We start from the raw sequence: 57671 nt of genomic DNA, 5'->3' as shown, positions 1-57671 counted from the left end.
CTTCTATGAATGAGTACGTCCTAGTCTTCAAGAGGGACCGTGTCAGCTTACCTTGCACGGGCCAGTTCTTCACAGACACAGGAATTCTTGACGAGATCTTGAATTCGGTAGAGTTCGCAAGGCGGGGGGAAGTCGAAGAACAGCCGTCCATGCTCCAGATCATTCCATACTCCTTGTTGAGGTATGAAGAAAGAGTACTCACCTACAGAAGAACCGGTGCCGGTGACGAGGATCGTCTTCACAATCGCCAATCGCTTGGTGTTGGTGGACACGTAAACCGCAGCGATTTCAAGTCAGAAGATTGCCTAGTGATGGCGGCAATTGAGACCGCACGCGACCGTGAGATTCGGGAAGAGTTTCAGGTAGACCTCAGCTCTGCACGTCCATTTGTTGGAATGATCTACGATGATGGCAGCGCCGTGGGGAGGGTGCACTTCGGTTTGGTTTTCGAATGCTGGCTCAAGACGCCTGAGGTGAGCGTAAGGGAGTCTGTATTGCACAGAGAGCCGACCCTAATGACAGTGCCGGAGATTCTGAATCTTATAGGGGAGTACGAGAGCTGGTCCAGGATTATTATCGACAATTACTTGACTTAGGTGCTTCGCTAACTCGGTCCTTCTTGGCTACCAGAACTTGCCCTCCGCGCCACCTCAGCTAGCTTGTCGCTGAACTCGTCGATTTCTCTCTTTCCCAGACCAAGTTCCAGTAGCTCCTCATCGTCGGGGCGGGGCTGCTTGAGCATTTGTGCCAATGCTCTCTGTTCAGGCACAGAGAAAGTGATGGCATGCTTGCGGTAGTCCTCAAAGGCTCTATAAGCTAGGGGACAGACTGTCTTCACTATGGATGCCATAACTTCAGCGTATTTGCGGATCTCACTCTGTGCTAATGGACTCGTACGCAAATCCAAGAAGTGTAGAAGATTGTGCAGATCCATCTTCCAGTACCACTCGGTATAGACAGACAATGGTAAGTCGATGCGGCACAGCTCCCTTGCCAGTCCGGTCTCAACAAAGGAAGTGTAACGTTCGTAGGCGTCCGCTTGCGTCCCTTTGAGCGATGCAAGGAACTTCTCAGCGGTATCAGAGTCTACTGGTTTCTCGTCGCGGCCCTGTCGATTTGCCTTCGACTGCATCCTCAGATCGCTGACTTCCGGTACGAAGAACTCCTCCCGCATGACAGAGTATCTTCCCGAATATTCGTTCACGCTGGCCGTCCTATGCCTGATCCATTGTCGCGCCACGAAAATCGGCAGTTTAACATGGAATTTGAACTCAACCATCTCGAATGGCGTCGTGTGGCGGTGACGGTACAAATATCTTATCAGCGCCTCATCCTCGGAAATTGCTTTGGTGCCTTTGCCGTAGCTAACTCTGGCCGCCTGAACAATCGACGCATCTGAACCCATGAAATCCACTAGTCTTACAAAACCTTTGTCCAAGACACGGAATTCCTTATTTATCAGTGCCTGCGCCTCCGCCTTGATTTCTGGCGATACCATGTCGCTCCTTTCCGCCGGTTCACGCGTTCTATGAGAAGTCGCGTCGAGGTTTACAATCGACTGACCGGCCAGTTCGCAAATCTTGATTTGCGGGCTCGAGTACGAAATACAATATGGCCGCTTGACACTCAGTAGTAAATGGTTTTCTTTAATTAATTTGGAAACAATGTCACGATTTGGGTTGTAACGGCGAAGGGCTTGTGTGTGAAGTAGGTCACAACTCAAGAATGGAGGACACAATCCTCCTCCGAGGGCTTATCCCCGCATTAGTGAAGGTGGAAGCAAATGAATGACCACATCTTAGAAGCTTTGATGAGCCGGTATGACATCACGAGCAGGCCACAGGCCGTCAGCTTTCGAGACTTAGTTTCGGGAGTGAACGGCTGCGACCGCGCAACGCACCTGATCCACACCTACCCCGCTAAGTTATTGGCCCACATTCCCAAGTTCTTCCTCCAGAATGATGTCCTATCTAGTCCAGGTGACACAGTTCTGGACCCCTTTTGTGGCTCCGGTACTGTGCTGTTGGAGTCTTTGCTAGCTGGACGCAGTGCAATCGGCGTCGATGTGAATCCGTTAGCCTGTCTTATCTCCAAGGTCAAGACGACCCCCATTGATCCTGCACGTCTTAGACGGGCTCTCGCAGCCGTAATCCAACGGACCGAAACTGGGGGCAGTTCGGATGACCCAGATGTCATCAATATGGACTACTGGTTCACTGCGAGGGTGAAACGCCAGCTGAAGAAGTTGAAAGTCGCGATCAATGCGAGCCGCAATCAGGATTTGAGAGATTTCTTCTTGGTCTGTTTGTCGCAGTGTATTAGAAAGGTGTGTCTAGCGGATCCTAGGTTTTCTGTTCCGGTGCGCCTGAGGCACAACAAGTATCCAGAAGGGCATACCCTTAGGGAACGATATAATAGACACCTTGATAATCTTGAGCGAATCAAGGTCAACGCTGTGTTCGAGGCGATTGCGGAAGCGAACATTGAACGGATGCGGCAGTTTGTTGTCGATGCAGATCTGTCAAACTACTCTAGGGCTATTCTCGGCGACATACGGCACTTGTGCAATGGATCTTTGAATGCGGAGGACCAAAGGCAACATCACATCGAGAGGAGCAGCGTCGATCTCGTAATCACTTCTCCACCGTATCCTGGAGCACAGAAGTACATTCGGGCCTCCAGCCTCAGTCTGGGCTGGCTGGAGTTGTGCGATTCAGCGACGATGCCAGTGTTGAAAGATCGAGTGATTGGCCGTGAAGAGACTAGAGCGAATGGAACAAAAAGACTCTCTAAAACGGGCATCGCGGTGGCGGATCGGTTCGTTTCGTATGTTTGGAATCGCAATCGGACCAGAGCACAAATTGCAGCTACATATGTGGAGGAAATGAAGTCTGCAATGAGTGTAGTAGCCCACGCTTTGAAGAGGGGTGGCAGTTTGGTTATCATCGTCGGTGACGGTCACTTTGTAGGGAGGAGATTTCCAAACCACGAGATCACTCAAGCCATTTGCGAAGACGCAGGTCTTAGGACTAGGCTGGTCCTAACAGACAAGATCAGATCAAGAGCACTGCAAACCAAGCGTCACTGTACTTCGAGAGTGATGCAGAAGGAGTGGGTGATGTTGTTCACCAAGTAGGGGGATTCATGGCACTTCGCGCACCAGAACTCATCGATAACATACAGGAGTTGAACGAGCTAATATGGGAACGACAAGTTACGGAGCCGATGATAGAGGATTGGGTCTCAAACTTTAAATCAGAACGTGCAAGATTCCCAGACTACGAGGTTAACGCGCTGTACTTATTGTCGAATTTCCTGTACTTTGGGAGCAAGGAAATCAGGTCACTACTAAAGTCGATGTATAGAGACAAAGTCAAGTATCGTATCGTCGCGAATATTCGTAGAAGTCTTAATCATACTCTCGATGCAAACACAATACACGAGCACTACGAGCGGGAGTTAAGAAGGTCCCGTTTCATCCCTGTGGGAAACCCCTCCGAAAGCGGATCCCATCTGCTCTATTTCTTCCGACAAGAGAACCAGCTGGGCAAGGACCTGTTCGTGAATGCCCATCAAATCTTCGAAGGAAATCACTTAAGAATGGACTTCAGAGGAGGGCGGTTCTTGCGATCGTTGTTTAGAGCGCTATTCGGTACCAGACTGAGACTTCGTTACCCTTTGGTCAAGCGTTACATTTTCATCGACGACTTCTGCGGGTTCGGATCACAAGGCCTTGAATACTCTCGCAGTATTGTAGAGAGAATCAAGGGCTTCGATGAAGATGTGGAGACCTCGTACCTTGTGTTAGTCGCGACTTCAGACGGTATTGACACGATAGTAAGAAACACACTCTTTGACCATGTAGATGCTGTGTTTGAACTTGATAGAACGTTTAAGTGTTTCGGGGCAAACTCGCGCTATTTTTCTGAGGATATGGCCGATATGAAGAAAGCTACGAGAGACATGTGTAGGCTATTCGGCGAGAGGTTGGTACAACCTGCTCATGCACTCGGATTTGATGACTGCCAGTTGCTTCTGGGATTCCATCACAACGTGCCGGACAATACACTTCCTGTGATTTGGTTTGACGAACCAACGGAGCCTCCTTGGATTCCTATCTGCAAACGATACCCGAAACTGTACGGCGGGGTATGAGATGGTGCATGTTAAAACAAACCCTTTCAATATTACACAGGCAAAGGACTTCAGCGACGAAGAAATCCTGCAGTTCTGGGTGGATCTGACAGGACCGAACGGGGATGGCGGATTCGACACCATTTTGAAACCTAGATCACCTGTACCGATGCTCCTTTTGGGTAGCAAAGGCAGCGGCAAGACTCATTTACTGCGGTACTACTCTTTTCGAAGCCAATCAATCAGAAATTCAAGTGATATCCTAAAGGGTCTCACAGAAGACGGCTACATCGGAATATACGTTCGGATGGGTGGGCTGAACGCTCAGCGGTTCAGTGGTAAGGGAATGGCAGATGACTACTGGGCAAGAGTGTTCCAGTACTATCTCGACCTATGGCTTGCACAAGTGCTGCTGAACTGCGTTACGGAAGTGTACGAGTCGCAACCGATGCCGGAGGAGACTGAATCTTCTTTATGTAAAGATGTCTGGGAGCTTTTCACTCACACTCACGGTGAGGTACCGAATACATTGCGAGAGCTATGCATATACATGAGTGGATTGCAGAAGCAGCTGGATAGGGCGGTCAATGACATTTCCTCAACGAGTAAGATCGAGGTTGACGTGACTGCCAATCCGGGTTATCTGATATTCGGCATCCCGAAGGTACTGGCGGAACACCTCAGTAATCTAAAAGACTGCGTGTTCGTGTATCTCATCGATGAGCTGGAAAACATCACAGAGGAACAGCAGAAGTATGTGAACACTTTAATCAAGGAAAAGGAGAACCCTTCTACTTTCAAGGTCGGCGCCAGATTGTACGGGCATCGCACCTATTATACTCTCAGTGCCAATGAGATGCTTGTTGAAGGCTCAGAGTTCGAGGAGGTCAGGCTGGACGACCTGCTCCGCAATAACGAACACTACGAGCACTTTGCTATGCGGCTCATAGCCCGACGCTTAATAGAGCATTCGTACTTTCGTCCCGAGTTTGAGCAAGCGCCTGAGCTAAGCGATAGGCTTTTGAGATCTTTCGAAGGCTCGGACACAGAGGATCTCGAAGATACTGAGCGCGAGCGAATAATGTCCAAATACGTCGCACGGGACCGACCGTACTTCGCTCGATTGCGATCCCAACTAAGCGTCGCGCTCAGTGCGCGTATTGCGCCGGGTTTGCAGGAACCAGGGCATATCGAAGAGGTCATATCGCAACTAGCGCATAGTGAAGAACCGCTGCTGGAGAAGTTGAATATATTCCTCTTCTATCGCGCTTGGAAAGATGGAGAAGATTTGCTTTCCGCTGCAACTTGCATTCAAGCGAAATGCTCTGCATTTGTCGAGCCTGGTGAGAGAGCGGCTGATTATGACGGCGTTCTGAGTCACTTCAAGTCTGACCTTCTTGCGCAGCTCCGCAAGGATTGCGGTCTCAAACAACGGTACAGGGGGCTCAAGATGATGATCTCAATGTCTTGGGGCGTACCCAGAAGTCTTCTCGTGCTACTGAAGAGGACTTTTGATCGCGCTTTGTTCCGCGACGAGGATCCGTTCAAGTTTACACAGATCAGTATCGCGAGCCAAGAGGACGGTGTCAGACGTGCTACTGATTGGTTCTACGCCGATGCGAAGATTAGAGGGCGAGATGGCTCACTTGCTAGAGATAGTATTGGTCGCCTTGCCACTCTTTTTAGGAGCGTACGTTTTAGCGACAAGCCGTCTGAGTGCTCGCTTGTTGCATTCAGCACGGATCTGTCAGGGGTTACGGAAGAGGCTCAGCGAATTATCAAGCTGTGCTGCGATCACTCGCTGCTCGTTGTAGTGAGTGAGAGGCAGGACAGGAATTCGGAAAGGATTGACAAAATATACCAGCTAAATCGAATGCTGGCGCCACGTTGGGACTTGCCGATCTTCAAGCGCGGCGACCTAGCTTTAGACGGGTTGGCAGTATCAGTAATCTTCGATCATCAGACGATGGTTGTTAACGGTGGATTCGATAGGTTCTTTGATAAAAGGCTAGCCGCTATGATGGCACCTCACTTTGGAAGTCGGCGCCCCGACCTTGGCCAACCTGATATGTTCGAAGGAGGGGGGAGAGATGATTGATTATGGCATATTCTACAAGGACAAGTTCTCTTATGAGTCAGACTGGAATGAGGCCCGTACATATGACTTATTTATATCGGCATACTCCGATGCGGAGCGTGTGCGAAAAGTATACGACAAGATCCAAGCGGCAAGAAAACTATGGCTCCTAATGCCTGAGTTCAAGTACGACAGGGCCGAATTCCCTCCCGGTCAATGTTACGCGAACGGTCACTCTTCAGAGGCGGAGTTCATTCAAGGAATGTGGACAAAGCTCGACCTGCGACGGATTCCAGACAGGATAGCGGTCGATATTACAGGCTTTATTCGTCCTTATTTGATGTACCTAGTACTGTGGCTCAGGCTTCGTGGTGTTCGGAAATTCGACGCCCTCTACTCTGAGCCAGTGGTGTACAGCGAGCGAGGCAAGACGAAGTTCTCCGACGAGTTGGTCGAAGAGGTGCGCCAAGTCCCCGGATTTGAAGGAGAACATAATGTTGATACATCAAAGGATTTCTTAATTGTAGGATCCGGTTACGACCATCATTTCATAGCTCACGTTGCCGACTACAAGAGAAGCTCAAGGAAGATTCAATTGTTTGGTTTGCCATCGCTGAAAGCGGACATGTATATGGAGAATAGGCTTCGGGCAAACGCGGCCGCAGAAGATATTGGGGATGGCACGAGTGATCACACCGAGCATCTCTTCGCTCCGGCCAACGACCCGTTCACGGTAGCGAGTGTATTGCAGACCACGGTCAAGCGGCTCAAGTGTAGGTATGGACTAACTAACCTATATCTTAGCCCACTTGCAACTAAGCCACAGGCTCTTGGCTTTGCCATTTACTATATATATGAATGCCTCAGAACTCCTACGAGCATCATCTTCCCGTATTGCGCATCCTATCCTCGGCGAACAGCGAAAGGCATAACCAATATTTGGCGATATGTAGTCGAGTTCTCTTAATGGGGCCACATGAAATCACCGCAATTGCCTTGAAGGGCAATTGACGATACTGGGCATCCTCCTACACTGAACTGGCGGCACCACACCCGCCGCTCATCCATCAACCAATCCCAATCGAGTAGGAGGATCAAATGCCACAGAATCTGTATGATGCACACCGTCAGTGGGCCATCCGCCCGCCTGATGAACGATTTCCAAGCCTCGGAGCTGTGTACGGCTTCCTGAATAGCCGTAGGAGGGCCTCGGAGGAGGAAAGGCGACCCTTGAGTCGGATCGAGGTAAAACACGACGCACAGGGCAATCTGACGCTGAATGGGACTACCCGGCTGACCCGCCCCCAGTTATTGTACCACTTTTTAGGTTAGTCCTGTTGACCTCTGACCTCACCCCGTTAACTGCACCACTTCTTGGTTAAGGATTTCGACTTTCTGCGGTCGGTTTGAAATCCATTGATCCGCGAACTCCGAGGGAGGAATGTCGCCCAGGGAGGTGTGCGGACGTACCTTGTTGTAGTCTTGTTTCCACTCAGCCAATTTGCACCTGGCATCGTCCAATGTCAAGAACAGCTCGGCATTGAGGCATTCGTCTCTGAGCCGGCCGTTGAAGCTTTCGATGTAGGCGTTCTCAACCGGCTTGCCGGGTCGGATGAAATCGAGCTGTACGCCGTTGCGGTAGGCCCAAGAGTCCATCTCCTTGGAGAAGAACTCCGAACCGTTGTCGACCGTGATAATCCTGGCCAGTCCCCGGGTGGCCGCCAAACGGTTGAGAACCGCCGTAACCCGGCGGGCAGGCAGCGAGAAGTCAGCCTCGATTGCGAGGCACTCCCGAGTGAACACATCTACGATCGTTAACGCCCGAAAACGCCGCCCGTTGTCGAGGGTATCCGCGATGAAATCCATACTCCAACGCTGGTTGGGTGCTGAGGGAGGTGCTGGCGCCACCCGGCAGTGGCTGGCCCGCTTGCGACGCTTCTTGGTTCTTACACTCAAACCTTCCTCCCCGTAGAGCCGATACACCCGCTTGTGGTTGATTCGCCAACCCTCCCTTCGCAACAGCAGATACAGTCGACGGTAACCGAACCGTGGCCTGGCTGCGGCCAGCTCTCGTAATCGCATACGTATTGCCCGATCGTCCTTGCGCTGAGATACGTAGTAAAACGTCGATCGGCCAAGCTCTAAGAGCCCACACGCCCGACGATGACTTGCTTCATACCCTTCGGTCAAACATGTCACCGCCTCTCGTTTGCGCGCGGGCTTCAGAACTTTTTTGACAGCACCTCCTGAAGCATCTGCTTGTCCAGCGTCAGATCCGCCACCACCTGCTTCAGCCGACGGTTCTCCTCCTCAAGCTGCTTGACTCGCCTAAGCTCCGAAACCCCCATCCCCGCATACTTCTTCTTCCAAGCATAAAATGTCGGCTCGGATACGCCCAGCTTCCGACAGATCTCCACCACCCGGGTCCCCTGCTCGGCCAATCGCAGGGCATAAGCTATCTGTTGTTCTGTGAAGCGCTTCTTCTTCACTGTGCCGTCCTCCTTCCAAGAACCGCTTACAGTGAAATCCTTAAGCTCACATTGGTCCAGTTTTTTGGGAGAACGTCAGCTCTCCAGGACAGCCTGCGAGCACGTTCACATTTCCCGTCTAGACGATCCCGGTTTTTTTGTGACAGTCCCGCTTGCGTTTGCGGGCCTTGACAGCCTATATTGGTAGTGACGTAAGTACTGCGACGGGAGATAGGGCGGGTCTTCCGGTTGACACTGACCGTTGGCATACGGACAAACCGGTTAGGGGAAGCCAAAAACAAGCGGCCAAGGCAGATCACAAGGTGACAAGCGACACAAAGAAGCGCTCCGGCGGAGACCTGTTTATTGTCGATAACAGTGATTCCGACTGGAAGGTCAGGCAGTACCTGCACGAATGGGCCGACGTCGCCAATCGGTTCGACATAGCAACAGGTTACTTCGAAATTGGGGCGTTGCTCGCCCTTGACGGTCAGTGGCAGAAGCTCGAGAAGTTGCGGATTCTCATGGGTGACCAGGTGTCAATGCGGACCAAAAAGGCACTCCTGGCAGGCATTGAAGCCGCAAAGACTGTCCTCGACCAGAGCATTGAGAAGGAAAAGGAGTCGAATGATTTCCTGACCGGTGTGCCAGCGATGGTAGATGCCATAGCCAAGGGTCAAGTAGCCTGCAGGATCTATACACAGGACAAGTTTCACGCCAAGGCTTATATCACCCACGCCAAGCAGGCCGTGATCGGGTCATCCGCTCTCGTGGGTTCCAGCAACTTCACTCATCCGGGCCTCACGACAAACGTTGAATTGAATATTCAGATTCGCCGTGAGGTCGATTTGCTGCAGGAATGGTTCGAGAAGCACTGGGGTAAGGCCGAGGATGTGTCCGAGGAAGTCCTAAGGGTCATTGAACGCCACATCCGTCAATACACTCCGTTCCAGGTCTACGCCAAATCGCTCCACGAATTTTATCGCGGTCATGAGATGACTATCGGTGAGTGGGAACTCGAAGAATCACAGGTCTACCCTATACTGGACCAGTACCAAAAGGATGGTTATCGCGCCCTCATGAAGATCGCCAAAAGCCATGGCGGGGCTCTCCTCTGTGATGGAGTGGGTCTGGGTAAGACATATATCGGGCTGATGGTGATTGAGAGACTCCTACACGACCGCAAGAAGGTTGCGCTCTTCGTGCCCAAATCTGCGCGCGGACCGGTTTGGGAAGACGATCTGCGCCGGTACCTACCCGACCAGTCCGGCGATTTCAGCAACCTCGCCACCTATAACCATACGGATCTGCTTCGCGAGGGCATTTACCAGGAGCGCATGGACAGAATCGCACGGGTAGTCGATGCTATCGTTATCGATGAGGCCCATCATTTCCGCAATCAGGCTGCCGCTCGCAGCAGAAGACTCTTCGAGATGGCCGAAGGAAAGCAAGTATTCCTTCTCACCGCAACGCCAATAAACAACAAGCTCCCGGATCTGCAGCACCTGATTGAGTTGTTCTCGCGCAAAGAGGGTGACCATTTCAAAGAGGCACCTCTCGGGATTCACAGCCTTTCGGGACACTTCAGGAAAATGGAAAAGGCCCTGGAGAAGGTTATCGACGGCAACCCGTACGACGCCGGTGGCATCACGTTGAAAGAGGCCGAGGAGGTCCTGGCCAAGGACGACTTGTTCCGGGCTCTTGTTGTCCAGCGAAGCCGGGCTTATGTTCGGGAAAGCCAGAAGCAACACCGCGGGCGCGAAATCCTTTTCCCCGAGCGCAAAGCACCCAAGGTCGTCGCGTATTCTCTGACCAAGACATATGGTTCTCTTCTGGACTGCATCGAGAAGGCTATGAGCCGGAACCGTCCTCTGCTCAGACTGGGGGTTTACTATCCTCTGGCCTACTATCGGGGGAAAGACGAAGCTATTGATCCCATGGAGCACGGACGGCAGAAACAGGTGGTCGGCCTCATCAGGACTCAATTGCTGAAGCGGTTCGAGAGTTCGGCCGTCGCATTCCAGGCCACCTGTGAGGCCCTCCTGCTCAAACTTCTGGCCTTTGTGCAGAAACATGAGCCGCCGGACTCAGAACGCTGGCAGGTCAGTCACAGCGCTCTTATACAAAGAATCCGGGATCATCAGATTGAGCGCGGTGCAATCGAAGAAGAGGACTTCGAGGATGATGTTATCCCCGAAGAATTGCTGGAGCTGTTCGAGGATCTGGACCCGAAAGAATACGATGTCGCAAAGATCATCAAAGATACTCTTCTGGATCTCGATCTCCTTGCCGAATTCCTCGAAGAACTGAAGAGTTTTACACCGAAGAACGATGACAAATTGCGGGCTCTTGTTTCCGTTATCAAACGAGACAAGAGATTGAAAAAGCACAAAGTCCTGATCTTTTCCGAATACATAGATACGGCCAGATACCTCGGGCGGGAGTTGCACGCTAGGGGAATTGGGCCACTGCAGGAGGTCGACAGCGGTACCAAGAGAGATAGAGGGCAAATCATCAAGGCCTTTGCACCCTACTATAACAAGTTACTCGCTGACGCCATCGAACGACTCGGGGATAATGAGATTCGTGTTCTGGTATCGACCGACGTTCTCTCGGAAGGCCTGAATCTCCAGGACGCCAGCTGTATCGTAAATTACGACCTCCACTGGAATCCGGTACGTCTCATGCAGCGCATCGGCCGTGTTGACAGACGACTGGACCGCACTATAGAAAACCGGATTTTGCGAGACCGCCCTGACCAGATCGATGATCCCCGGCAGGTCCATATCTGGAACTTTTTGCCGCCGGATGACCTCGACCGGCTTCTCAACCTCTATAACAAGGTATCGAAAAAGACGCTCCGGATTTCGAAGGTGTTCGGGATCGAGGGAAAGAAGCTTATAACCCCGGACGATGATTATGATGCCCTGAGGGATTTCGATCACGCCTACGAGGGTGAGGTCACATCCACAGAAAAGATGTTTCTCGAGTATCAAAGGCTGCTGCGAAATCACCCGGGCTTGGCTGAACAGTTGGATGGATTGCCTCTGAAGGTCTTTAGCGGCAAATCTCACCCCACAGAGGACGCCAGCGCCGTGTTCCTGTGTTATTCTATCCCCGCCCGTGATGCAGAGAAAGGAGAATGGACGCGTGAGGCCGGAAACTGTCGATGGTACCTCTACGATTGTAAAACGGAGGGCATAGAGGAGGATCCTACTGCTATGGTCGATCTGATCCGCTCAACAACCCGGACGGCGCGTAAGACTTCCATGCAGCAGAAATCGCTTAGTGAAATACGGGGCACGATAGACAAGCACATCAAGAACACGTACCTCAAGAAGGGTCAGGCCCCTCTCGGGGTCAAACCGACCCTCCTGGCCTGGATGGAGCTATGCTGACGTATGAGTAGATCGGAATTAGAGCGCCTCCGCGGAATCAGGACTTTGCCATCACTTATTGCGTACTTGCGGGATGAGCTGGGGTGGCCAATGGAGCAAAGTATGGTCGAGGAAGACCTCACCTTCGATTACTCTCCGGATGAACTTGGCATTGCGCCAGGCCAGGCAGTTGGGATAAAGGAAATCAAGCAACTCCGACCAATGGAAGCGAACCAACCGTGGGGTATTTTTTGGATCAATTTCGAAAAGAAGCGCCTCCCCGTAGTAATACTCCGCCGCATTCTCGGACATCTGGTCATCAAGAAGCGCGCCTCCGCCAAGAAAGCCAGCCAGCGCACCTGGCACGCCAGCGACTTGCTCTTCATTTCTGCCTATGGCGAGGACAATGATAGGGCTATCACGTTCGCTCACTTTGCACAGGATGCCGGAAACGGTGGCGATCTACCCGTACTTAAGGTTCTCGGATGGGACGGCGGGGACACGGTCTTGCACCTGGCGGACGCCCACCGAACCCTGACCGAGAAACTCCGCTGGCCGGACAACCCTGACGATCTAGCCGACTGGCGCGACCAGTGGTCCAGCGTTTTCACACTCCGGCACCAGGAGGTCATCAGCACTACCCAGGCACTCGTTGAGGAGCTTGCGAAACTGGCAACCTCTATCCGCAAACGGGTCGACGCCATTCTTTCCCGAGAGTCCGAGCGAGGCCCCATGCGCCGGCTCTATGCCGCGTTCAAGACTGCCCTCATCCATGACCTTAGCGAGCACGACTTCGCAGACGTGATCGCCCAGACCATCTCCTATGGTCTGCTTGCTGCCCGATTCTCCAGCAAGGGCGGCATCTCCATCAAGAGCCTGGTGGAAATGATTCCCCCGACCAATCCTTTCCTGCGGGAGCTACTGGGGGAATTGCTCGCCGTTGCAGGGCGCAAGAAGGGCGCCTTCGATTTCGACGAACTCGGTATTCAGGATGTAGTTGACCTCCTGAACCAAGCTAATGCCGAAGCTGTGAAATCCGACTTCGGGAACCGGACGCGTAACGAGGATCCTGTCATTCACTTCTACGAGCATTTCCTGAAGGCTTACGACAAGAAGAAGAAGGTGCAGCGCGGCGTATTCTTCACTCCGCAGCCCGTCGTTTCCTACATCGTCCGCAGCGTTCATGAACTCCTGCAGACTGAATTTGGCCTCGAAGACGGACTCGCTGACACGACCACGTGGGGCGAGATGGTGAAGCGAAACAAGGACCTCAAGATCCCCGAGGGTGCGAAGCCCGGCGATCCCTTCGTCTTGATCCTCGACCCAGCCACCGGAACGGCGACCTTCCTTGTGGAGGTGATAGAAGTTATCTTCACGCAACTGAAAACGAAGTGGACAGATCTTGGAAGGAAGCCCGCCGAGATTTCTAAGCTCTGGAACGAGTACGTGCCCAAGAACCTGCTCCCGCGTCTCTACGGCTACGAACTGATGATGGCCCCATACACCATTGCCCACATGAAGCTGGCGCTGAAGCTCCAGGAGATCAACGCCCGGCTCGGCCAGCCCGACTTCCAGTTCATGTACACCGACCGCGCTCACATCTACCTGACCAACTCGCTTGAGCCGGCCGGGGACAACAGACAGGGCGTGCTGGAGGGCATCTTTCCCGCGCTGGCCCACGAGGCTCAGGCCGTGAGTGGAGTGAAGCGGAACAAGCGATTCACCGTGATCGTGGGCAATCCTCCCTACTCGAAACTGTCAACGAACTTCAATGAGTGGATCGATGCGCTTCTGCATGGGCGTGGTGATGGCGCCGCTGACACCTCGGATTACTACTGTCTTGATGGTGCTCCTATGGGAGAAAAGACGGTCTGGCTTCAGGACGACTACATCAAGTTCATGCGGTTGAGTCAGCATCTCATAGTTCGGTCGGGGCTGGGACTTCACGGCTATATCACGAACAACGGGTATCTCGATAACCCAACTCTGCGGGGAATGAGACAGCAGTTGGGTCTTGCGTATGGCAACCTATATCTCCTAGACCTACACGGCAGCACCAAGCGCGGCGAAACGGGCGCGCAAGGCGGCGGAGACGAGAACGTCTTCGACATCCAACAAGGTGTCGCTATCGGTATCTTCTCCCGCGCCGTCAGCCCCGGCGCTGGCGTGGTGAGACATGCCGACTTGTTTGGCGCGAGAACGCGCAAATATGCATTTCTTAGTCGCGGGACAATTTCTCAATCAGACTGGGAGGTGCTACAGCCATGTTCGTCCTTCTATCTCTTCGTCCCCGTCGATGTGACTAATCAGGCGGAATATGAAGCTGGCTGGCGTGTTACAGATGTTTTCGCGGTGCAGCATTGTGGGATCATCACGAAGCGGGACGCACTGACGATCGGATGGACAGCGGAGGATGTCTATCGGACAGTCTCTGACTTCAGCAGGATCCCACCTGAAACTGCTCGCAAGAAGTATAATCTACCGGAGGATGTGCGAGACTGGAAGGTTGAGTGGGCACAGGATGATCTACGGAGTTGCGGGATAACCCGAGATCGTGTGATCAGGATTCTCTATCGGCCCTTTGATGTCCGTTTCACGTACTTCACTGGCCGATCAAGAGGGTTCGTGGGATGGCCCGTTGCCGATGTGACACGACTGATGCTGTCCGGGCAGAACCTCGGTCTTGTGACGACGCGGATGACAAAGGGAGAGAGCTTCCATCACGTTCTTGTATGTCGGCATATGTCTGAGGTGATTTGTCTTTCGGCGAAGACTTCGAACAACGGTTTTATCTTCCCCCTGTATCAGTCGTCCTCCGATCTTGACGGGCCCCTTTTCGCCAGATCACGAAACCGCACATCGGAACTGGCGCTAGAAAGCAACATAGCTCCAGATTTTCTAAGAAGTATTTCTGCGTCTGTACAGCTTGCGTTCGTCCCATTCGGCAGAGGAGACCTCAAAGCGACATTTGGACCGGAAGATGTCTTTAGCTACCTTGTTGCTGTCCTGCACTCCCCCAGTTACAGGCTTCGCTATCGTGAATTCTTGAGCCGCGACTTCCCGCGCCTTCCGCTCACATCCAGCCTCAACCTCTTCCGCGCCCTGGCGAAACTGGGCGGCGAACTCGTCGCGCTGCACCTGATGGAATCGCCGAAACTTGACAAGCACATCACCAAGTGGATCGGCAGCAAGAACCCCGAGGTCGAGAAGATCACGTACTCCGACGAGACCGTCTGGACCGACAAGGCCCAGAGCGAAGGCTTCCGCGGCGTCCAGGAGAACGTCTGGGCCTTCTGCATCGGCGGCTACCAGGTCTGCCAGAAATGGCTCAAGGACCGCAAGGGCCGGACGCTCTCCTCCGACGACATTACGCATTACCACCGCATCGTTGTCGCGATAAGCGAGACTATTGGCCTTATGGCCGAAATCGATGACGTGATTCAAAAGCATGGTGGCTGGCCAGGTGCATTCCATTGAAGAGTTTAGCAGGGCTGATCTTCTTGTGATCGATTGAAAGCCGGTTAGACGGTTTTGATAGGTTGAAATTCACTTCCACTAGCTTTTGTAGGAGTTTTTGAGTGAGGTTTAAGACCCAAAGGGTATTGGCATGGATAGTCTTCTGCATAGCGCCGCTATACGACATAGCAGACTATTGTGGATGGAGTGACAAATTGTCCGATAGAGTGGCCATCGAAAACGCTTGGCAACGTTTCACCTTTTCTCAGGGGGGCCAATATTATCCTCTTCGAGGACGATCCAGGATTTGCGGGGTTGCCGGATTCTGTACGGCGAGACGCTGTCTACGAGGCTGTAGCTGATCTTGTAGCCCGAAGACTCGACAAAGCCAAAAGTCTCGGATGAGAACAAACTGTATTAGAGGTGGGTAATCATGGCCCGAGCGGACCAAGCAGCTGACTTACTCAGAAAAGGTAACTCTCCGAGCAGAATAGCAGCTGAGATGGGAATCACTGTTGCCTCGGTAAAAGGCTATCTATACACAAAGATAGGGGATGGCACCATTAGCCATTCGGACATTGTCTTTTCCATCGATGCGCCGATCCGAGATGCCATAGAAGATTTTATTTCGACAAGCGGAATTACGGTTCCATACCGGATCAGTCAGCACCTTGAGAAAAATGGTCTCCAGATCAGCAAAGAGGAGATTGAATTCTACCTCAGGTCTCGTCATGAGTACCTTGGCGACATGTATGCCCTGATTCGCGAATTTGAAGTGTTCCTACACCGAGCAATCAAGCGAGTGCTCGTAAAAGATTTCGGCGAAGATAACTGGTGGCGCTCCGGTGTACCAGTCAAGGTACGAAAAGAATGTGTCGTACGCCTCGAAGAGGATGACGAACCGGCAGATGACCCATACTGCTATACTAATCTGATTCATCTACTCCAAATTCTCGAAAAGCAACGGAGCACGTTCTCACTGGTCTTGCCGAGCAACATCGCAAGAGATAAGCCCGGTCTAAAGAGGAGCTTCAACAGACTTAATCGAATTCGCAATGCCGTAATGCACCCCGTTCGTGGCGAAATGCCATCGGATGAGGATTTCAGTTTTGTCAGAGAATTCACAGCCGAGATGAAAATGGACAAGTGGCGGTTGGAGTAATTCAGTTGCCGATTGCCCATGTATAACCTTACTCGCTCACCTACTATGTAGGTATACCATACCTCATGAGACACTCCTTACGTAGACTAAGAGTGATTTGAGGAGGTTTTGCTTATGAGCAAAGAGGCACGAGATTATTTGGATTTGCAGCGGAGGCTGGCTGTTTTCAAGTATGCGGAGGGGTGGGGAAACGTTGCCAAAGCCTGCCGTGCGTTTGCGATGCCGCGAGCATCCTATTATCACTGGAAGAAGGCCTACGACGCCGAAGGCGAAGCAGGCTTGGTGCGGAAGCAACCGATAGCTAAGAAGCACCCAAGGGCGATCGGGCAGGAAACCGTAGATGAAGTGCTGGAACTGCGTACAAAGTACCACCTCGGGCCACAGCGAATCGTCTGGTAAATGGAAAGGTATCACGGAATGCGGATCGCCTTCTCCAGCGTTTACCGGATTCTCGTGCGTCATGGGCTGAGCCGATTCCCCAATCGGGTCGGTTGCCGTGCCCTGCACACCCGTCGCTATGCGAAGCAGGTCCCCGGGCATCATATCCAAGTGGACGTGAAGATTCTCTCCCTGACAGCGCCTGATGGCAAGAAGATCCGACGCTTCCAGTACACCGCTATCGACGATGCTACTCGGGTACGGGCGTTGAAGATATACCGGCGTCATACTCAGAAGAATGCCATACATTTCGTTGACTATGTAATCGAGAAGTTTCCCTTTCGCATCCATACGGTCCGTACTGATCGGGGCCACGAGTTCCAGGCTCTGTTCCATTGGCACGTTGAAGATAAAGGAATGCGTCATGTATATATCAAGCCACGTTCGCCCCAACTTAACGGTAAAGTCGAGAGATCCCACCGATCCGATGGTGAAGAGTTCTATCAGCTATTGACTTACACTGACGATGTCGACTTGAACAAGAAACTGGCGGAATGGGAACGATTTTACAATTATGATCGACCCCACGGCGCCTTTGATGGAAAAACCCCTTACGAGGCGCTTCGAAGTATGTTATAATTAGCCCACAACTGTCTCACGGAATATGCAATATCACAATTCCCTGTGTGACTCCAACTTCATGTAGCGGCCCGGCGCTTGCGTGGCGTCGGGTCTTTTTCTGTCCAGCTGGACGCCTCGAAAGACGCAGTGTCCCCGAGCTTCTATGCGACGGCGAGCCGTGCCACACGCCTGACGTCCACAGGAAGGCCCCTCTTAGTCGGTTTGTCCGGGGATTCTGAGGCAATGTCGCCGTCTAAGGGGTGGGGGATACCCTCACTCAAAATCCATTGAGAAAACGCCTGAAAATCGCGCGTACAAAACGGCTCGAATAAGCCCTTCTAAGCGACGAGTTTGAAAATAGGTGTATTGATAGGGGTAAAACGGCTCAAGTCCACGTTTGGGAATGGACCACCTTGTGGTACAAGGGATTACGGCGGGCCTAAATGCGAACAGCAGCAAACACGGAGAACCCCAAGTTTAGGGGTTAAGCCCTTGTGTAATAGTAGCTTCCATAAACCGGACAAAACAAGTCCGGCTGTTTATCCCAACCAACTTTACCGTACCGGAGAGAGCGGGCTGAGAATCAGCCCGGCAATGACATGAAATGATATGGAATCAATGAGACGAAATGACCCGTCTTGACCTGTACGGAATCACAGTAAAGACCTTGTCACATCGGCGCTTGCGCCCTTCACAGCCGCAATGACACCGCGTCATTCGAGCGCCAGGGTTGCTATAACACTAGGCCATTCGGCGCCGGATCACTTGCGGTCCGCGAGGGTGCAATGGTACTAAACCCCGGTATCGCTTGCGGCACAAACACGTGGCGTCATTGTGCATTGCACAATAGTGCACAGATAGGGCCAGCAAAGTTGCCGGAAAGTGTCGTCAAACGTGGCAGTTTTCACCATGTCATACTACGCGAATCTGCACAATCGGGGACCTTCGCACAGTCGCCTAAGTGCCTGTCGCTGGGCCCGTTGTGTCGTTGCGGCCATGCGGCTGAGTGCGTAGTGTCGGATTATGGTCATGACCAAAAGCGGCAATAGTCGCGGTGAGGTCACGCCGTGAGATCTAAAGAGACCGCCGGGCTGTCATCGGAAACGCTGCAAGAGCTATCTGCACAGCAGTTTAGGCGGCTCGGCTACTCGGCGGAAAGGGTTGCATGGGTAATGACCCCAAATGACCCATCCCCGCCTTCACTGCCGCTTGACGGGCCGGGTTTCCTTGAACACGGTGAAAGGGTGCTCTCTGACTATCGGCGGGTAATCCATGAAGTGGCCGTGTGGACTTCGACTGATCCCGGTATCGTCCCATTCGATCGAATCGGCTCCCCTCACACGCCCCAGAACCGCCCTGCCGTCATAGTACGCTTCCAGGAAGGCTTGCAGCTTCTTCAGGAACGGCCCGCCGCTGAGCGAGCATACCTGCTCCTGTAGCAAGAAGCTAGGTGGAACGACAAGGACGTCTTCCTCAACTCGTTCGGTGCCAACGCCCTGCCTGTCGGTAGTGCTCTTACGTTCCGGCCTTGACCTGGTTGTTCGTTCTGCCACGAATCATCACTGACTCTGAGTGCCCCCGCCCCTGCTTGAGTTAATATACACATCTGTGCAGTATGTCGTCAACCGTCTGAAGCGCCGAAGAGGGCTCGACGTCCATACCCACGACGCCTATACCTGAAGACAAGGCCACCGTTAATAACTGTGGCCGCGAGAGCGGTTTCTTATATCTTATTGGCAGCGGGGAGGACCAGTAGTCCCATGAGCGGTTCTGTTGACTCCGGTCAACCTAGAGATAATCCTCGAGCCACAGCATTCCAGCAGCTTATTGAGGAACGCGCCAAGTCTATCAGGGGGAAGTTCCTAGTAGATGAATCCAAGGTACAAAGAGTGCTTGAGAACCTAGTCTACTCAACGAACATCAAGCTGCTGCCGGCGGAGTCAGGTCTGCAGATTATAGACACCCAAGCTTCAAGGCTGTCGAACGCCATTGGTTCTGCGATACTAGATGATGACCGTCGGCGGATTATTGACACCTTGTGGGAGGGTGACACGGTCAAACAATTGGGCCGCGTGTTGGCGCTTGACACATTGTCTGATTATGCTTGTCCCCTTTATTCTCTGAACGAACTACAGCATATTATTGAGGCGTTTTACGATCATCAGCTGGCTAACAGGATTCACCTCATAAGGACTGGCCACCCCCAGACAAGCTTCGAAAGATCTGCTTGGCTCGAGGACTTCCTAAACGTGCTTCTGCCGACCAAGCACACATTTATCGTCAGGAACGAAAGAACCGAGACCGGTGACCTCTGGCACACCTACTTCTGGCCTGCCAGGATTATCGAGGCGCGCATGGTGACACCTCCCGCGGGTGTAAGGGCGGTGCGGTATGGTCCCGGCTTTGTGATTGGAGCAGATTTCAGGGTATACGGCAGAGACGATGTCGAGTTAAAGTCAGTGGAATATGAGGATTCGCCGGTACCTAGGTTCTATCGCAGATTACAGAAATACTGCCGTCTGACCTCTCTAGAGGAACGGGCTAGGTTGATGGATGCGCGGATTGAGATCATCCGCACGCTGGTCGAGGGGCTGTCATTTAGAGATCCCGAACGCCTTCGGTCGGATTTCACACGAGCGCTTCACAGTACCCTATCATCTCAGGACATCGATAGGCTTCTGCGCATCGAATATGCTCACTATTGCTGTCGAAACAGAATACAGAAACCCGATTACGACAACTGGGAATTGCGCTGCTTTCCTGCCAACTCGATCGGGGGCCTGCAAGATCTGATGTCCCTAGCCGGATGTTTCGAAAGGGAACTCAGGCTCGGCTGCTATCATAAGGCGCGACAGTCGCTGGGAGATCTGGGCTTAGTGCACGATGACTTGCTACAGCATCCTCGTCTAAGATTCGATTCGGATGTTGATATCGCCACTCGAGCAAATACCCAGAGGATCAAGGCGGCGCTGGATGCTTTTCATGCCTCGTGGGAACCGGAACTCGATTTCTGGAACCTCTATGAGTATTGGGCTCAGCAGATGCTCCGCGATGATTTTGATATCGAGGTGGTCATCAGCAAGAAGGTCAAATCAAGTCAAGTGATTAGGTTCAAATCCGCTGTCGAGTCCTTTGTAGATATCGCTAAGAGGCAAATCGATTCGGCTGGATATATTCCCGACCCTCAAATGACTCTAGGCGGACACACCGGTTCCCTCGCTGCTTCTGCTGACAGCACAGAATCTGTGGACGAAAGCGTGTTCAGGCACAGCCCCGATTACCGCGCCGTATGGTTACGAGGGTCGGAATACATGCTGACACCACGGGAGGCTCAGGTTATCCAAATCCTGCACGAACAGTACGAACAAGGGGTGCCTTGGATCGGGAAGGATTGGATTATTCAAGAGGTGTCTGGCTCCGAATCGAACATCCAGCGCTTGAGAGACCTTTTCCGAGACAAGAAAGTATACTATGCACTTGTAAAGAAAAGTGAAGGTCAAGCCATATATCGTCTAAACATCTAAGTTCCCCTTCCCGGCTGAACAACAGGCCTTTGGTTCACCTGACAGGTGAACTTTTCCAGTTACCCCAAAGATTACCCCACTAACCACCCCAGAAATCGCCCCCCCACATCCCCTATCTTATCTCACAGAAGATGAGAGAGGTAAGCAAGACATTTGGCACTGTCAAGGGTATCACCCGACTCCCGGCCGAGTCAGATCCTGAATCACGCACCGCCTGCCTGCCAGTTCCATCTCTGTTGATGGGTCAGCGAGATGATTGAGCGCAGCAGCGGCCCTTGGTGGAGCGGCAACGCGGCCCGAACGCGGGATGAACGACGGCTGTCGCGCAAGGAGCGGCTCGCCCGGCTGCACATCACGGAAGAGGAGTTCGGGATATACAGAAACCTGTTTCTTAGCATCCGCAGACCCGACACGTACGCCGAACAGAGACACGACGGCACCTGGCCGCAGTTCAGACGGAGATGGAAGGAGTCATTGATTCTCCGCCACCTGTGCGGTGAGACGAACGTATCCATCCCCTTTGCCGATCGGATCGACCAGATCGTCATCGACATCGACTGCAAGGGCAACCAAAGCCGCCGTGACGCCGAGAACACGGTGCGGCTCGTCAGAGACGCCTTGCCCGGTGAACCGCTGCTCTATCAGAGTTCCGAGTCCGGGGGCTTCCGTATGATCTGGTTTCTTGACAACCGAGTCTCCCGTGAGCACCTGCACCGCTGGACCGAGGATCAACTGGACCTAGCGGGCATAACGGTCAAGCCCGGCGTCTGTGAGGTCAGGCTGGGAAAGGATCCCGACCGCCTGCCCTTCGGGTCTTTCAGTATGCTCGTCGACACCGTCACACTCGACCCGATCTACCACCTGACACTGTCAGAAACACTCAGCATCGTCAACGATCACCGGACCCGGTTTCGTGTGGACGTCCGGCCGGCTGCGGCACACGGCGGCAAGGTGACAAGGGATCGTAGCCGCACCGCCGCGAGGCTGCTCAAAGACGGCCTGCCGTCGGATATGACCACCAATGACTGCCTCCTGATCCTGGCCCGGCACGGCCGGATGCGCCTGAAACTCAACGACGATAATCTTGAGGCTTTCCTCTGGTCCTGGATCAGCGAAAACCACCACGGCAACTCGAACCGCATGAACAGCGGCAACCATGCGAGCCTTCAGCGCCAGATCAGCCGGATCGTGGCCAATCTGCAAATAAAGACTGAATGTAACACGCTGCAAGTCAGCAGGTTGGGGCTGAACAAGAATGAACTAACACGCCTGCTTGACCTGCCGGGGGATTACAAGATGCTCAAAGGCGGTCATGGCGTGCTTTGCTATGCAAAGGCAAAGCACGCGGCCTGCCTGACCAGGAAAGGAGGAGGATACAGAGGAAGAGAGGGTACTATCAAATGGGGCACGGTTTTTACACAAAACGAAGACAGGGTAAATGGGGCACGAAATTTCGTGCCTTATATAGATCTGGGGAAGCAGCATCTGCGGCTGCTCAAGGTGCCGTTTTCAAGCAATCCCGTGCGGCTGGTGGGATGGCTGGAACGGTTAGGAGTACTGGGTCTGAAGCGCAAGGCGTGGCCCAAGGGCCACAAGGTGCGCCAGTTCTGGGTGAACTTCCCCTTTGACCTGACCGAACAACCGCTGTCCGAGGACTTCGACGAGGCACTGTGGGACGCCGTGGGCTATGAGGGCATAAGGCACCGGTTCACGCGCCACCAGGCTGAGCGGATCGCACGCAAGATGACAACCAGGACAAGAAAGGAGCTTCATGAAGGCAGACATCTGGAAATGGTTCGGTAACGAGTACAAGGTGCACTGCGAACGCCGTGAAGACTACAAGACGATCCTGAGCTGGCCGGGATGTCGCTGGGGCGGCGACTACTATCATCCCGACGGTCATGTCGAATTCGACGTCATCATCCCCGCCAGGCATCGTAACGCGGCGGTGCGACTATTGGGGTTGAGACCCAAAAACAGCGAAAAATCATCTGTTGTCGCACAACAGGTTACAGAGGGCCCATTTCAGAATTAAGCCCGTAGAGCGACGACTTTTCGATTTAGGTGATAAAGTATGGGCAGACTCGAAAAACACGCTCAGAATCGATTTCTCAGGAATCTGGCGCACACGGTGATCGCACGCAGCCCCGGATTCAATGAGTGCCAATCCCCCCGGCCAGATCGAGCCATGGCCCGTGCGATCGGAACAGCAGGGACTGTAATGACGAGCCACGGCGGTTTCTCTCCCCCGTCCCGGTCAGTGCCTGCCGGCGTGCGTCAGCGTGAGAGGCTGCCGGAATAGACTATGACGACGACAGCATGAATAAACTCCTGACACCTGATGAAGTAGCAGAGCTTCTTGGCGTGGAAAAGTCCACCATCTACCAGTGGACCCACCAGGGGTTTATTCCGCATGTCAAGCTGGGCAGACTCATCAGGTTCAGGCGAGACAAGGTGGACAAATGGCTGCAGAAAAAATCAGTCGCCGGCCGAAGTACCAAGCGAATCAGCATCAACGACCTGACCCTGTCCCCTGTCAGAAGGCGAGCTTATTGACCGCGTCCGAGAGGTGGTCCGGTGAAAGGTGTGCGTAGATCATCGTCGTCTGGATGTCCGAATGCCCCATCAGCTTCTTCACTGTCGGCAGGTCGACACCGCTCATCACCAGATGACTGGCAAATGTGTGGCGCAAGGTGTGTACTCGCGTCAAACCTTCTATCCCCGCCTTCCGCGCGATCTGAATCAACTTCTCCCGCAGCTTGGTCTTCAACCTGCCGCCGTCCGGGGCACTGAAGATATAGTTGCTGTTGACGCCACCGACATTCTTCTCACGCAGGTCCCCCAGCAACACGTACAGCGCGTCGTTCATCGGAATCTCCCGCTCCCCCGTCTTGGGCTGCCATGACTCCTTGCGCCGGATTCGGATCTTCCTGCGCGTGAACTCTATGTCATCCCACTCAAGGTGCTCCAACTCCGCCTTGCGCATCCCCGTGTTCAGAAAGGTGAAGTAGATAGGGCGCAGGTCAGACGGACAGGCTGCAAGCAGACGCTGACATTCCTCAACCGACAGGAACCTTGGCGGCTTGGAGTCGGTGACTTTCAGTTTCGTCACCGCACTGGTCGGGTTGTCCTTCAGGTACCCCCACTTGATGGCCAGGTTGAAGATCGTCTTGAGCGTGCCGATCTCGAAGTTAATGGTGTGCGCCCGGGCACCCTTGCGCGTGTGGCCGTTGACGTCATCGTCCGACGCCACCGGCTGACCGTTCGGGTTCACCCAGGCGTCTTTCCGGTACACCTTGTACCGATCAACCAGCTCGGTCGTGATCTCCGAGAGGAACGTGACGTTCGGCCCGCTCTCCAGAAACTTACGAAAGTGATCAATGACCGCACGATAGCGGCTGGTCGTCATGGGTTGATGATTGGCCCGGGAGTAGTCGAGAAACAGATTGAAGAACTTCTCGATGCTGACATCGTTCCTGGCAAAGCCGAACTCGTCGCGTGCCGCCTTGACCTCGGCGTCCTGCAGGGCCAGCCTGGCGACTTCTTTCGACCTGCCGATCTTCTTGCGGATACGTCGTCCTTTGACGTACAGGTCGATGTACCAGTTTTTGCCTCGTTTGTAGATGCAGCCCATAGCTCAAAAAAACCCGGATTCACTGGTCACTATTTGGTCACAACGGTCTACAAAAACAAGATAGGGATTTGTAATAGGTTGTCAATAGGAAAGTTACGAAGCCCCAAAATAATCTGGCGGAGAGGCAGGGATTCGAACCCTGGATAGGGGTTACCTATACACACTTTCCAGGCGTGCGCCTTCAACCACTCGGCCACCTCTCCGGTACGTCAGCGTTCAGATGTTCGGGAAATATATCGCGGGCCCCCCGGATATTCAAGCTCAATTCCGCCCGATCCCCGGGGCTGAATCAGCGCCCTTGCGGCGTGGAAATGAGAATCTTGTTTCCCTCGACCGTGATCTCGCACCGCCTAACGTCCTCCAGCATCTCGCGGTAGACGATTCCAAAGTACGTCTTTACACCGGAGTAGAGACGTTCCTCTACGATTATACGGGCGTCCTGAAGTTTTGAGATAGCGGCCTCGACCTCCGCCTTCCTCGTCTGCAACATCTCGAGATTGGCGGGCAGCTCCTGCTTGAAAACCTGCAACTTCTGAAGAGCTTCCTGTTTGTCAGGCGGAAGTTCACCATCGAGCTGAAGCCGGTAGAGATTATAGAGAGCCTCCTTGACGCGCTCGCCGTCCTGTTCCAGGCGGCTGATCTCACTCTGGATTTCCTGATACTGCGCCATCAGCTTGGCGTCATAGGCGACATGGAGACATGTGGGTGTGCCGGCGTGTGAACCGACGACCGAGGCTCTGATCTCTTTGCCGGCGCGCACCACTCCCCCTACAATCTTGCCGCGCCGACCCTTGATATGCACGCTGTCGCGCGCTGTCACCTCACAGTTAATGATCTCGCCACCGACGTAGACGTTTCCGCCCGATGTAATCTTCTGTCCCTCGGTATACTTGACCGTAATATCACCGTCGGCGTGCATGGCGCCGCGCCCGCTGCCGAAAAAGCCGCCCTTGACCAGGATATTGCCTTTGACCTGAACAGTGGCATCCTCGACATTGCCCGAGATCTCCAAATCACCATCTATTTTCAGTACGAAGCCGGACTTGACGTGACCGGCCACCCGCACCGAGCCGCAGCAGTCGAGGTTGCCAACGCTGAAATCAACGTCTCCGCCGATGGCCAGGACATCCGTGACGGCGACTTTCCCGTGCTGGAAAACAATGACTCCGTCGGTGGTAGCGCGAAGTTCAAGTTCGTCCCCGGATACTTTCGTATTCGCACCGCCGTTGATCGGGATTTCGCGGCCGGAAGGGCCCGCGTATTCCTTGCCCAGCACGCTCGTTCCCGGGGTTCCTTCCGTGGGTGGTATCTTGGTGACCAGCAGGGCGCCCTTTTCCGTGTTCTGAATGAAGTTGATATCGTGATAGTCGATGCGCCCGTCTTCGTCTTCTTTAGGCGCGTGCTTCTCCATGGTGTCAAAGTGATACACGAAACTGGCGCTGGCCCCGCGTTTGGGCCTGGTGCCGGTGGCCACCCGAATGGGGACGTTGTAGGTCTTCTCCTCTACGGTCTTCCGGATCACGTCCTGATCGACACCGAATACAATACCGGCTTTGCCAAGCTCCTCCATTATCTCCTCAACAGTGATGTCTGGCTCCTCCGGTTGTTGTTTGCGCAGCAGAATAGAGGCGCTCATGAAATCCTTGGATACGGCGGTCTTGACCCGGTTACGCCTCACTGTCTGCACTTCGCCGCCGCTCATGAGCAGGCTCCTTTACTCCACCTGCGGCAACGCCTGCCGGGCTTTAGACAGTATTCGCCAGTACGCTCGCTCGACGACCAGCGAAATCTCGCAGGTCTTGAACGGCTTCGATATGTATTCGTCGGCCCCGAGAAGAAGCGCATCTTTCACCGTATAGGTATCCCCGTAGGCCGTCATCATGATCACGTCTATGCGGGGAAACTCTCTCTTGATGGCCTGTAACAACTTGAATCCGTCCATGCCGGGCATTTTCATATCGGAAACGACGATGTCCACCTTCTCAGTTCGAAGGGTGTCAAGCGCCCTATTTCCATCCTCGGCCAGCAACACGCAATAGCCGTCGCGCGAGAGGATTCGCTCGATAAGGCTCCGAATCATCATCTCATCGTCGACCACCAGGACGGTGATGGTGTTTTTCATGTGGGCAGGCTCCTCTAGTGACCGGTGTTTTCGCCTCACGGCCTGGGCCTCACCGAAGGCGCGGCGTGTCCGGTGCCGAACTCAGCGCACCAGGGTCGAGGCCAGCACCTCAATGAAATCATCCAGCTTCACGGGCTTGTACATCACCCGGCAGGCCCCCAGAACACCGGCCCGGTTTACCAGCTTTTCAGTGGCGTTACCGGTGATGACCATGATCGGAACGTGCGGCGCCACCCGCCGGATTTCCGTGAGCGCGTCCAGACCCGACATCTCCGGCATAATCAGGTCCATGGTGATCAGATCATAGGACCCGCCGGCAGCTTTGTCGACCGCCTGTAAACCGCTCGAGGCAAGATCGACCTCGAGCGCGTCCGTGAGTTCACAGAAGTCCCTGAAGACATCCCGTACCCACGGCTCGTCGTCGACAATGAGGATTCTGAAGGGCTGACCTTTTTCGTGAACCATGCGGTTCAGCTTGTCAAGATTATCTGACGCCATAAGCAACCTTTGCTCAACTCAGTGTGTTTTTCTCGCGACCAACCCGCTGATAGCGCAATGACTTATCGCTATATCTGTTATCGACACGGCCGTCTCAATTCTCAATGGTGAATTTCCTGCAGCCATCTGCTCCCCGGCCCGGTCTGCAGAAGCCCCGCACCGGCGCTCAGGCGAACATGTCCTTGGCCCGCGACAGAGACTCAAGCACGCGCGTGCACTGTTCCAGGATGCCGTGCAGCTTGGTCTCTATCCGGTCCTTGGCCAGACGTCCGGAGGGTATCTCATAGATCATCTTTCCCTCGTTACGGGCGGCGTTCAGGATTCCGGCAACCTCCTGGACCACCCGGACAGTGCCGTTGACCAGCCGTATGAAATCCGGCTCGAGCCGCACAAACTGCTCGGAGCCGGTGCTGGACTTGAGCTTGGCGAGATACAGGGCCAGGTTAAGGGCCAGGCTCTTGACCTCCTCGCTCAGCCCGTCCACTTCGGCAACGATGTCCGGAATTGGCTGCTTTATATCGTTCTGATCACTCACGATTCCCCTGCCTTTGGATGTCTGTTTCAAGCAACCTGCGGTTCGTCTCACTGATACGTAACGCGGCGGCCTCAATCCGCCGCAGGCGACTCAGCGTTTTCTGATCTTGGGTCCTCTCCTTAACCAGCAGGCACTCGACGTTGCCGACAATGACGGCCAGTGAATTGTTAACGTCGTGGTGCACCGAGTGCGACCGATCAACAGCCGCCCTCAGTCTCTCTTCGGCGGCCGCCGCGGCTTGCCGCTCGTTGCGCCACTGCCCGGCTTCGTCCAGTTCCCGCTTTCGCGCCTCCATCATCTCCTGCCGGGCAAGTCGCTCGAAGCCGATCGAGAGTTGGTCGGCGACCACCGCTATCACGTCCAGGTGTCTTTCGTCAAACGCCCGGGCGCGGCGGCTGCCGAGGTTGAGCACGCCGCACACTTCATCACCGGCCAGAAGCGGCACCGACATAACCGATGCCAAGTCGCTGTCCGGATCGAAGTCACTCTTGTTTGACCGGTCGGCGAGCAGGACGGGTTTCTTGTTGCGCGCGGCCCAACCCGAAAGACCGCCGCCGGTGCCAAGCCTCAGAAAACCCAGCGGCTCCACGCCTCCCCCGACAACCGCCTTTTCCGCTAAGCGCTCGCTGTCCGGGTCGACTACGTACAGAGTCGCAGCATCAAAGGGCACAATCTTCCTGAGAACCTCCAGGGCGGCGACGTACACCTCGCGGGACGCCGGTTCTTCGCGCAGCCGGCTCGATATCTCCGCCACCAGCTTGATCTTTCCCCACACGTCGCCAAGCTCGCCGGGCCCGGCTGATTTCCTTCTGACTGCTGCCACGCTACCGACTCCGCACCATCCCCTTAATCTTTCCGACCAGCCGCTCGGCGAGCTTATTCTCCAACTCACCGAACAGTGCCTGTTTGGCCGACGCCGGAACATGAAGGCCGGGATCAGCATAGCTGTTATCCGGATCTCCCTGTATCAGACGCCGCGCCCGGTGCCGTTCATCGAACGATTCGGCCAACAGCACGCGACCCCGCTGGAGATCCAGCAAACGGACTTCACCCTCGATGACGCCCACTCTCTCCCACTGATGAACCACCAGCGGGACGCTGAAGGTCTTGTCAGTCTGGAGCCGTTCGCTGTGCACCACCACCAGCAGCAGGTACCGGCCGCCGATTTCCCGCCCCCAATCAAGCAGACTGTCCGGATCGAAGCGGGCTGAGGGAAACGGCGGGGTCTGGTCGTCGCCGCAGGAAGCCAGCCGGACACGCAGTTCGGCTGACCGGGTGAGATGCCGGTCGAGGCTCTCGGCCAGTCGAGACTCACCCCAGGCCAGCGGTGCCGGCTCGACGTACACGATAATCTGTTGGGGGGTGCCGCGCACGGGCCCGCTCAGGCAAGACACTGCCGCCAGCAGCACCAGAACAACGCGAATGCTCATGTCAGACCACCTCACCGGTCACGCGTGTGCGACGGACGTAGTGGTTCAGGACGTTGCGAACGGATTCTTCGAAGTCGGCGTACTTCCCGGGCAGAAGGTCCATCTCACCGCGCGTGAACAGGTCCTGCAGGTAGTCTCGCGTGATGAATTCAATGCCTGCCAGAATCGCGTCCGGCTCATGGTCCACCCGTTTGACTAATCCGAGCACGTTGTCCAGCGCCTCGACCTCCTGCAAGGTAAACCGCATCGACACGATGTCTCCCTCATTGAGCGTCTCGTTGAGGTCCACCAGCACGCCGCCACCGGAGATATTGAGGATCAGGCCCTGGATGACGCGGCAATCTCCGTCCGGCCAGAACCCTCCGGCGGGATCTTTTATCTTTTGAAGCGACATTGGCATGGAAATCTCGAGCCGAATGAAACGGCGTTTGTTCTGAGACTCCAGTTCGAATGGCCCTTGAACCGATACCGCTTCCCTGTCGGCGTCAGCCTCACGGGACGATCTGGCTTTGGGGTTTGTCTTCATCCTGTCTCCTATCCAAGAGTAGAGAATCTGTCTGAGGGTTCAGCACGGCCAGCTTCCGGTTCAGCTTGAACCGGTGAAGCTGCGTGTAGCCAAAAAGACATCCCGGCAGCGCGCCCCTGCGAGCCGGTGAGAAAAGCTGTCGGGCCAGTTCGCTCACAATAAACTCGACCCCGATTCTGAACTGCCCGGGATCGACGGAATGACAGTGCTTGACCTGGCCCAGCACCAGCGGGGGAAGGAAGTCTACGTCCCAGTCAACATTCATCAACAGGTAGACCCCCTGTTCGAGAAAGCTGGGCAACTGGATCATGATGCCGCCGCTTGAAAGGTTCAGGCTGTCCGTCGACATCCAGCGCAGGCTCGACAGGCCGCGCCGGCTGTGAGAGGCTATCGGAAACGGGGCCAGCCTGACCGGACGTTTCAGGGTCACCCGCCGATACCTTCGCTGCGACAGCGGCACCACGTCCTCGTCAAGCACAAATTGGCACTTGCCGCCGAACGTGCGTATGAGTCTCGCCCGTACCGAGATCTCCTGCCCCTTGTACCCGAACTGCGCCACCACCTGCTGCTGGCTGACCAAATTTTCAATCAACCCGCGGTCCTGTCCGCTGTCGACACTGATGCGCTGGTTGTAGGCCGATGTTACCTTGGCGTGGAGTTCCCTGCCGGGAAACTGCTCGGAAAACAACTTGATCTCGCGACCGACGAGCCGGGAAATGTCAATACGGATGGCCGAGAATCCGACATCCTCGTCGGCGGCCTGCCTGGTCGACGCGTCCATGCTACAGAACTCCCTTTTGTCGAAGTTCCACCTGTTCTCTGAAAACGGCAGACACCAGCTTGTTTACGACGATGTTGTCAAAAATCCTGATTGCGGCCGGCAGACGACTTAGTGTTTTCTTGTCGATGTAATCGTGAAGCCGGCTGGCCACCACGAATTCCAGCCCGGCGAAATGCCCGCTTTCCCTTTCGAACGTGCGACGGCAGATGCCGACCACCAACTCCGGCAGATCGTGCCGCCGGAAAAACTCAAGGCGCATCAGGAGAAGCGTCTTGTCATCGAGCTTCTCATTTGTCCGTATCAGCACCCCACCGCCGCTGATATCAACGCACTGGCTCTCCTCCCACGTCAGGCAATCCTCCCAGTTGTCCCAGTCCAGCATGGGCACCAGCCGGGCATACGAGACCACTGCCGAGGTCCGAATACGAAAAAAACGGCGCCGTTGCACCCGCTGAATGTTCCTCGCGGGCGCCAGCAGCATCCTGGCGTCCCCCTTGAGCAGGCGACGCCTGATCCGCGAATGAAACTGGTACGCCGCGTCCTCGCGCGTGAAGCAGACTATCACAGGCACGTTCTCGCGAAGCAGCGTGTGACCCTGGACGAATACCGGATTCGAAATGATGATGCCGCCGTTGATGAAGTCCTCAACGCGGGCTTCGTACTGCCCCCGCTCACCGTCGTCGCCCACGAATATCTGGATCTTCTCCCAGACCCTCAACAGCTCATCGGGTTTTGACTGAATCGACTGCACGCTGTGGCTTCCTTACCGTGTTACGCGCCTTTAAGCGCGGCCAGGTTCGATCTTCCCTGTTCGATGGCCAGCTCCAGGATCTTGCGCGCCAGGATCGTCCGTGACTGGTCATTCCGATTCCGATAGATGAACTCCTGCCCCGCCTTGATCGTGCTCGTGAAATACTCCTTTGCCTCCTCGTAGCGTCCGATCCGGTGCGAGAGCTCGGCAATCATGTAAGAGGCTTGGATTTGCTGCGTCCCCGGCAGGATGTCGCGCCCGCCGACGAACGCCGCCTTGTAGTTGTCGACCGCCTTTTCGATGGCCTCGCGCTCGTCCGCCACGATCCCGGGCCACGACCGTTTGGCCTGTTTGAGGAATTCCTGAAACGAGGCACAAGCACCGAAAGCCCGACCGTCGGTTTGACCGCCGCCTCCCAGGAGGGCCTGACTGTACTCCTCGATCAGTTCCCCCATACTCGTCAATTGCCTGCGGGTGTCGTCAAGGCACGTATTCAGCGCCGTGACACGCTCCTGGTACCGGTCCTCGAACGCGAGCATCTGCGATTTGACCTCGGTCGTGACCTCCTCCGACTCCTGGTGCGATTTGACCTGCTGGGCCAACGACTCTAACTCCGCCTGAACTGAATCCACCGTCTGCGACAGCATCCCGTACTTGTTGTCCGTCTCATATAACAGAGCGCGCAGGTAGACCTGTTGCGGGTTGTCTCCTTCCTGAAGGTCACGAAAGACCCAGCCTATGCGCAGGTAGAGGCGGCCGAGGTCCAGCTTGCTGTGGTGGTCGGCAAGCCGTTCGTCGTAGACGGCCAGGTGCAGTTTCAGGATGGCGGACTCGTTGGGATTCCGGGGAACGTCAATCGCCTCTCCCAGCATCTTGACCACCGAGCCGGCCGTGGACAACTGTTCCAGGTGCTTTTCCTTGACCTGCTTGAGGCGGTAGAACCGGAAGTTGTTGTCGTTCTTCCAGTCCTTGAAGCTGTTGGTAAACTCCCGCGTATAAAAACAGTTGCTGCAGGTGGCCGTGAAGAACACCAGCGGGTTATACGCCTGGTACCGGGGAAAACGCCACTTGATGCGTAACGGGCAGAAATCCGTGTCGCGGCCGTCCTCCGCGTATGCCCCCACCCGAATCATCTCGAATTCGTTAATCGTCTTGCAGATCGGGCACTCGACCTTGAACAACAAAAATGGGCTATCCTTGGGCATTCTTTACTCCGATTCGTTCTACGGCCTACCCTGATTGAGCAGCGCCAGCTCACCATCGGATATCGGCAGCGTCCGCTTGATCGTGTCCTGCGGCGCGCCCGCCTTCAGCATTTGCCGTGCAATCCTGATGATGTCGGCCCGGTCGCGGCGCGCGGAGGCAGGGCTCACCCCGACTGAATCCCCGTCCGCCCGCTGACCTGCGGCCCCGGCACTGTGTGATCGGCCAAAGTTTATGAACTCGACTTGTTTCCCGTCTTGCGGCGAAGTATCCCCGGACGTGTGAGCCGCCTTCACGGCGACATCCGGCCGAAACCGCCCGGCCGCCGGCGAAGTCTTACGGCGTCCGGCAAAGGCCGAGTAGACCAGCATCCAGAGCAACCCGGCCGCGATGTATCCGACGGCGTTCAGGCCCACGTCAATGATTCGATCGTTCAAAACATCCATGTTCACGACCCTTTCTGGTTCTGCGTACTATGCTTTCACGTCAATGTGAGCGTCCGTATCCGGACTCCCCGGCGTATCGGTCTCCGGTTCGTCCGCCCCGGCCCGGGAGGAATCTTCGCCCTCCCGGCCGTCGTCCTCGGAGGCCGGACGGTCGTCGTCCTCCAGCAGGAGTTCATCCTCCTGCCCCTTCCGCCGGCCTTTGCCCAGCTCTTCTTCCATCTTCTCTCGAAGAGCTTGGGCAAACTTGCGCTGCTTTTCGCGCTCCGACTCCTGCAGGGGTTTGACCCTGTCGGACGACTGGTAAGGCACGTGCTCTACTGAATCCAACTGCTTATCCATCTGTCACACTCCGCCTCGGCCCTGCGCACCTCAGCCCGTGAGGGCAAACTTCTCCCTGACCATGTTCCGCAGTTTCATGACGGCCCGGGTATGAATCTGAGACACGCGTGACTCCGAGATCGACATCACTTCCCCGATCTCTTTTAGCGTCAGTTCTTCGAAATAGTACAGCGCGATGACGAGCTTCTCCTGGGCGGTCAGGCGGTCGATAGCCACCACCAGGAACGACCGGAGTTCTCCCCTTTCTATCTCACCGAGCACACCCCTGCTGGAGGTATCGCTCACCGTCTCGATGCGGGGAACCTGTCGGTTGTCGTCTTCCGGATAGATGATTTCGTCCAGGGACAGTATGTTCGTGCACGAAACGTCGTCAAGCGCCAGATACAGTTCCTGTTCGGACATGTTCAGTTGCCTCGCCAGCTCTGATGATTCGGGCGCGCGGCCGAGCTCGTTCTCCAGAACCGTCATGGCTCGCTCAATCTCACGTGACCTGGCCCGCGTGGATCGCGGTACCCAGTCAAGGGCACGCAGCTCGTCCAGTATCGCTCCCCGGATGCGCGGCACGGCGTACGTCTCGAACTTGACCCCGCGATTCGGGTCGAAATGGCTGAAAGCTTCTATCAGCCCGATCGCACCCGTGTTTATCAGGTCTGTCAGTTCAACCGAGCGCGGAAAGCCCATCGCCATCCGGGTCGCCACGTTGCGAACCAGGGGCAAATACTTGTTCAGCAGCTTTTGTCGGAGGTCATCCGACTTATACAGTCGGTACCGAGCCCAGTCGCGCTCACTCGCGTCCCACTTCTTCGGCTTCGGCGCTGCCTCTGTTCTGAGCACCCTGGCTGCGGCGACCGTTCCTGATGTCCGCCCGCGCTTCTTAGGAGTTGCCTTGAGCGTGCTAACCATATGAATGCTATCCCCTTATATCGGCTGCGGCCGTGGTTTTATTTATCGCCTTCACCTGTGTGCCGGTCCGGCTGGACTTCCTAAGACCCAACAACTCCTGGCCCAGTTCGCTAAGCGCCTGGACGACAGGAGATTGAGGCATAGCAACGGCTACCGGCACCTGCGACGCGACGGCTTTGCGCACCGCCTCGTCCTCCGGCAGGTACCCGATCAATCCCGGCGCCCTGCCAAGAAACCGTTCGGCCAGGGCACTGAATTTCCCGTGGATATACTCTGCCTCCCGATCGGATTGCGTCCGGTTAACCAACACGAACGCGTCCATCCGATCTCCTGCCTGCAACAGGTACTTGTAAAGGCCGTAGGCATCGGCTATCGAAGTCAGTTCCGGAACCAGCACCAGTAGATTGAGATCCGACCCCTGTGCTATCACCGTGGCTGGATCGGAGACGCCTGAGGAATGATCGACAACGATCACGTCGTAATGTGAACCCTGGTCTCGCAGGCGTTCGACGAGCCTGGCCGTCGCCTGCACGTCCTGCCAGGCTTCGGCCGGACCATCCCCGCCGGCCCCGAGAACGTCCACGCCGTCAAGGACCGGTACCACGGCGTCTCGAAGGCTCAGCTGCCCGCTGCTGAACTGCCGCACCCCCGTCTCACAGCTCGCGTTGGCCAGGATATGTATGTTGCCGGAGGAAAAGTCCGCGTCGACCAGCAGTACCCGGTTTCCCTGCGAACCGATCCGTTCCGCAAGGTTGAACGCAAGTACGGACTTGCCCACGCCACCTTTGCCGGACAGCACGGAGACAATCCAACTGCCGCCGACCGCCCGGTAGTCTCCGGCATGAACCGAGGAATCAAACCTACTCACGGCCGGCCTCCCTGCCGAGAAGCCGGTCGGCTATCCGCGACGCGTCCGGTGACATAGCCCTGCCCGTGCCACTCGGCGAATCGGTGACAAACGCCACGGGCAGACCGGTGGCCCGGTGGCCCGCGATGACCGCCCCCCACCGAATCGTCAAATCCAGCATCGTTACGGCCAGGTGCGTCGGCTCTATCGGCTCGATCCATCTGGCAAACTCGAGGATATCCGACGAACGGTTCAGAGCTGACAGGGTGATAAACCGGTAGCCGGGGTCCAGGCGGTCCACCTGAGCTTTCAGATCGGCGATTTTCTGCCGTTGATGGGGGAACGCAGGCGAATCTATCAGCAGTATGCGGTTGCCGTTGTCGGCCACGTCGGCTCCGGGCGCCGGTGAGTCTAGTACGTCGGCTTCGAGAAGCTCGGCGTAGCTGTGGATTTCGTCGAACGCCCCCACCTTGCAGCCGTCAAGCGTGACCAGCCGGACATTCTTCCCGGAGACCACGAAGTGGGCCGCCAGCTTGCCAAGCAGCGATGTTTTCCCCGACCCCGCCGGTCCGACAAAAAGCAGACGATCGCCGTGACGAAACTCCAGTCGGCTGCAGGCCATCTTCGACAACTCCAGCCGAAGCACCCGCTCCATCGCCGCGTCCAGGGGTTCGCCGCCACCACGGGTCTCCCGAGCCCGCGCGACCAGAAACTGAATGAACTCCGGTGGTACGTCTGCGTCCTGGAGTGCCAGCCGGACGTTGTGCACGCCGTCGGCGTCATGGCTTCCTTCGCCCGTCCCCGCCGTGGCGTTGCGCAGCAGCAGATCGACCTTACGATCCAGGGCGGCCAGTTTCTCACTGAGGACCGCATCTCCGGGCACGCCCGGCGCAGCCTCGCTCGGCCCGGCCATGCTGACCTGCGCTATCGTCGTTCGCCGACGACCTGCCATGTCGGGAAGCGCCATGCCAGCTTGCGCCACGGTCGGCTTGTCCAGACAGGCCGTGACCTCAATGCAGCCCTTGCCGTCCGTGTCCGTCAGTTGCCGCGTCTTGAGCACCACGGCGTCACCGCCCATCTCCTTGCGGACGGTCTTCAACGCCGCGGCTACCGACCCGGCCGTGAATGACTTAATTATCATCTTGTAACCTCACCACTCCACTGGATACCAACTCCACGTTGGGCAGAATTTCGTTGTACGAGACCACGGCTATGGACGGATAGGCCGCTTCCACAAGCCGGCGCAGCGCGAGCCTGATATTGGGCGAACAGATGCACACCGGCGTCAGACCCGCCGCCTGCAGCTTGTCCGCATGCTCCCCGATGCTCTTGAGGATGGCCTCGGTCATGGCGGGATCGAGAACCAGCATCAGCCCCTGCCGCGTGTTCTGCACCGAATCAGCCAGCTTCTGCTCGAGAGCCGGATCGACCGTGAACACGTTTATGCGGCCGTCCTTGTCCCGGTACATGTCCGTTATCTGGCGTTTGAGCGCCATGCGAGCGTACTCGGCCAGAACGTCGGTCTCCTTGGTCGAGCCGATGTAGTCCGAGACGGTCTCGACGATTGTGGCCAGATCGCGAATCGGTACGCGTTCGGCCAGCAACGTCTGCAATACCTTGTGCAGCGTGCCGAGCGGAACGATTTCGGGAATCACCGAGTCCACCAGGGCCGGGTAATCTTCTTTCAGCGTCTCGACAAGACGCTGCGTGTCCTGGCGCATCAGGACCTCCGTCGCCGAGGAACGGACAAGCTCGGTCAGGTGCGTGGCAAGCACGGCCGACGGTTCCACGACAGTGAATCCCTTGGCTTCGGCCATCTCGCGCATCGCCGGCACAATCCAGGTCGCCTTCAAATGGAAGGCCGGGTCTCGCGTTTCGAAACCGTCGAGCGTCTCGTCGATGTAGCCGGGATTCAGGGCCATCACGTGGTCGGTCATCAGGTCAGCCTCCGCCACCCCGATGCCCTTGATCTTGATCCGATACGCGCTCGGTTTCAGCTGCACGTTGTCGCGTATCCTGATGGGGGGGACGATTATGCCAAGTTCGGCGGCCAGCTGCCTGCGAATGGTCGAGATGCGATCCAGCAGGTCGCCCCCCTGCGCCGCATCAACCATCGGTATCAGACCGTAACCTATCTCCAGGCCGATCGTGTCAACCTTGAGCAGGTCTTCCGTACGCTCCGCCTGCTGACCCGACCGCGCCTTGAGCTCCTTCTGCTTTTCTTCATCTTTGGTGGCCACGGCATGTCTCCGCTGAACCTCGCGCGTCACGTAGCCTATTCCCCCGATAGCCAGGCCGATGGCGAGGAACGCCGAGGTCGGCATCCCGGGAACCAGGCCGAAGAGAATGAGCGCCGTTGCCGCCACCAGAATCGCCCGGGGCTCCCTGGTAAGCTGTACCGTAAGGTCCGCGCCCATGTGGGATGTCGAGGTCGCGCGTGTGACGATGACGCCGGAGGCCGTGCTCACCAGCAAAGCCGGGATCTGTGTCACCAGGCCGTCACCAATCGACAGCAGCGAGTACGTGCGCATGGCTTCCACCACCGTCATCCCGTTGATGGCGGCGCCGATGATGAACCCGCCGACGATGTTTATGAGCGTTATCAGAATGCCCGCGATGGCGTCGCCGCGCACGAATTTCGAGGCGCCGTCCATCGCCCCGTAAAAGTCGGCTTCCCTGGATATATCCTCGCGCCGGGAGCGCGCTTCCTGTTCGTTGATAATGCCCGCGTTAAGGTCGGCGTCGATAGCCATCTGCTTGCCGGGCATCGCATCCAATGTAAAGCGCGCGGCCACTTCGGAAATGCGCCCCGCGCCTTTCGTGATCACGACAAACTGGATAATGACCAGGATCACGAACACGATAAACCCGACCACGTAGTTGCCCTGCACGACAAAGTTGCCGAAGGAGTTGATGACCTCGCCGGCGTACGCCGTGCCGAGGATCAGACGGGTCGATGCAACGTTTAAGGAAAGGCGCATCAGCGTGACGATCAGCAGCATGCCCGGGAATACCGACAGGTCGAGCGGGCGCGTGACGTAGAGAGTTGACAGCAATATCACCAGCGAGAAGGTGATGTTGAAAGCCAGGGCAAAATCCAGAAAGGCCGGTGGCAGCGGTATGACCAGCACCGTGATGATGCCGATGACACCCACCGCCAGCACGATATCGGAGCGGGCCGTAAGTTTGCTCATCAGCTTGTCATATCCCTGCGCCATCGTTTACCTGACCACCTTTCCCCTCAAACGGTACACGTAAGCAAGCACCTCGGCCACGACCCGGTATAGCTTCTGCGGAACCATGTCACCTATGTTGCACATCTTGAACAGCGCGCGCGCCAGCGGCTTGTCCTCGACAATCGGGACATCGTGTTCCAAGGCAATCTCTCTTATCTTCTGCGCAATCAGCCGCTCGCCCTTGGCCACCACGTGCGGCGCGTTCATGTTCTCATGGTCATACTTGAGGGCCACCGCCAGTTCGGTCGGGTTGGTTATCACCACGTCGGCCGTCGCCACGTCCTGCATCATGCGCCGGCGTGCCTGTTCACGCTGTATCTGCCGCACGCGCGCCTTGACCTGTGGTGAGCCCTCGGTGTCCTTGAATTCGTCGCGCAGTTCCTGCTTGCTCATGCGTATGGACTTCTCGTACTCGTATCGCTGGTAGGCGTAGTCGAGAACGGCAATCACCAGAATGGCGGCGCCGACTTTCATCACTACCCACAGCGCCATGCTGACCATGGAGAAGGCCAGCTCCGACGTGTTCATGTTCGGCAACAGAAAGAATCCCTCGAACTCCGAGGCGATTGCCTTGTAGGCGACAAAACCAATTATCAGCAGCTTTATCGTGTCGCGGCCAAACGTCACCAGCGACCGCACTGAAAACAGCCGCTTGAGCCCTTTGACAATGTCCAGTTTCTCGAGCTTGGGCTCCATGGCCTTGGGCGTCACCCGGAATCCGACCTGGGCCACGTTCACCCCCAGGGCTATCGCCACCATCACGGCGAAGACCGGTCCGAGGATGGCGAAGAATTTCAGCATATTGTCGGCAAAGATTCTCAGGTAAGACGGATCGGCGGCGGCAATGAGCGGCGCGTTGGCCATCGTGTATCGCACCAGTTCCTGCAGTCCACCGGAGAGATGCGATCCCATCAGGTACAGCGTGAGACATCCGAACAAAACCATGAGCGCTGAGTTCAGCTCCGTGGAGCGAGCGACCCGCCCCTTCTCACGGGCCTTCTGGCGTCGGCGTGGCGTTGCCCGTTCGGTCTTTTCCTGGAAACTTTCCTCAGGCATGCGCAGCTACGCCTTTCCCATGGTCACGAGTAGAAATCCGAGTTCCCGGTCGAGGTAGGCGGTGGCCTGGCGGAGAATGTACGCGAATATCGGCATCGACATCGCCATCACCAGCAACCCGACGCCAATCTTCAGGGGAAAGCCGACGATGAACACGTTCATGGTCGGCATCATCTTGGCCACCACACCGAGAGCCACGTCGGTCAAGAACAGCGTCACCATCACCGGCGCGGCCAGCTTAAGCCCCAGCACGAACACGTAGGCCGTATACTTGATGATCAGCTCCCCGGTGCTTCCGGCCACCGCCACCTGCCCGGGAGGCATGACGGCATAGCTGTCGGCAAACGCCTTGATGATAAGGTGATGCCCGTTGATGGCCAGGAAGATCAGCATCGCCACTACGAACCACACCTGGCTCATGACCGATTGCTGACTCTGCGTGTTCGGATCAAGGACGAGCGCGATGGCAAACCCCACCTGGTATCCGACCAGTGATCCGGCTCCGCGCACGGCCATGAACAACAGCGCGAACACGAAGCCGATTGTCACGCCCACCAGCATCTCCTTGAAGGCAAGCGCTACCAGGGAGGCGAACGAGTCCGCCGGCGCCGCACTGACATCGCCCAGCGCCGACGTAAGAAGGATCCCAAACAGGATGACCAGGCCGATCTTCGCCGTCGTCGGTACCGAGCGGTGAGACAGGACCGGGGAAAGCAGGAACAGCCCCGAGGCCCTCAGCAGAATCAGCAGGAAGACCTGGAGCTTATCCGCGCCGTAATGTATGAACTCAAACAATTCAGAAATCCCTACAATTCACCCATATCGTCAATCCTTTATTCAAAGACTGTGCCAAACTGAAACGGGTTGACGGGGGATCGTAAGCCGCTGCCCGACAGGTAATTACAGCGCGACTCGCAAACCGCACGGACAATCCGGACGGCGGATGTGGAAAATCTTACCAGACGTGTAGGAAAAGAGTTCAGAATTACGGACAAACCTGAACCGGCTCATCTTACCCTACCAGCCCCGGTATAAGATCAAACATGTGCCGCGCGAAATCGGTCAGCGTGTTAATCATCCACGGCAGGAACAGAAGAAGAGCCAGGGCCACCGCCAGGATCTTGGGCACGAAGGTCAGCGTCATCTCGTTGATCTGGGTCACCGCCTGAAAGATTGACACGATCAGGCCGACCAGCAGCCCGAACGCCAGCATCGGCCCGGCCACCAGGACCACGACCGTCAACGCCTCGCGCCCGATGCTTACAACCATCTGTGGTGTCATAGCCGTTACTCCCCGCTACACTCGGAACGATTCCACCAACGATTTCACCAACAGGTACCAGCCGTCCACCAGCACGAAGAGCAGGATCTTGAACGGCAACGACACGATGATCGGCGGCAGCATCATCATGCCCATCGATAACAGCACCGAGGCCACCACCATGTCAATCACGAGGAACGGAACGAAGATGACGAACGCGATCTGAAACGCCGTTCTCAGTTCCGAGATGACAAAGCCGGGCACCAGTACGTGAAGCGGAACGTCGTCCGCGTTGTCGGGCTGCTCGAGACCGGCGATGTTCACAAACAGCGCCAGGTCCTGTTCTCGCGTCTGGGCCAGCATGAACTTCCGGAAAGGCGCGCTGCCCTTCTTATACGCTTCCTCGCCGCTGATTTCGCCTTCCAGGTACGGGCGTATTCCTTCCTCGTACGCTTTGTTGGCCACCGGCGTCATGATGAAGAAGGTCAGCAGCAGCGCAAGTCCGACCAGAAGCTGGTTCGGCGGCATCTGCTGCGCACCCATGGCTTGTCGCAGAAACGACAGGACCACCGTGATCCTGACAAACGACGTGACCATGATGAGAATCGAAGGTGCCAGGGCAAGCACCGTCAACAGGAGAACGATCTGCAGCGTCGCCGAGAGATCCGAGGGTTCGGCCGCCTCGCCTACCTCTACCGAAATCTTCGGCAGAGTTTGCGCCGCCGCCGTGACCGTGCCGCACAGAAACGCGGCAGCCGTTGTCGATGCCCCGAGAAGTAGCTTTTTCATGTCCTATATCTCTTGTCTGCTGACGCCGCAACGTCCATGTCACGACGCCCGACCGCGGCCGTGGCCGCTGTCGGATGGGTTCAGCCCTGCTGGACTGCCGCCTTTCCCTTTGTCGCAAAACGGCCCAGCCTGCCGGCCGCCGCGGCCAGCAGCCTGCCGAAATTCTCTCTGCCCTCTTTGTCCGGTTCCCGTTCGAGAATCGCCGCCGTCTGCTCGGCGTCCAGCTCGGCCAGGACCGAAATCTGGCTGTCGGTTACCCCGATCAGAACGGAGCGATCGGCCACGCGGAGCAGCGACACCGTCTTCTTCGGCCCCACGTACGTGCTCTGTATGACTTCGAGCAGGTCGGCGGATCCGCTTCCCTTCCGGCGCGCCTGCAGCAATCGCCTGAGAAGGTACAATCCGGCGTAGATACACAGGATGACGATGATCAGCGCGCTGACCATCTTGACAATGGAGCCGATCGGAGCCGACATCGAGAACGGCGCCTGCGCGTTCGCATCGCCCTCACCAATGTCCGGCTGCCCGGCTGATGACGCCGGCACCGCGCGTGCGGCCGTAATGTCATCAACGTTGGTGGCAAACAACCCGGTCAGGGACGCGGCCAGCACCAGCAGAACCGTGACGGCTACCCGCCGATGGTATCGCTTACTCATCGGCCAGCGCCCTCAGGCGTTGGTCCGGCGTCATGAGCTGGGTGATGCGCAGCCCGAAGTTCTCATCAACGACCACTACCTCGCCGCGCGCCACCACCTTGTAGTTGATCAACAGGTCGGCCGGCTCACCGGCCAGCTTGTTGAGCTCCACGACCGATCCCGGACCAAGCGCCAGAATGTCCTGGATCGACAGCTTGGTGCGCCCGAGTTCGATTGACACCGGCAGTTCGACGTCCATGAGCAGTTCGATGTTGCGCGGTTCCGAAACCGCGGCCGACTGCTGGAGTTGCTGGAACTCCACGTTTGACACCGAAGCGGAACCGAAGTTGATATCGTCCGGGGATGCGGCCTGGTCATCCTGCGGCAGCCCCTCGAGCATCCTCATCATGGCCGCCTCGTCGTCGGAACCCTCACCTTCACTTACGCCGGGTATCTCCCCCTCGACCTGCGACTCGAACGCCGCCTCGGGTTCATCAGCCACGGCCGGTTCAGCCTGCTCGACCGCACCCGGCTCCGCCTCCATACCCGCGTCAGCCGGGTCTGCCTCGGGCAGCGACGCCTCCGCGCCGTCGGCAGCCGGCCCGGCCGGCTCTGCTTCGGGCATGGATGCGTCTACACCGTCGGCGGCCCCGTCGGCCACACCGTCCTGAGCCTCGTCAGCCGGGACCTCCGGCTCCGCCGGCACTCTGACATCCTTCTCGTCAGTCATTCTTCAGCTCCTCAGCGATATTGTCCCATACCTCAAGCACCTGAAACGCTCGTTTCTTCCCCGACACGCCCGCTCTGGCCATCAGCTTTATGCGCCTGTTAACCAGCACACTCATGGGCGAATCGATCTTCATGTCGGACGGAATGACGTCGCCGATTTTCAGGTCCAGGAAATCGCGCATCTTGATTGTCGTTCTGAGCAGTTCGGCGGCGAGCGTCGCCCCTACCTGCTTGACATTGTGTATGTTCGTCTGCCGATCTTCTTCCTGATTCTTCTTCTTGGTGGCATCGATCCAGTTCTGCGCCGACAATCTGCCCACGATCGGCTCGAGCGACACGTACGGATAACAGATTGTCAGCAGTCCGGTCGACTGAAACAGCCGCACCTGGAACGAGATTACCACCACCGTCTCACCCGGCGGCACAATCTGGATGAACTGCGGGTTGGTCTCGAAGCTTTTCTGTTCGATGCTGATCTGGACCAGGTGCTCCCACGCCCGGGCCAGTTCACCGTACACCCGCTGCACCAGCCGGGACATGACGGAGCGTTCGATGCCCGTCAGCTCGCGTTCCGTCTCCATGATCTTGCCGTGCCCGCCGAACATCCGGTCGATCACCGAGAACGTCAGCGTGGGGTTGAAATCGACCAGGCAGACTCCGTCCAGCGGCTCGGCGGAGAACGTATACGTGCACGAGGGAGATACCAGCGACATGATGAATTCCGAGTACGTGATCTGGTCAACCGAAACCAGGTCGACGTCAACAATCGAGCGCAGCACGGCCGAGAGCATGGAGCCGAAATGACCCGCGAAGTTGTCGTGCAGGTTCTCGAGCGTCCTGATCTGGTCCTTGGAAACGCGGTTGGGATGCTTGAAGTCGTACGCTACAATCGACCGCAGCTTCTCGTTGCTGTAGCTCGCCCCCTCTCCCTCGCCTTCCCCCGAAGTGACCGTCGTCAGCAGGGCGTCGATTTCTTCCTGTGAGAGTATTTTGGCCACGATGACGGTCTCCTACTGCAGCACGAAATCCGTGTAGTACACTCCCGCCAGCTCGTCGGTCTGAAGGAGTTGCTCGACCCGCTTCTTTATCTGGTAGCGCGTGATCTCTTTTTGCTTGGCGTCGGTCAACTCGGCCACCGTTTTCGAGCACAAAATCGTTATCAGGGCGTCCCGTATCACCGGTTCGCGCGACTCGAGCTCCGCCACCAGTTGCTCCGAGGCCACCTCGAATCCGAACGAAACGGATAGAAAACGGGACCCTCCCGTACCGGCCGGGTTGACCACTATGTCCCTGATTGCGTAAACCACGGACTTGCCCTCATCGCCTGAGGCTTTCGTCCGTTCCTTCGGCTCCGCCTTGTGCCGCTCGGCCTGTTTCGACTCGCGGTCCTCCCGGGGCTGTTCAAGGCCCGCCGCCTGTTCCGCGGCGCCGCCGCCCGACCCGGCTACCATGGGGCGAACCACAAAAACAGCCAGCGCAACGCCGAGAACCAGGCAGACGGCGGCAATGCCGCCGTACAACACGAGCTTTTTCCTTGAGCCCGGGGAGGACGCGTCAGATGCGGCCTCTTCACCCGCTACAACCGTGGTTTTCTCATCGTCTGCAGGCATAGCTATCTCCCGTCAGGTATTGCATCGGGGCCCGGAGACGGTATCCGGGCCGCCGACAGCCTCTTGAATCTCGCCACCCGATCGATGATCTCGTCAACGGCCTCCTTCACCATGATCTTCTTTCCGGTCGTAAGCGTAATCATGGTCTCCGGAATCGACTCGACGAATTCAATCAGGTCGGCGTTGATAACCAGTTCTGCGTCATTGATTCTGGTTACATGTATCATCCGTCATCTCACGTTATCTCTTCAGATTCACCAGTTCGTCAAGCATGTTATCCGAGGTGGTGATGATACGCGCATTAGCTTGGAATCCGCGCTGCGCCGTAATCATGCCGGTGAATTCCTGGGCGATATCCACCGCCGACGACTCCAGCGCTCCGGACGTGATGGTCGCCGCGATCGTCGCCCCCGCCACGCCCTCAATGGCGTCCCCGGAGTTGGCCGACGGCTGGTACATGGACCGCCCCGCCTTTCTCAGGCCCGCCTGGTTCGTGAAATCGGCCAGCATGATCTGCGCCAGCACCCGCGTTACTCCATTGGAAAAGATGCCCGATATGTTTCCCGCTTGGTCGATCGAGATCTTCTCCAGCACACCCAGACCGTAGCCGTCCTGCTGGATAATGGCGGCCGTATGGTTGCCGGAGGCGAACTGAGTCACACCGTCAAAATTGCCGATCGTCCCTGCATCGTACCGGACGCGCATGATTTCCGCACCGTTGTGGGGGTCTATGCTGACCGCAGAGGCACCGCCGAAATACTCAAAGGTGTTCAGCGACCCGTCCGAGTTGAAAGACACGTACCCGGTACGTCCGGCCGTGACCTCCTCCACGCCGAGCAGTGACGTCGTCCACTCCCAGCGGTTCCCTATGAGCGACTTGAAGAACTCTATCGTCAGCGTGTGCTTACCGCCCAGCGAGTCGTAGACGTTGATCGAGGTGGACCAGAGAGTGGGGTCGGTGGTGATGATCAGGTCGTTTCCGCCCGTGGCCATCAGGCCGGCGGAATTCGTCTTCATCTCAACACCGCCGCCGCCCAGACCGCTCAGGCCAACCACCAGTCCGCTGGTCTCATCGAAAACCAGACCCAGGCTCGTCACCGCCGGCCCGGCCGCCGCGCCGAAACCGCGGTCCGGGGTGAAAACATCAGCGGCCGCGAACGTCGAAGCGGCACCGCCGGCCGAAGCGATCGTCCCACCCCCGTCGACGCCGCATATTACGCCGACGATATTACCGCTGGTGGAAGCAGCTCCGCCACCGGGAACGGCGACTCCGGGTGTGGACACGAAGTTGTAGGCCGCCGGGTCACCCGCCTTGTCACGAGCGATCTCTATCTCACCGCCCACCAGACTGGCCGTAATGCCGTTGATCTGGTTGATGGCGTTGATCAGGTCCTGGATAGTCGAACTGGCGTTAAGGCCGGGGATGATCTGCATCGCGCCGCCGTCAACGGAGAAACCGAAATTGCTGAAGTCATCCACGCCCAGGCCGCCGAGCGTCATGGTCGTACCCAGAGCGCCCACCAGACCGCCAGCACCGTCGTTCCCCTGGTTGCTGCCCGTGAAACTCGACTGCTGCGCCTGGTTTCCCGTGATCGTGATCACGTGCTGACCGCCGACACCGTCAATCGCCGTGCCGCTGACCTCCACCACGTTGGAATTCCCCGCTTCGGTCAGGGACGTCCGGGCGTCGGATGCCGTAGCATCGAGATTGTTGGCCAGCGTTACGATCTCCGTCGACTTGGCGGGATCCTGTTGGCCAAACGGCAACATCACGTTGCCGGTTGTAGCCAGCGACGGTATCTGCCCACTAGCGTCAGCCATCTTCCCCTGGACGAACAGACCGGTGGCCGGATCTACCAGGTTGGACTCGGCGTCAAAGCCGAAGGCACCGGCTCGAGTGTAGAACAGGTTTCCGTTGTTGTCGCCGAGAATGAAGAAGCCGGAACCCTGGATGCCCAGGTCGGTGATCTGGCCCGTCGTCTCCAGGCCGCCCTGCAGGAATATGTTGTCGATCGCCGCCACCTGCATCCCAAGCCCCAGTTGCTGTGGGTTGGTACCGCCGGTGACCGCACTTGGCCGGCCCGCTCCCTTGAACGTCTGCACCAGCGCTTCCTGGAAGTTGACCCGACCGGGCTTGAAACCAATGGTGTTGACGTTGGCGATGTTGTTGCCAATGACGTTCATTTTCACCTGGTGATTCTTCAAACCCGACACACCTGCGAATAATGATGCCATCATTTTTTGGTTACCTCCTTGCGTCCGCGCAAGGCCTCCCCATCTGAGATGGGGTCCGACCTCGTACGTCGTTTCCTCTACTGTTTACATCTTGCTCATCTTTTATAGAATGACCGCCGAGTCTATCGACGTCACTACGCCGCTGCGAAGATTCTCGCGGTCAAACGCCGTGATCACGGTCCGGTTTGCCACCGAAACCACCAGCGCCGCCTCTTCAGTCAGAATCAACGTCTCTTTTGAGTGCTTGTGGGCCGCCCGATCAATGGCGTCCGCGATCCGGTTGAGCTGCTCCGCGCTCAACTCGATGTTGCGCGAGAACAGCCGCTGCGAGGCGTGCTTGGAGAACTGGACCGACCTGCTGTCGGCCAGCTCGCGCGAAAACATCTCCTTGAACGAGCCGCCGTCCGGCGCCTCCGCCGGCTGCGGCTGCGGCCCCCGTTGCGCGATCTCCAGCAGATCCACCGGCCGCTGGTAATTGCTGATTCTCATTCCGTTCATTGGCTCCCACCATCACCCGCGCTGCAGGTTCAATCATCCTTGCTCAGGCTGCCCGGCTCGCCGACGGCCACCACGTCGCCCAGCGCGATTTCAGTACCGTCAACGACCAGGAACGCCTGGCCGTCCCGATAGATAACCGTCGATACGACCCCGACTAACGTCAGGCTGGGTGCGAACACCTCGCCGGACGGTGTGACTCCGGATGCTTCGACGGTGTAATATCCTTCCGCCACGCGATTGCCGCGCTGATCCCTGCCGTCCCACGTTACGCTCCCGGTACCGGCCGCCGCCCCATCCACGGTCAGCGTCCGAACCACGTTACCCTCGGCGTCGTGTATCTTGAACTCAATCCGGTCGGCGTAGCGGCTGGTGCTGTACGAGATCGTCGGTTCATTGTCCTGATCAGCGTAGACACCGGTGAATTCGGCCCTGATCTCGTTGCCGATGAAGCCCGCTGCCATGACGTTGTTCATCGACTGCATCTGCAGGTAATCCCACTGGTTAGAGGCACTGATTCCCTCGGCGATGTTGTTCATCTGTTCAAGCGAGGAGAACTGGGCCAGCTGGGCTATGAAGGCCTCGTCCTCAACCGGCTTCAGCGGATCCTGGTAGCGAAGCTTGGTGACGAGCAATTGAAGGAAGTCGTCCTTGCCGAGAATCTGCTGCGATCCGGTCGTTCTGGGCTGGCCGGAGCTATCGGTTAGAATCGGCGATATGAAAGACATCTGTCACGCTCCTATGCGAGCACGTTTACTCCGTATTGGCTGATATAGGCGGCCTCTCGCGCCGCCATCACCGGCACTCCTGCCGCCGCCTCAGCCGCTTCGGCCTCATCCGGCCCCAGCGGGCGGAAACGTACGGGCCGATGCCAGCCGGTACGGCGATCAGAGAACTGGTTGCGCATACCGTCACCGGCCACGCTAACCTCTATGTGGTCAACTTTGATCCCTGCGCGGCCGAGGTGCTCTCTTAACTGGTCCAGGGAGCCTTCCACCGCCGCCTGCGCCTGGAAACTTTCAACGATCACTCGGGCGTTCAGCGAATCACCGCGCAATGCGAGATGCAATCGTGCGGTGCCGAGATGATCAGGTTCAATGCGAATTGTCACTGAATGGCGATCCGGACTGAGGACGCGGCCTATGTCGTCCGGTAGAGTGAAACGGACCTGTGACGCTGACAGCCTCGCCTGCACCGTGCCTGAACGCACCGCGGCTGCATCGCCGCCGGACAGGTCGGCCGACGGAGCACCCTCCGTCTCCCAGGTCGCCCACGGCTGGTCTTGCCGATCGATCGCGTTCAACTCGTTCATCCAGCCCTGCTGCCTGACGAAGGGCGTCGCCGTCCGGCCGTTCGACCCCGACGGGACGTCCGGGCCGAATTGACCGCCGAATCCAAAGTCCGCAGACTGACCGGCCGACTTGCCGGCACCTGCCGTCGCCCCCGATTCGAGAACCTGCCTGTCGGCAGGAAACGCTACCGGGCGCTTCTCCGCGACGGTAGCGTCGATCTTGTCCCTTGCGATCCTGCTCCGAATTACGAACTCACTTCCGGCATTCTCCGCGACAATTTTGAACGTGACGGAATCCCCGGTCGCTTGAGCAGTCTGTTCGCTCACCGGCCCGGAAATCTCGATTGACTTCAGATTCAGATTCGCAATCAGATCGTTGAACCTCGGCGTGGTCGGACCGGCCGCGTGAAGATCAACCCTCGCCGGGCTCAGAAGCTCGGCACGCCCGTTCGACGTATTCAGACGGCCCTCTGCCGCGGCCTTCAGAAGCTCCGCCGGGAGGCTGAGTCTGATCTGTCCGGTGTCAAGGCCGTGCGGTTTCAACTGCAGGTCAATCCGGTCATCGCCAAGATGCCAGTCGGCGATATCATACGTGCCGGGGCTGAGATTCATGCGTTGAAGGATGACCAATTCACGAAGCGTCAGGTTGTCCAGCGCCGACTGACCCGGCCAGGCTACCGACATGGCGTTCTCAGTCACTGCCGGAGGCCTTGCCGATGCCGGCGGAACGGAAAAAACGTCAGGTATTCCAGCCGTAAGGCTGTTGGACAGCCGCGCGACTCCGGCCATATCCATGCTCAGTAATGCCCCGGTCGGGCTGTTTTCGTCGACAGATGCGGTCCCGCTTGCGCCGGGTCCGATGTCCGTCCCAAATGGCCCGAACGGCTGCTCCGGGTCGGCCACAAGCAGACCGAGAACATCACCGAACGCCGGCCCCGTTAACGCCGTCGTGCCGACAGCATCAGACGGGCGCGCCGTACCGCGCTGGTCCGCCGTGCCGAGAAGCATATCCAGTATGTTTACACCGGGCTGCATCATCACTTTTCCGCAATCGTAATCATCTGCTTGGAGAGCCTGGCCCCCCGCTTTGCCGGCATGAGCGCCAACACCTCAGATGCGTTCTTGATCTTCATGCGCGGCAGGATCGCCACCACCGTCTCGTCGTCCAGGTTGGCGATCAACTTGGCCACCGCGCGCGGCTCCATGCCGTCATAGAGTTTAGCCAGGCTGGCTATCCGTGAGGATTCCGCCTGTTCCAGGGTCAGAATTTTCTGTGTGACTTTCTTGTCGAGGATATTCAGTTCCCGCTCGCGGGTATTGAGCCCCTCTTCCTTCTTGGTCAGCCTGGCTTTCTCGGTTTTCAGCCAGTCTGCCGCTTTGGCGGAATCGCTGACCGTCATGACCATTTGCTCGTCCTCGGCCATGTCCGCCGAAGTCGGCTTGTAATCGAGGAACTCGAGGTTGTTCATTATATCCTCGATAACGCCCGAGTCCTCTTCAACCTGTGCCAGGGTGGAGTCTTGACCGGCGGCGTCCGCCGCTGCCCCGCCTTTATCAGTCGAGGCGGCAACCGCAGCCTCAGAAACGGCCGAGGCCGGCGTTTTGTCGGTGCCCACAACCAGCAGCGTCCCGACTACTACGACCGCGACGAATCCCACGGCGACGACGCCGATGGCTACGTACTTCAACACGGAACCGCCGAAAGCGAACTTGCCGCGCTCGGCCGTCTTTTCCGATTTCTCGTCAGCGTCCGGTTTTGCCTGTTCGACCATCACACACCTTTAAGCGCATAGCATTTCTCCACGGCATGTGAAGGCAAGGCCCGTGCCAACTATTGCCCGCACCCGCTAGCCCCCTGAGCAACATCGACTTACGCCTTCCATGCGCCACCGCCCGTCCCTGGCGTTGTGGCAGGTCAGAGAAGATTTTTCCTGTGTTCCGGGAAATAATTATGCGCCGCGCGCGTGGACGGTCGTCCGGGCTAGCGTGGCGGACCGGCGGGAATAAACGTTTTGCCACCGGCGGGCTCGTCCGCCCCCCTTCCGCCGATGCCTGATCGAGGATTAAGGTGAAGCAGGTAAAGGATGCTCGACGTCGACCAACTCCCCCTCGACGTAATCTTCGCGAGCCGATCTGACGCGCACCCTGACGATCTGCCTGCCCCCCGTGAATTCCGGGGGCATTTTGACGCGTACGTAGTTGTCGGATATGCCCCAGAAAAAGCCCTTGTCCTTTTGGCGACGCTCGGCAATGACGTCAAGGACCAGCCCGACCTGGCGTTGGTGCGACCGCGCCCGAAAGTCGCCGGATATGCGGGTGAGAATCGCGTTCCGTCGTTTGATCACGTCCGGTTTCACTTTGTGCGGCAACTCGGCCGCCGGCGTGCCCGGACGATCCGAATAGCTGAAGACGTGCAGGTAGTCGATGAGGCCGGACTCGCAGATACGTCGCGTCCGTTCGAAATCCTCGTTCGTCTCGCCGGGAAAGCCGACAATCACGTCGGCGCCGACAATCATTTCCGGCACGGTTTCCTTCACCAGCGCCAGACGGCGAACATAGAAGTTCTGAGTGTAAGGGCGACGCATCAGCCTGAGGATGCGCGGTGACCCTGACTGGAGCGGAACGTGCAGGTGGCGGCAGATGCGTCCACTCATTTGCGTGTAAGTGTCCACCAGCTCATCGGACACCATCTGCGGCTCTATCGATGAAATGCGGAGCTTTTTCAGTTCGCTCCCCTCGAGGATCAGGCGGCACAGCCCCGCCAGGTTCTTCACCCGCGGCTCGCCACGCCGATACCGGTAGTGCCCGACGTGAACGCCCGTTAGCACCACCTCATTGAATCCGTTCTCGACCAGCGCGTTAACCTCGTCCAGTATCTCCAGCGGCGGGCGATTGCGCAACCTGCCCCGAACCGCCGGCAGGACGCAAAACGAGCAGTTCTGGTTACACCCGTCTGAGATTTTCAGCCAGGAACGGTTGTAGTTACTGAATGGCGGATACGTCGCGGCGCAGCTCGTTTCCGGTTGCTCTGCAAACAACTCCGGCAGGCGCTCCGGGAGAATCTCCCCTATTCGCTCCTTGTCCGCGTTCGGAAGCAGCACATCGACGCCTTCCATGGCGGCGATCCTGTCCGGATCGCTGTCCACGTAACAACCGGCCACAACGACACTGGCATCGGGATTTTCACGCACCGCCCGGCTGATCATGTTGCGGCTGCTCTGGTCGGCTCGATGGGTGACCGTGCAGGTGTTTATAATGTATAGATCCGCCGGCTCACCTTTTTTAGCCCGCCGAAAGCCGTACCGGTACAGGTCGGCGACCATCCGCTCGGTCTCGTACTGGTTGAGACGGCACCCGACCGTCCGGATTGACAATTTCTTGAACGTGGATTTCTTCACTCTCAGTAATATAACGAAAAGACCGTGCTCGATAGTTGCCTTTTTAGCGCCCTCTACGGCCAGTTCGTCGGGCAGGCCGACCGCCGGGTCCCGGCTCACCATAAAAAAAAGGAGCAGCAGTCCCTGTGACCGCTGCTCCCATATCGTAAAGAGACCGCCCCCGTTAGTCTTTGGATTCCTCCACGGATTGATCGTCCGCTGCCGCCTCGGGCGGAGCCTCACCGGAGCCAGCAGCCTGATCGGGACCGTCATCCGGCTGAGCCGAAGACGGTTCGATTCCCCGTTCCTGCTGCTCCTCGGCGGACCGTTCAGCCGGCGCGTGCTCGGAGGCCGGCTCACCGGACGTCTCCTGCGCAGGAGCCGCCTCGGCTTTCGCCTTCATCTCCTCGGGCATCACGTCAGCCATGGAACCACCGGCTTGAGTCGAATGCTTGGTGAGGTAATTGTCGAACTCAGCTCGCTCTCGCTTCTTGTAGTACGCCACAACCGACAGGACTACCTTGTGCTGATTGCGGTCGAATTCGATTACCTGCAGCGGGATCTCCTCGGCTTCCCTGAAGACGCCCGTGGGATCGGTCAGTTCCTGCGTGGCCAGCTGGCTGGCCGGAACAAACCCCTCGACGCCATCACCCAGATCAACCACTACTCCGCGGTCGAGCACTTTGACGATGGTGCCGAGCGATTCGGTGCCCACGGCCAGTTTCCTTGCCAGTTCCGGCCACGGATCCTCGGTCAGTTGCTTGAAGCCGAGTGAAATGCGACGGTTGTCATGGTCGATCTTGATGACCCGGACCTCCACCGTATCCCCCTTCTTCATCACCTCGGAAGGGTGCTGAACGCGCCGCGTCCAGGACATGTCCGAAATGTGCACCAGACCGTCGATCCCCTCCTCAAGCTCCACGAAGGCGCCAAACGCGGTAAGGTTGCGCACCTTGCCCGTGACCACCGTGTTAATCGGATACCGGTGCTCGATGGTCAGCCACGGATCGGGCTCCATCTGCTTGATTCCCAGAGAAATCTTCTCGTTCTCCTTGTCCACGGAAAGCACGATGGCGTCAACCTGATCGTTAACGTTCATGATCTTGGAAGGGTGCTTGATGTGCTGAGTCCACGACATCTCAGAGATGTGAATCAGCCCCTCGATGCCTTTTTCCAGCTCCACGAACGCCCCGTAGTCGGTTATCGAAACGACCCGGCCGGTAACTTTCCTGCCGATCGGGAATTTCTCTTCGATGTTCTCCCACGGGTACGGCGTCATCTGCTTGAGGCCAAGTGAAATACGGGACGTTTTCTCATCGAAATCGAGAACCTTGACGTCAATCTTGTGGCCAAGCGAAACCATTTCCGAGGGATGGCGGATCCGGCCCCACGACATATCGGTGATGTGCAAGAGCCCGTCCACCCCGCCCATATCGATGAAAACGCCGAAGTCGGTGATATTCTTGACCGTCCCCTGACGAATCTGGCCGACCTCGATCTCGCCCAGCAGATGCGACCGCATCCGATCGCGCTCCTCCTCGAGCACGATGCGGCGCGAAACGACAATGTTACGGCGGCTTTTGTTCAGCTTGATGATCTTAACCGTCATCGTCTGCGCGATGAGGGCGTCGAAATCCGGCACCTGACGAAGTGAAATCTGCGAGCCCGGCAGAAAGGCGTCAACGCCCATGATGTCGACCACCACACCTCCCTTTATCCGGCGCGACACCCGGCCGTCAATCGTCCCCCCGGCGTCGTGCACGTCGCGAATCCTGTCCCAGACGCGCATGAAGTCGGCCTTCTGCTTGGACAAAATAAGCTGGCCGTGCGAATTCTCGATCTGCTCCAGGAACACCTCGATGGTGTCACCGACCGCGATGTTGACCGGCAGAGGAAACTCGCTGATCGGGATAATCCCCTCGGACTTGAAACCGACGTCTACGATGACGTCGTCCAGCGAAACGCCAAGCACGCGGCCTTTTACGATCTCGCCTTCCTTGATGTCCTTGATGGTCGAATCATACATCTCAACCATCGCGTCGTAGTCAGCCTTGTCGTAAACGACGCCGGAAACGTCAGTGATCTTGACCGCCCGTATCTCCGGCTGGACCTCGGGCGTTTGCGCCACCTGCACGACGCGGTCGCGAGCTCGCTGGACTACCCGCTCACGACGCACCGTCATTACCATGTCTTGCAGTTCCGACTCCTGCGGCTTGATGGCCTCAGGCTCCACTGCCTTGACTGCCCCCTTGGTAATCTTGGTCTTGACCTTGACGGTCTTCCTACTGCCGGTCGCCTTCCGCCGGGATGTCCTGGCAGGGCCGGCGGTGCTCTTTGTTCTTTTGGCTGTAGCCATGTACGAAAAAAAGAACCTCCTTCGAAACCCGGAAGCTTTGGATTTTTCCCTGCGGGAAAGCTGCCGGGGACCTCGCCTTCAAAACGATTCCGTTATGAGGAGAGCCACACAGTATAACGAATATCCCAAATTTGCCAAGCGGTTTTTCCCGGAAATTGCGCACTATCCACACTTTCGGCCAGTGCGCTCAATTACTTGAGATGCTCGACCCCGTCCTTCAGACGCCGTATCCGCTCCATGACCATGCCGGTAATCTTGATATAAGCTTGTTTCCCGGCGGGAAGTTCCCCGTAGTCGTCGGGCAGGATGGGCTCGCCAAACGTCACCGACAGGCGCTGCCGCCCCAGAAAGCAGTCCAACAGCCGGTTCGAACCCTGAACATGGGCCACCACAATGGGGCAGCGCACCCGGGCCGCGATCAACCCCACCCCCGCTCTCGGCGGCAGCAGGTCGCCGGTCATCGAGCGCGTGCCTTCAGGGAACATGACCAGACCACGCCCCTGGCCCAGGACACGTATCGAGGTATCGAGCGCCCGACGGTCAACCGACCCGCGACGCGCCGGCAAAGCGTTGACGCGTCGAAGCACCGCGCCGAACAACGCGTTGTCAAAAAGTTCTTTCTTGGCAAAGAAATACAGTTCCCGCCTTACCGACGCCCCCAGAAACGGCGGGTCATAAAACGAGATGTGGTTCGAAGCCAGGATGAAAGCACCTCGGTCGGGTATGTGCTCGGTGCCCGTGATTCTGACCCGGAACAACACGCTCATAATCAAGCGCGACAGGCACCAGCCAATGGCATAAAGAATCTTGACCTTCACTTCAGTACGGCCTTGAACAGGACGAGGACCTGCTCAACCTGTTGATCGATCGTCTGATTCGAGGTGTCTACTATGTGAGCGTCCCTGGCCCTGGTCAACGGCGAGTGCTGCCGCTGCGAATCGTAGGCATCCCGCCGCTCGATATCGGCAATCTGCTCCTCGATAGTCGCCGCCACACCCATTCCTGCAAGATCTATCAGGCGTCGCTGCGCTCGCTCGCGGATAGAGGCATCCAGGTAAACTTTCAGGTGCGCGTCCGGAAAGACCACCGTCGTGGTGTCACGGCCCTCAGCCACTATCGAACCGTCCCTGCCCAGCTCCCGCTGCTTGACTACCATTGCCTCGCGCACCCCCCGGTGGGCCGACACTTCCGAGACGTGCCGGGTCACCTCGGCGCTGCGTATCCGGGTCGTGACGTCTTCGCCATTGACCAGGACCCTGTTCACGTCCTCGTGGGTTTCGAATTCAATGGCGAGCTTCTGCGCCAGCGCGGTCAGCCGGGTGGCATCAGACGGAAAGACACCGTGTTTTAACGCAAACCACGTCAGGGCCCGGTACATGGCTCCCGTGTCCAGATACCGGTAGCCGAGCCGGGCCGCGACCAGCCTGGCCGTGGTGGACTTGCCCGATCCAGCCGGGCCGTCGATGGCGATGATCTTGCCCTTGAATTTCGTAAGGTTGTACCGTGACGCAGCCATGTGACCGAATTTAGGCGGCATTCGACCCGAGTGCAACCCGAATTCGCACGGCGGCCGCCCCCCGCCGCTCAGGAAGCCGCCGAGTCACACCCGGGCACCCGGGTCATTCAAGTACGGCTGACCATAAATTAAGCTGGCCCGCGGGGATCCGCGGGCCAGCCGGCAATAAGAGTACTGGAGGAAGAGTATATCAGTAGAAATCCAGAGATAGCGACCGAAACCGATCGCCCAGATCAATTTCTATCTTCCGCTTCAACGTATCGAAGCCGTCGTTGACAAAAAATCCGCTGTCTTCTTTCAGACCAATTCGTTTCAGGAGATTCCGGTGCTCAGCCCCGGAGACCCGAAGCCCAACGTCTCGCGGCACCCGCAACCGCAGCTTCGATTCGTCACCCTTGACCGTGACGCTCACGAACGGCAGCAGGTCGCCGATCTTGAGGTATATTTCGGCATCGTCGGCCTCGAGACGCAAATCGCGCAGCGGTGTCGTTGACAGGTTCATGTGTATATCCGAATGGTCGCCGGAACACTCCAGCGACAGCGGCACGTGATCGGAAAATGACAAGTACCAGTCGTCGGGGTCATCCGATTCCACCTGTACAAGGCCGCTGAAGAACCGTCCCGACCGGCTGTCGAACACGACCTCCGCCTGATCACCTTTAAGCGAATAGCTGATCTTGGGCTTGCGCGTGAACTCCCGAAATCGACCGTAGACCATGTTATCTCCGGCATCACGAATCGTCAGGTCCCCACTGCCGAGGTGCAGCACGGCCCGAAGGCTCTCGGCCGACGGATCGGCCTCCTGAGTGTATGTTGTCTGCGAGAAGAAACTGGCTTCGCTGCTTTCGGCTCCCTCCAACGCCACGAAGGCTGCTCCGCCAACCAGGGCTACCGTGGTGAGATATGAAATGAACTCCATCCGGGAGCCGGTAAAGATCTTCTCAATGCCGACCGCTATGAGGAAAAGCGGGAAGTATATTATGAAATCCCACCAGAAGTTGTATTCGAGAACGTCAAAATTGCGCAACAAAACAAGCGTGCCGATAAGAATCAGCAGCATGCCCCATCGAAAGCGTGCCGGTGTCATACCGATCCCATCCCGTTATGACTGTTCATATTGTGGCCGTTTACGTGCTGACTTTCCGTCCCTTCATTGCGCTTGCTGCTCCTGAGGAAAATGAGCCCCAGTCCGGCAAGGATTAACAGGACAGCCCACATCTCACCAAAATCGAACCAGTACCAGAACTCACGAAGGAGCAGGGCGGCACCGATGGCGATCAGGATCACCCCCGGAAGGTACTTATGCCAGGATGAATAGTGCCGTTCACCAGATACCGGTTCCCCAACCGGACGCTTCGGCATCACGATCCAGGCGACCATATAGGCCAGAAATCCGACACCGTGTGCGAAGAAAAGGATAACCGCGATGATCCTTACAAGCACCGGGTCGACCTCGAAGTAATCGCCGAAACCACCGCAGACCCCGGCGAACACCTTCTGAGTTGTCGAGCGGTAAAGCCTTTTACTCACGGGGACTCCTCCTACTCTCCAGTACGGATCTCTGGTATAGGTATACGGAAGGCCGGTGCCAAAGATTCACTGCTTTGCGGCCAATCTGCAGGGGGCACCTACTGCTTTCTCAGCCTTTCGAGATACCGGCGAGCCAGGTCACGGCTGGGCGAGGTGGTGTCAACGGCTATGCTGTCCAGTATTGCGGCCGCCCTGGCCGTCTCACTGCTGTCCGGGCTCAGGATTGCCACCCGGTAACAGGCCTCGAGCAGTCCCGCCTCGATCCGTGCCTGAGAATCGCGGTCCATGGTCGTCCTCTCGACAAGGGCCGATTTCAACCCGGCACGCTCAACGATAGACTTGT

The 57671-nt window shown here is 57.0% G+C and carries 52 protein-coding genes, 1 tRNA gene and 3 pseudogenes (1 of these 56 only partly in view); 14 read left to right on the top strand and 42 right to left on the bottom strand.

From position 1 onward, the window contains the following. The first annotated feature begins 5 nt into the window (after positions 1–5). Positions 6–596 carry a hypothetical protein gene (locus VMY05_11510; GenBank protein HUV31698.1) on the top strand — a complete coding sequence of 197 codons (591 nt, stop codon included), beginning with the start codon at positions 6–8 and terminating at the stop codon, positions 594–596. An 8-nt stretch (positions 597–604) separates the two neighbouring features. On the opposite strand, the gene thyX is transcribed toward VMY05_11510, so the two are convergent. Next, a complete protein-coding gene (gene thyX, locus VMY05_11505) occupies positions 605–1498 on the bottom strand; it encodes an FAD-dependent thymidylate synthase (protein HUV31697.1) in 894 nt (297 codons plus the stop codon). A gap of 285 nt (positions 1499–1783) precedes the next feature. Between thyX and VMY05_11500 the strand changes: the two genes are divergently transcribed. The 4 genes from VMY05_11500 to VMY05_11485 are packed head-to-tail and all read left to right on the top strand — an operon-like array spanning position 1784 to position 7178. Then, positions 1784–3136: a DNA methyltransferase gene (locus VMY05_11500; protein HUV31696.1), complete on the top strand. Its 1353-nt coding sequence runs from the start codon at positions 1784–1786 to the stop codon at positions 3134–3136. Positions 3137–3144: 8 nt separating this feature from the next. Then, on the top strand, positions 3145–4155 hold the full coding sequence (locus VMY05_11495; protein ID HUV31695.1) for a hypothetical protein: 1011 nt from the start codon (positions 3145–3147) through the stop codon (positions 4153–4155). Between the two features lies 1 nt (position 4156). Then, positions 4157–6232: a hypothetical protein gene (locus VMY05_11490; GenBank protein HUV31694.1), complete on the top strand. Its 2076-nt coding sequence runs from the start codon at positions 4157–4159 to the stop codon at positions 6230–6232. Further along, complete coding sequence (locus VMY05_11485; protein ID HUV31693.1) at positions 6225–7178, top strand: hypothetical protein; 954 nt, start codon at positions 6225–6227, stop codon at positions 7176–7178. Before VMY05_11490 ends, VMY05_11485 begins: the two co-directional genes overlap by 8 nt. A 383-nt stretch (positions 7179–7561) precedes the next feature. Here VMY05_11485 and VMY05_11480 read toward each other — a convergent pair. Continuing rightward, positions 7562–8700, bottom strand: a protein-coding gene (locus VMY05_11480) for an IS3 family transposase (protein ID HUV31692.1) whose coding sequence is annotated in 2 segments (ribosomal slippage) — positions 7562–8445 and positions 8445–8700 — 1140 coding nt in all. Because the reading frame shifts where the segments join, the coding sequence is not laid out codon by codon here. 302 nt (positions 8701–9002) lie between these two features. On the opposite strand from VMY05_11480, the gene VMY05_11475 reads away from it, so the two are divergent. From VMY05_11475 to VMY05_11455, 5 genes and pseudogenes are all read left to right on the top strand, one after another. Continuing rightward, positions 9003–12077, top strand: coding sequence for a helicase-related protein (locus VMY05_11475; protein ID HUV31691.1), 3075 nt, complete (start codon positions 9003–9005; stop codon positions 12075–12077). A gap of 102 nt (positions 12078–12179) precedes the next feature. After that, entirely contained in the window at positions 12180–15533 is a 3354-nt protein-coding gene (locus VMY05_11470; protein HUV31690.1) for a type ISP restriction/modification enzyme, read from the top strand. Between the two features lie 412 nt (positions 15534–15945). Then, on the top strand, positions 15946–16674 hold the full coding sequence (locus VMY05_11465; GenBank protein HUV31689.1) for a hypothetical protein: 729 nt from the start codon (positions 15946–15948) through the stop codon (positions 16672–16674). Between the two features lie 114 nt (positions 16675–16788). Beyond that, positions 16789–16977: pseudogene (locus tag VMY05_11460) on the top strand (helix-turn-helix domain-containing protein). A 59-nt stretch (positions 16978–17036) separates the two neighbouring features. Then, positions 17037–17691: pseudogene (locus VMY05_11455) on the top strand (integrase core domain-containing protein). A gap of 1181 nt (positions 17692–18872) precedes the next feature. Here the strand turns inward: VMY05_11455 and VMY05_11450 are convergent. Next, on the bottom strand, positions 18873–19226 hold the full coding sequence (locus VMY05_11450) for a hypothetical protein (protein HUV31688.1): 354 nt from the start codon (positions 19224–19226) through the stop codon (positions 18873–18875). A gap of 207 nt (positions 19227–19433) precedes the next feature. On the opposite strand from VMY05_11450, the gene VMY05_11445 reads away from it, so the two are divergent. From VMY05_11445 to VMY05_11430, 4 genes are all read left to right on the top strand, one after another. Next, entirely contained in the window at positions 19434–21197 is a 1764-nt protein-coding gene (locus VMY05_11445) for a hypothetical protein (GenBank protein HUV31687.1), read from the top strand. A gap of 252 nt (positions 21198–21449) precedes the next feature. Beyond that, positions 21450–23000 carry a hypothetical protein gene (locus VMY05_11440; protein HUV31686.1) on the top strand — a complete coding sequence of 517 codons (1551 nt, stop codon included), beginning with the start codon at positions 21450–21452 and terminating at the stop codon, positions 22998–23000. Continuing rightward, entirely contained in the window at positions 22969–23232 is a 264-nt protein-coding gene (locus VMY05_11435; GenBank protein HUV31685.1) for a hypothetical protein, read from the top strand. Before VMY05_11440 ends, VMY05_11435 begins: the two co-directional genes overlap by 32 nt. A gap of 284 nt (positions 23233–23516) precedes the next feature. Beyond that, positions 23517–23753, top strand: a complete 237-nt coding sequence (locus VMY05_11430; protein ID HUV31684.1) for a helix-turn-helix domain-containing protein — start codon at positions 23517–23519, stop codon at positions 23751–23753. Here the strand turns inward: VMY05_11430 and VMY05_11425 are convergent. The 39 genes and pseudogenes from VMY05_11425 to VMY05_11235 all read right to left on the bottom strand — a co-directional run. Continuing rightward, complete coding sequence (locus VMY05_11425) at positions 23734–24831, bottom strand: tyrosine-type recombinase/integrase (GenBank protein HUV31683.1); 1098 nt, start codon at positions 24829–24831, stop codon at positions 23734–23736. The two genes, VMY05_11430 and VMY05_11425, sit on opposite strands and share 20 nt — an antisense overlap. A gap of 114 nt (positions 24832–24945) precedes the next feature. After that, positions 24946–25034, bottom strand: a tRNA-Ser gene (locus VMY05_11420). An 86-nt stretch (positions 25035–25120) separates the two neighbouring features. After that, positions 25121–26533 (bottom strand): FapA family protein, encoded by a 1413-nt coding sequence (locus VMY05_11415; protein ID HUV31682.1) that lies wholly within the window; start codon positions 26531–26533, stop codon positions 25121–25123. A gap of 12 nt (positions 26534–26545) precedes the next feature. After that, positions 26546–26953, bottom strand: a complete 408-nt coding sequence (locus tag VMY05_11410; protein ID HUV31681.1) for a response regulator — start codon at positions 26951–26953, stop codon at positions 26546–26548. An 81-nt stretch (positions 26954–27034) separates the two neighbouring features. Then, positions 27035–27451 (bottom strand): response regulator, encoded by a 417-nt coding sequence (locus VMY05_11405; protein ID HUV31680.1) that lies wholly within the window; start codon positions 27449–27451, stop codon positions 27035–27037. A 166-nt stretch (positions 27452–27617) separates the two neighbouring features. Continuing rightward, positions 27618–27986 (bottom strand): hypothetical protein, encoded by a 369-nt coding sequence (locus VMY05_11400; GenBank protein ID HUV31679.1) that lies wholly within the window; start codon positions 27984–27986, stop codon positions 27618–27620. Next, on the bottom strand, positions 27979–28809 hold the full coding sequence (locus tag VMY05_11395; GenBank protein HUV31678.1) for a GAF domain-containing protein: 831 nt from the start codon (positions 28807–28809) through the stop codon (positions 27979–27981). The genes VMY05_11400 and VMY05_11395 overlap by 8 nt, the downstream gene beginning before the upstream one ends. A gap of 1 nt (position 28810) precedes the next feature. Beyond that, a complete protein-coding gene (locus tag VMY05_11390; protein HUV31677.1) occupies positions 28811–29416 on the bottom strand; it encodes a hypothetical protein in 606 nt (201 codons plus the stop codon). 1 nt (position 29417) lies between these two features. After that, positions 29418–29942, bottom strand: a complete 525-nt coding sequence (locus VMY05_11385; protein ID HUV31676.1) for a PilZ domain-containing protein — start codon at positions 29940–29942, stop codon at positions 29418–29420. Next, the gene (locus tag VMY05_11380; protein HUV31675.1) at positions 29908–30723 is read right to left on the bottom strand and encodes a PilZ domain-containing protein; all 816 of its coding nucleotides are present in this window, start codon (positions 30721–30723) and stop codon (positions 29908–29910) included. Before VMY05_11380 ends, VMY05_11385 begins: the two co-directional genes overlap by 35 nt. A gap of 1 nt (position 30724) precedes the next feature. Next, positions 30725–31474 (bottom strand): flagellar brake protein, encoded by a 750-nt coding sequence (locus tag VMY05_11375; protein ID HUV31674.1) that lies wholly within the window; start codon positions 31472–31474, stop codon positions 30725–30727. Positions 31475–31494: 20 nt separating this feature from the next. Then, the gene (locus VMY05_11370; GenBank protein HUV31673.1) at positions 31495–32679 is read right to left on the bottom strand and encodes a DUF2225 domain-containing protein; all 1185 of its coding nucleotides are present in this window, start codon (positions 32677–32679) and stop codon (positions 31495–31497) included. A gap of 18 nt (positions 32680–32697) precedes the next feature. Then, the gene (locus VMY05_11365) at positions 32698–33123 is read right to left on the bottom strand and encodes a hypothetical protein (GenBank protein HUV31672.1); all 426 of its coding nucleotides are present in this window, start codon (positions 33121–33123) and stop codon (positions 32698–32700) included. Positions 33124–33150: 27 nt separating this feature from the next. Further along, entirely contained in the window at positions 33151–33462 is a 312-nt protein-coding gene (locus tag VMY05_11360) for a hypothetical protein (GenBank protein ID HUV31671.1), read from the bottom strand. A gap of 30 nt (positions 33463–33492) precedes the next feature. Continuing rightward, complete coding sequence (locus tag VMY05_11355) at positions 33493–34365, bottom strand: FliA/WhiG family RNA polymerase sigma factor (GenBank protein HUV31670.1); 873 nt, start codon at positions 34363–34365, stop codon at positions 33493–33495. 7 nt (positions 34366–34372) lie between these two features. Continuing rightward, positions 34373–35233, bottom strand: coding sequence for a P-loop NTPase (locus tag VMY05_11350; protein HUV31669.1), 861 nt, complete (start codon positions 35231–35233; stop codon positions 34373–34375). Next, positions 35226–36353: a hypothetical protein gene (locus VMY05_11345; GenBank protein ID HUV31668.1), complete on the bottom strand. Its 1128-nt coding sequence runs from the start codon at positions 36351–36353 to the stop codon at positions 35226–35228. The genes VMY05_11350 and VMY05_11345 overlap by 8 nt, the downstream gene beginning before the upstream one ends. Next, positions 36343–38406 (bottom strand): flagellar biosynthesis protein FlhA, encoded by a 2064-nt coding sequence (gene flhA / locus VMY05_11340; protein ID HUV31667.1) that lies wholly within the window; start codon positions 38404–38406, stop codon positions 36343–36345. The genes VMY05_11345 and flhA overlap by 11 nt, the downstream gene beginning before the upstream one ends. Positions 38407–38433: 27 nt before the next feature. Then, positions 38434–39504: a flagellar biosynthesis protein FlhB gene (flhB, locus tag VMY05_11335; GenBank protein ID HUV31666.1), complete on the bottom strand. Its 1071-nt coding sequence runs from the start codon at positions 39502–39504 to the stop codon at positions 38434–38436. A gap of 6 nt (positions 39505–39510) precedes the next feature. Next, entirely contained in the window at positions 39511–40299 is a 789-nt protein-coding gene (fliR, locus tag VMY05_11330) for a flagellar biosynthetic protein FliR (GenBank protein ID HUV31665.1), read from the bottom strand. Between the two features lie 217 nt (positions 40300–40516). Further along, on the bottom strand, positions 40517–40786 hold the full coding sequence (gene fliQ, locus VMY05_11325) for a flagellar biosynthesis protein FliQ (GenBank protein ID HUV31664.1): 270 nt from the start codon (positions 40784–40786) through the stop codon (positions 40517–40519). Between the two features lie 15 nt (positions 40787–40801). Next, on the bottom strand, positions 40802–41554 hold the full coding sequence (fliP, locus tag VMY05_11320; GenBank protein HUV31663.1) for a flagellar type III secretion system pore protein FliP: 753 nt from the start codon (positions 41552–41554) through the stop codon (positions 40802–40804). Positions 41555–41634: 80 nt separating this feature from the next. Next, positions 41635–42210, bottom strand: coding sequence for a flagellar biosynthetic protein FliO (fliO, locus tag VMY05_11315; GenBank protein ID HUV31662.1), 576 nt, complete (start codon positions 42208–42210; stop codon positions 41635–41637). Then, positions 42203–42463, bottom strand: a pseudogene (gene fliN, locus VMY05_11310) (flagellar motor switch protein FliN). Before fliN ends, fliO begins: the two are co-directional and overlap by 8 nt. A gap of 448 nt (positions 42464–42911) precedes the next feature. Next, positions 42912–43916 (bottom strand): flagellar motor switch protein FliM, encoded by a 1005-nt coding sequence (fliM, locus tag VMY05_11305; protein HUV31661.1) that lies wholly within the window; start codon positions 43914–43916, stop codon positions 42912–42914. Positions 43917–43928: 12 nt separating this feature from the next. Then, the gene (locus VMY05_11300; GenBank protein HUV31660.1) at positions 43929–44528 is read right to left on the bottom strand and encodes a flagellar basal body-associated FliL family protein; all 600 of its coding nucleotides are present in this window, start codon (positions 44526–44528) and stop codon (positions 43929–43931) included. Between the two features lie 2 nt (positions 44529–44530). Next, positions 44531–44755, bottom strand: a complete 225-nt coding sequence (locus VMY05_11295) for a flagellar FlbD family protein (GenBank protein ID HUV31659.1) — start codon at positions 44753–44755, stop codon at positions 44531–44533. Positions 44756–44768: 13 nt separating this feature from the next. Further along, complete coding sequence (locus VMY05_11290) at positions 44769–46766, bottom strand: flagellar hook-basal body complex protein (GenBank protein HUV31658.1); 1998 nt, start codon at positions 46764–46766, stop codon at positions 44769–44771. A 99-nt stretch (positions 46767–46865) separates the two neighbouring features. After that, entirely contained in the window at positions 46866–47261 is a 396-nt protein-coding gene (locus VMY05_11285; protein HUV31657.1) for a TIGR02530 family flagellar biosynthesis protein, read from the bottom strand. 29 nt (positions 47262–47290) lie between these two features. Then, complete coding sequence (locus VMY05_11280; protein HUV31656.1) at positions 47291–47986, bottom strand: flagellar hook capping FlgD N-terminal domain-containing protein; 696 nt, start codon at positions 47984–47986, stop codon at positions 47291–47293. Positions 47987–47997: 11 nt separating this feature from the next. Then, on the bottom strand, positions 47998–49587 hold the full coding sequence (locus tag VMY05_11275; GenBank protein ID HUV31655.1) for a flagellar hook-length control protein FliK: 1590 nt from the start codon (positions 49585–49587) through the stop codon (positions 47998–48000). Further along, a complete protein-coding gene (locus VMY05_11270) occupies positions 49587–50321 on the bottom strand; it encodes a hypothetical protein (protein ID HUV31654.1) in 735 nt (244 codons plus the stop codon). The genes VMY05_11275 and VMY05_11270 overlap by 1 nt, the downstream gene beginning before the upstream one ends. Before the next feature lie 291 nt (positions 50322–50612). After that, complete coding sequence (gene mtaB, locus VMY05_11265) at positions 50613–52049, bottom strand: tRNA (N(6)-L-threonylcarbamoyladenosine(37)-C(2))-methylthiotransferase MtaB (protein HUV31653.1); 1437 nt, start codon at positions 52047–52049, stop codon at positions 50613–50615. Positions 52050–52110: 61 nt separating this feature from the next. Beyond that, positions 52111–54282, bottom strand: coding sequence for a 30S ribosomal protein S1 (gene rpsA, locus VMY05_11260; GenBank protein HUV31652.1), 2172 nt, complete (start codon positions 54280–54282; stop codon positions 52111–52113). A 191-nt stretch (positions 54283–54473) separates the two neighbouring features. Then, positions 54474–55100 carry a lysophospholipid acyltransferase family protein gene (locus tag VMY05_11255; GenBank protein ID HUV31651.1) on the bottom strand — a complete coding sequence of 209 codons (627 nt, stop codon included), beginning with the start codon at positions 55098–55100 and terminating at the stop codon, positions 54474–54476. After that, the gene (cmk, locus tag VMY05_11250) at positions 55097–55819 is read right to left on the bottom strand and encodes a (d)CMP kinase (protein ID HUV31650.1); all 723 of its coding nucleotides are present in this window, start codon (positions 55817–55819) and stop codon (positions 55097–55099) included. Before cmk ends, VMY05_11255 begins: the two co-directional genes overlap by 4 nt. Positions 55820–55988: 169 nt before the next feature. Continuing rightward, positions 55989–56885 carry a DUF5668 domain-containing protein gene (locus VMY05_11245; protein HUV31649.1) on the bottom strand — a complete coding sequence of 299 codons (897 nt, stop codon included), beginning with the start codon at positions 56883–56885 and terminating at the stop codon, positions 55989–55991. Then, on the bottom strand, positions 56882–57328 hold the full coding sequence (locus VMY05_11240) for a PspC domain-containing protein (protein HUV31648.1): 447 nt from the start codon (positions 57326–57328) through the stop codon (positions 56882–56884). The genes VMY05_11245 and VMY05_11240 overlap by 4 nt, the downstream gene beginning before the upstream one ends. Positions 57329–57426: 98 nt before the next feature. After that, positions 57427–57671, bottom strand: partial view of a zf-HC2 domain-containing protein gene (locus tag VMY05_11235; protein ID HUV31647.1) — the final stretch only. 838 nt of this gene lie beyond the right edge of the window; 245 of the gene's 1083 nt are visible here — the last part of the coding sequence; the start codon falls outside the window, past its right edge — the gene reads right to left on this strand; it ends in the stop codon at positions 57427–57429.

The sequence above is a fragment of the Acidobacteriota bacterium genome (genome assembly GCA_035529075.1).
Classification (GTDB): domain Bacteria; phylum Zixibacteria; class MSB-5A5; order GN15; family FEB-12; genus DATKXK01.
This window is presented reverse-complemented; position numbering and strand designations above follow the sequence as displayed.

Bases quoted from the DNA above. Each gene is read 5' to 3' on its own strand.
- VMY05_11510 (HUV31698.1), top strand. From the start codon at position 6: ATGAATGAGTACGTCCTAGTCTTCAAGAGGGACCGTGTCAGCTTACCT.
- thyX (HUV31697.1), bottom strand. From the start codon at position 1,498: ATGGTATCGCCAGAAATCAAGGCGGAGGCGCAGGCACTGATAAATAAG.
- VMY05_11500 (HUV31696.1), top strand. From the start codon at position 1,784: ATGAATGACCACATCTTAGAAGCTTTGATGAGCCGGTATGACATCACG.
- VMY05_11495 (HUV31695.1), top strand. From the start codon at position 3,145: ATGGCACTTCGCGCACCAGAACTCATCGATAACATACAGGAGTTGAAC.
- VMY05_11490 (HUV31694.1), top strand. From the start codon at position 4,157: ATGGTGCATGTTAAAACAAACCCTTTCAATATTACACAGGCAAAGGAC.
- VMY05_11485 (HUV31693.1), top strand. From the start codon at position 6,225: ATGATTGATTATGGCATATTCTACAAGGACAAGTTCTCTTATGAGTCA.
- VMY05_11470 (HUV31690.1), top strand. From the start codon at position 12,180: ATGGTCGAGGAAGACCTCACCTTCGATTACTCTCCGGATGAACTTGGC.
- VMY05_11465 (HUV31689.1), top strand. From the start codon at position 15,946: ATGGCCCGAGCGGACCAAGCAGCTGACTTACTCAGAAAAGGTAACTCT.
- VMY05_11445 (HUV31687.1), top strand. From the start codon at position 19,434: ATGAGCGGTTCTGTTGACTCCGGTCAACCTAGAGATAATCCTCGAGCC.
- VMY05_11440 (HUV31686.1), top strand. From the start codon at position 21,450: ATGATTGAGCGCAGCAGCGGCCCTTGGTGGAGCGGCAACGCGGCCCGA.
- VMY05_11435 (HUV31685.1), top strand. From the start codon at position 22,969: ATGAAGGCAGACATCTGGAAATGGTTCGGTAACGAGTACAAGGTGCAC.
- VMY05_11430 (HUV31684.1), top strand. From the start codon at position 23,517: ATGAATAAACTCCTGACACCTGATGAAGTAGCAGAGCTTCTTGGCGTG.
- VMY05_11425 (HUV31683.1), bottom strand. From the start codon at position 24,831: ATGGGCTGCATCTACAAACGAGGCAAAAACTGGTACATCGACCTGTAC.
- VMY05_11415 (HUV31682.1), bottom strand. From the start codon at position 26,533: ATGAGCGGCGGCGAAGTGCAGACAGTGAGGCGTAACCGGGTCAAGACC.
- VMY05_11410 (HUV31681.1), bottom strand. From the start codon at position 26,953: ATGAAAAACACCATCACCGTCCTGGTGGTCGACGATGAGATGATGATT.
- VMY05_11405 (HUV31680.1), bottom strand. From the start codon at position 27,451: ATGGCGTCAGATAATCTTGACAAGCTGAACCGCATGGTTCACGAAAAA.
- VMY05_11390 (HUV31677.1), bottom strand. From the start codon at position 29,416: ATGAGCATTCGCGTTGTTCTGGTGCTGCTGGCGGCAGTGTCTTGCCTG.
- VMY05_11385 (HUV31676.1), bottom strand. From the start codon at position 29,942: ATGAAGACAAACCCCAAAGCCAGATCGTCCCGTGAGGCTGACGCCGAC.
- VMY05_11380 (HUV31675.1), bottom strand. From the start codon at position 30,723: ATGGACGCGTCGACCAGGCAGGCCGCCGACGAGGATGTCGGATTCTCG.
- VMY05_11370 (HUV31673.1), bottom strand. From the start codon at position 32,679: ATGCCCAAGGATAGCCCATTTTTGTTGTTCAAGGTCGAGTGCCCGATC.
- VMY05_11365 (HUV31672.1), bottom strand. From the start codon at position 33,123: ATGGATGTTTTGAACGATCGAATCATTGACGTGGGCCTGAACGCCGTC.
- VMY05_11360 (HUV31671.1), bottom strand. From the start codon at position 33,462: ATGGATAAGCAGTTGGATTCAGTAGAGCACGTGCCTTACCAGTCGTCC.
- VMY05_11355 (HUV31670.1), bottom strand. From the start codon at position 34,365: ATGGTTAGCACGCTCAAGGCAACTCCTAAGAAGCGCGGGCGGACATCA.
- VMY05_11345 (HUV31668.1), bottom strand. From the start codon at position 36,353: ATGATAATTAAGTCATTCACGGCCGGGTCGGTAGCCGCGGCGTTGAAG.
- flhA (HUV31667.1), bottom strand. From the start codon at position 38,406: ATGAGCAAACTTACGGCCCGCTCCGATATCGTGCTGGCGGTGGGTGTC.
- flhB (HUV31666.1), bottom strand. From the start codon at position 39,504: ATGCCTGAGGAAAGTTTCCAGGAAAAGACCGAACGGGCAACGCCACGC.
- fliQ (HUV31664.1), bottom strand. From the start codon at position 40,786: ATGACACCACAGATGGTTGTAAGCATCGGGCGCGAGGCGTTGACGGTC.
- fliP (HUV31663.1), bottom strand. From the start codon at position 41,554: ATGAAAAAGCTACTTCTCGGGGCATCGACAACGGCTGCCGCGTTTCTG.
- fliO (HUV31662.1), bottom strand. From the start codon at position 42,210: ATGAGTAAGCGATACCATCGGCGGGTAGCCGTCACGGTTCTGCTGGTG.
- VMY05_11300 (HUV31660.1), bottom strand. From the start codon at position 44,528: ATGCCTGCAGACGATGAGAAAACCACGGTTGTAGCGGGTGAAGAGGCC.
- VMY05_11295 (HUV31659.1), bottom strand. From the start codon at position 44,755: ATGATACATGTAACCAGAATCAATGACGCAGAACTGGTTATCAACGCC.
- VMY05_11290 (HUV31658.1), bottom strand. From the start codon at position 46,766: ATGATGGCATCATTATTCGCAGGTGTGTCGGGTTTGAAGAATCACCAG.
- VMY05_11285 (HUV31657.1), bottom strand. From the start codon at position 47,261: ATGAACGGAATGAGAATCAGCAATTACCAGCGGCCGGTGGATCTGCTG.
- VMY05_11280 (HUV31656.1), bottom strand. From the start codon at position 47,986: ATGTCTTTCATATCGCCGATTCTAACCGATAGCTCCGGCCAGCCCAGA.
- VMY05_11275 (HUV31655.1), bottom strand. From the start codon at position 49,587: ATGATGCAGCCCGGTGTAAACATACTGGATATGCTTCTCGGCACGGCG.
- VMY05_11270 (HUV31654.1), bottom strand. From the start codon at position 50,321: ATGGTCGAACAGGCAAAACCGGACGCTGACGAGAAATCGGAAAAGACG.
- mtaB (HUV31653.1), bottom strand. From the start codon at position 52,049: ATGGTGAGCCGGGACCCGGCGGTCGGCCTGCCCGACGAACTGGCCGTA.
- rpsA (HUV31652.1), bottom strand. From the start codon at position 54,282: ATGGCTACAGCCAAAAGAACAAAGAGCACCGCCGGCCCTGCCAGGACA.
- cmk (HUV31650.1), bottom strand. From the start codon at position 55,819: ATGCCGCCTAAATTCGGTCACATGGCTGCGTCACGGTACAACCTTACG.
- VMY05_11245 (HUV31649.1), bottom strand. From the start codon at position 56,885: ATGACACCGGCACGCTTTCGATGGGGCATGCTGCTGATTCTTATCGGC.